The sequence below is a fragment of the Pontibacter amylolyticus genome (assembly GCF_014638845.1).
GTDB lineage: Bacteria > Bacteroidota > Bacteroidia > Cytophagales > Hymenobacteraceae > Pontibacter > Pontibacter amylolyticus.
Genome location: NZ_BMFP01000004.1, coordinates 287,361 through 345,031 on the forward strand (window position 1 = coordinate 287,361; position 57,671 = coordinate 345,031).

Below are 57,671 nucleotides of genomic sequence, written 5' to 3' on the forward strand. Positions count from 1 at the left end.
TCAAGAAAAAGCTTCCTGAGATTCAGAAGAACCTGCCCGAGGATGTGAAAATCTCCTATGAGTTTGACCAGTCGGTTTATGTGATCAACGCGGTGAAGAGCCTGATAACGGAAGGGGTGCTGGGAGCCTTGCTCACGGGCCTGATGGTGCTGCTGTTCCTGGGTGACCGCCGGGCAGCCCTCATTGTGGTCCTGACCATTCCAATCTCCATCATCTCGGGGGTGCTGTTTCTAAAACTCTTCGGGCAGACCATCAACATCATGTCGTTGAGCGGGCTGGCACTGGCGGTTGGTATTTTGGTGGACGAGAGTACGGTGACAATCGAAAACATTCACCGGCACCTGGCCATGCGCAAAACCAAAGCGCAGGCTATCTGGGATGCCTGTAAGGAGATCGCCTTCCCGAAGCTGATGATCCTGTTGGTTATACTCGCTGTGTTCGCGCCTGCGTTCATGATGGCCGGTATACCGGGTGCGCTGTTTAAGCCCTTGGCCCTGGCAATTGGCTTCTCCATGATCATCTCGTTCCTGCTCTCCCAGACCTTTGTGCCTGTGATGGCCAACTGGCTGATGAAAGGACATCAACATAAAGCAGAAGCTACAAAAGCAGGCAGGTTTGAGAGGTTCCGAGACGGCTTTACGAACTTCCTGAACCGAATCCTGCCGCACCGCAAACCTATTGTCGCGGCTTACCTGGTAATTGCCTCCGGTTTAGTCGTGTTGTTTTTTGCCAATATAGGGAGCGATGTACTGCCTTCGGTCAATTCGAGCCAGTTCCAGATTCGACTCCGCGCTCCAGATGGTACGCGCATTGACCGGACAGAAGACAGAGTTAAAACGGTGCTGCGTGAGATAGAGGGAATCGTTGGCAAAGAAAAGGTTGCCATTTCGTCCGTGTTCATCGGCCAGCACCCCTCTACCTTTGCTGTGAGCCCGATTTACCTCTACAACTCCGGTCCGCACGAGGCTCTTATGCAGGTGGCGCTGAAGGACTTCAACGGCGATATAGCTGATGTGAAGGATCAGATACGCGGCCGAATAAAAGAGGTCATGCCGGATGTTAGGCTGTCTTTTGAGCCGATTGAGCTGATTGACAAAGTGCTGAGCCAGGGATCGCCCACACCGATAGAGGTTCGATTCTCGGGTATGAACAAGATGCAGAATGCCATGTATGCCAAGAAGCTGCTCGCCAAACTCAACGAAATCGATTACCTGCGTGACCAGCAGATCGCACAGTCACAAAAGTACCCGACGCTCAATATTGAGATTGACCGACAGCGGGCGGCGCAGCTTGGCGTGGATGTGCGCGACATCTCCAGGTCGCTCATCGCCTCAACGGCATCGTCGCGGTATACCAGCAAAAACATGTGGATTGACAACGGGATGATGGGCATCGCCTATGATGTGCAGGTGCAGACGCCGCTCAACAAGATGAATAGCAAGGAGGACCTGGAGAACATTCCGGTGCTGAAAAATTCCTCGCGGCCTGTTCTGAGTGATGTGGCTACCATTACGCCTGACACAACCTATGGCGAGAGTGCCAACCTGGGCACGATGGGCTTTATCACGGTGACGGCCAACCTACACAAAATGGACCTGGGCACGGCCACTAAAGACGTGCAGGCGGCCATCGCGTCGCTGGGGGAACTGCCGAGGGGGCTGACGGTAAGCCTGATCGGGACATCCAACGTCCTGACGGAAACGACCAACAGCCTGCAGAACGGCTTGCTCGTCGCGATTGTGGTCGTGTTCCTGCTGCTTGCGGCCAACTTCCAGTCCTTCAAAGTGCCTTTGGTTATCCTGACGAGTGTGCCTACCGTGCTATTCGGGGCGCTGGGGCTTCTGCTGCTGACAGGCTCTACGCTCAACCTGCAGTCCTACATGGGGATCATTATGTCCATTGGGGTTTCCCTGGCGAATGCCCTGCTGCTGGTGAGCAATGCGGAAGAGCTTCGCAAGGCGAACGGCGGAGACGCCCTGGCAGCAGCGAAGGAAGCCGCTTTCCTCCGGTTAAGGCCCATCATCATGACGAGCCTGGCCATGGTGGCCGGTATGCTGCCGATTGCCATCGGGCATGGCGAAGGCGGTGACCTGATAGCTCCGCTGGGCAGAGCGGTTATCGGGGGGCTTGTCGCTTCCACTTTTGCGGTGCTGATCTTCCTCCCATTGGTTTTTGCCTGGGTGCAGGGGAACTCTTCAACAGATTCCGTGTCGCTGGACCCGGAGGATGAAGAGAGCAAGCAGTATGTGCTTCAAACGGTTTAGTATCTAACTCACAGATTTTAAGAAAATGAAAAATATACGGTTTATTTCATCCCTTGCGTTCTATAGCACTTCCTTGCTGCTGTTGATCAGCAGCTGCACGCCCGCAGAAGTATCAGAGCATAAATCAGAGGAACCTATGATGGCTCCCAAGATGGAAACCTTCGCGCTGACAAAAGACAAATTGACTACTACCCTGTCGGTGCCGGGAGAACTTGTTGCCAACCAGGAGGTAGATATCTATGCGAAGGTGAACAGCTTTGTAAAGGTGCTGAAGGTAGACATAGGCTCTGAAGTGAAAGCGGGAGAAGTACTGATGATACTGGAAGCACCCGAGATCAGCTCCCAGCTAGTCGCTGCCAGATCCAAAATAAAATCTTTAGAGGCCACCTATATCGCCACGAAGGCAAGCTATGACCGGGTAGCGGAGGCAAGTAAAACGGAGGGCGCCGTTGCCCAGGACGCACTCGATCAGATTACTGCCCGGAAAAATTCGGACCTGGCACAGCTGGAAGCTGCCAAAGCTTCGCTGGAGGAGGTGAAGGTAATGGCGGGATATTTGGAACTGCGTGCGCCGTTCAATGGCATCATCACTGCCCGCCATGTGGATGTTGGCGCTTACGTGGGGCCATCTGGTAAGGGGTCTGCACTGCCCTTGGTTACCCTGCAGGAGCAAAAGAATCTCCGGCTCATTGTCTCTGTCCCCGAAGCCCATCTGCCATACCTTAATACTACAAATCCGGTAAGCTTTACTGTCAGGTCGCAACCACAAGCCTCCTATAGCGGCGTGATCAAACGTCAGGCGGGAGCCCTAGATGCCAAGCTGCGCTCAGAGCGTATAGAACTGGATATCCCAAACCCGGACAGGGCATTGCTGCCAAGAATGATAGCGGATGTAAAGATTCTGCTTTCACTCAAGGATAGTACATTTGTTGTTCCTGAAATGGCACTCGTTGACTCTGATGAAGGCATTTACGTGCTGAAGGTGGTGTCAGGCAAAGTGACCAGATTGCCTGTGCGAAGAGGCCGGAAATTCGATGGGAAAGTTGAAGTATTCGGCGAATTGAAAACTGGGGATAGGCTGATCAGCAAAGCCACCCCGCAGATAGAAGAAGGAGCTGTTGTGATGAACTAGGAAGTCAAGGGATAGCATCAAAGTGCCCAGCTTTTCTGTTCGGTGACTCTTTTGAATATTGGTTAATGTTTAGTTTGTGTTGATATGGGGCTCCTTTTGGGAGCCCTATATTTTTGATCCTCGAGTACGGACAATTTCTTAGAGCTCTTGTGTAACCTATTAAGGTACTCAATCAGGCCAAAGGATGGTAATGGTAGTTGTTACTGATTCCGGGTTTGCATGACTCAGGTTTTATCCTATCCTCGTTTTCTCATTCATAGAAGATTATCAGGCTATAGTGTCAAGCGGGCAATGCTTGTGATTTTTGCCTTTGTCAGGTGTTACCATCTCTCGGATGGTAGAATTTGTGGTCGGAGAGCACAGAAGTCCAGTGAATTGGACTTTTTGTCCCGCACATAAGGCAGAACAGAGCCTTATCTTTGTGATGCAATTTTATTGATACAGAGAGACTTGAGAGTGTGTGAAATTCTTCCTTGCAGGTAATAATGAGCCAAATGCCGGGAGAGGGCTGACCTTTTTCAGCCAATGCTTTAAAAGCTCCTATGATTCATTAATAAACAGAGAAGCTGGATGGTAATCTATTAGATCATTGTTCGGTGTTGAATATGCTTATGTCTGCAGCTATACCAATTTATGATATTGGCTCACTATCATCGGATAGGCTTGGGGAGGAGGAAATTATAGTAAGCAGGCTAAGCCATTACCTTGTAACCCATCCAAATTTAAAATTCCCTCATCGCCATTCCTTCTATCACCTGGTGCTCTTTACGAAGGGAGAGGGAACCTACGAGATAGACTTTGTAAAATGCACGGTTTCGCCCTCACAAATGTATTTTATGGTGCCAGGGCAGGTGCATTCCTGGGACCTTACGGGAGATAATGATGGCTATATTATAAACTTCTCCAGTAGTTTTTTCCACTCTTTTTTACTTTCGCCGGAGTACCTCAAACAGTTTTCTTTCCTAGCAGGTATAGTGGATGGGTCCATTATTACTCTGCCTGAAAATCTCCGGCAGGAAATCACCGCTGTGTTTGAGTCAATTATAGAGGAAGCACAGCTAAAGCACCGTGTCAACAGGGACATGATACGGGTTCTGCTGCTGCGGATTTTCCTTACTATAAACAAGCATCTGGGCAGTAGGCCAGAACAGAAGGTGACCGGCTCCAAAGTGATCCTTATTCGGAATTTTCAGAACCTGGTGGAGCAACATTTTCACCGCCTCAGGCTTCCCAGAGACTATGCGACTTTGCTTTACATTACTCCTAACCACTTGAACGCCTTAAGTAAAGACATTCTGGGTAAACCCGCAGGTGAAGTGATAAGGGAGAGGGTGCTGCTGGAGGCAAAGCGGCGGCTGATCGATTTTGATCTTACCATCTCTGAGGTAGCCTTCCAACTCGGGTTTAATGACAATTCATACTTTACGAAGTTCTTTAAAAAGTATGGAGGGATTACGCCTGAGGAGTTCAGGGAAAAGCACAGCTAAACAGCACTTGAGCTAGATTTATTACCTGTGGTCTTTTACTAAAAAGTTTCCTTCGGCGACTTTAAAGGCTTTATGTAGACCAGGTAACCAGCATTTTTTTAAGGAAGACTGACAAACCTGTAAAGACACACAGGACGTACCCATTTTTTCATTTGATTTGGTCGGCAATGGTAATATAGCCTGTGTACTGGGCGTCAACGGCTGTCAGCACGATCGTTTCCACGATACCCTCCAGGCTTTGGTCATAGGCGATGTTGAACTTCCGCAGCAGCTTGCTGTTGCCTGCCAGCACCTGCCTGCCAAAACCGTCTCACCTTTCATTTTGGGGCCAAAAGCCTAAATACTAACTCTTTTGTAATTACTGTTTAAAACAGATAATTTGTGCTGACTTCAAAAAGGACAGCGTAGAATAATCCTTTGTTTGTGTACCCCCCTCTAAGCCTGTTAACTTGCTCAGGTGAGTAAACAAGGCAATGATAGTCGAAATCTGGTCTTGCAGCCCTGCCAGTAGAGCCTGTTATTGTACAATTGAAAAGTTGTGAAGAAAGTCAGTTAATAGATGCCGGCAAGTATCAAATCGTGTTACAGTGCCGTCAGGGCGAGCCGGGTTTGCTTTGATGGGCACATGAGCGAACCGGTTATGAAAATGTGCCCCAGGCTGTGTTTGGACACCATTGTCATGACCAAAGCCTGCACGTGTACCGTAATTACGAGGCGGTGGCTGCTTTAGATGTATACCAATAATAGGAATACACAGTAGATGCTGAAGATTTGGCACATGCTTGCAGCCTGCTAAAAGCGACCACATGTACATAAGACGGCTGTCAGCTTCATCCGGGTTTACAATCCTCATATTTCTGTCAGTATCGAACGGGTAAGGAAGTAGGCAAGTCTTACTTAAATGCTTTTGTTCGATTCATCTGCCTTTCTTTATCACCTAAAAAGAAGACATAATTAAAGCATAGCATAAACTATTTGTATCTTTTTTATATTAATCGTAATATTGCAATAAAACGATTAGAAATTATGGGATTGACGAAAACTGAAAACTACACGGAGGCGCAAAACAAGACTGCCCTCCTGCTCAAGGCGTTGGGGCATCCAGCGAGAGTTGCCATCATCGAACACCTGCTCAAAGCCAAATCCTGCGTGTGCGGTGACATCGTGAGCGAACTGCCGCTGGCGCAGGCAACAGTGTCGCAGCACCTGAAAGAACTCAAGAACGCTGGCATCATCAAAGGCACGGTGGAGGGCAACGCAATCTGCTACTGCCTGGACGAAAGAGCATTCGAGTACCTGAACGGCTACTTTGCTGCCCTGCTGGATGGCGTCAGAAGCCAGAACACTGCCTGTTGCTAAACAAGAGGACACACGATTAATAGTTAAACATACAATAGCATGAAACTGTCAGAAGTAAAGCATATCCTGCAAACAGCCGAAGCGGTGGACTTCGAGTTGGAAAACGGCACGAAAGTGCCAGAACATTTCCACGTAACCGAGGTAGGCGTGGTGACCAAGCATTTCATTGATTGCGGTGGAACGGTGCGCACCGAGAAAGTGGCAAACTTCCAGCTATGGGATGCCAACGACTTTGACCACCGATTGAAGCCACAGAAACTGCTCAACATCATCGCCCTATCAGAGAAAGCCTTGGGCATGGAGGACCTGGACATCGAGGTGGAGTACCAAGGGGAAACCATCGGTAAGTACGACCTTGGTTATAACGGGAAGAACTTCGTGCTGCTTTCAAAGACGACCAACTGCCTCGCCCCAGACAAGTGTGGTATCCCGAAAGAGAAACTCAGAATCAACCTCAGAGAGATGCAGTCGGGCAACGCCTGCACCCCAGGAGGAGGCTGCTGCTAAGTAGCCACCACGCCCTTATACCATCTACCCAAACCACAATAGACGATGAGTAAGATAGCACTCTTCAGTGACATCCACGCCAACCTGCCTGCCTTGGAGGCGTTCTTTGCCGATGTAGACAGCAGGAAGCCAGATTTTATCTACTGCCTCGGTGACCTGGTGGGCTACAACATCTGGGCAAACGAGGTGATAGACGAAATCCGAAAGCGCAACATCCCCACCATTGCAGGCAACTACGACTTCGGCATCGGCAGGGCGAGTAATGACTGCGGCTGCGCCTACAAAACGGACGAGGAAAAAGCCAACGGTGCTGTCTCCATCTCCTTTACCAACGACATCATCAAGCCCGAGCAACGCCAGTACCTGCGGACGCTTCCTGCGCACATCAGGGTGGAGTACCAGTTGAACAAAGACAAGCTCAGCCTGCTGCTGGTGCATGGCAGCCCCAGGAAGATAAACGAGTACCTGTTTGAAGACCGAGACGAAAAGAGCCTGCTGCGCATCATGAAGGACGCTGATGCCGACATTCTGTGCTTCGGGCATACCCACAAGCCCTACCACCGCATACTGGACTCAGGTGAGGATGGCCAGCCCCACTACCGCCACGCCATCAACATCGGCTCGGTGGGCAAGCCCAAGGATGGCGACAACCGGGGCGGCTACGTGATGCTCACCATTAACGACAACTCTTCCGTGCTGGACAAGGGCAGCGTGGAAGTGGAGTTTATCCGCTTCAAATATGAATACGAGAAAGCAGCCCGAGCCATTGAGGACTGCATCCTGCCCAATGCCTACGCTGAGAATCTAAGAAAAGGCTGTTAAAAGTAAAAGTTATGAGTGCTACCAATTGTACACCTGCCCACAATCGAAAGAAACTGAGTTTTCTGGACCGCTACCTGACCCTGTGGATATTCCTTGCCATGTTTCTGGGTGTGGGCATCGGCTACTTCCTGCCCGAGTCCTCCGGGTTCATTAATTCCTTTTCAAGCGGGACGACCAATGTGCCGCTGGCCATCGGCCTTATCCTGATGATGTACCCACCGCTGGCGAAGGTGCGCTACGAGAAGATGGGGGAGGTGTTCAAGAATGTGAAGGTGCTGACGATGTCACTGCTGCTCAACTGGGTCATCGGGCCGCTGCTGATGTTCTTTCTGGCGATAGGCTTCTTTCATGACCAACCCGAGTACATGATAGGGCTGATACTGATAGGCATTGCCCGCTGTATTGCGATGGTGATGGTCTGGAACGAGCTGGCGGAGGGCAATAGGGAGTATGCCGCAGGGCTGGTGGCGCTTAACAGCGTCTTCCAGATTTTCTTCTACAGCGTGTATGCCTACCTGTTCATCTCGGTGCTGCCGCCTTATTTTGGCGTGGCCAGTTCCGAGATTAACATCACCATCGGCCAGATAGCCGAGAGCGTGCTGCTATACCTGGGCATCCCGTTCTTTGCTGGTGTAGTGAGCCGCTACGGGCTGATAAGGTGGAAAGGACTGGACTGGTTCAACAACAGGTATATCCCTTTCATCTCGCCCATCACGCTCATTGCGCTGCTGTTCACCATCATGCTGATGTTTAGCCTGAAAGGGGAGCTAATCGTGCAAATACCGTTTGACGTGGTGAAAATCGCTATTCCGCTGGTGCTCTACTTCACCATCATGTTCGTGGTCAGCTTCATCCTCGGCAAGGTGCTGGGCGCTGACTACTCCAAGAACACGGCCGTCTCCTTCACCGCCACGGGCAATAACTTTGAATTAGCCATTGCTGTTGCCATCGGTGTGTTCGGCATCAACTCCGGGCAGGCCTTCGCTGGCGTGATAGGTCCGCTGGTGGAGGTGCCTGCGCTGATACTGCTGGTGAACGTTGCCTTCTGGTTCAAACGGAGATGGTACAGCAAGGAGAAGGAACCTGTCACTTCATAGATACTGCATGAAATCGTTTATACAGGGGCTGTTCAGGTGTTTGAGCAGCCCCTGTTGTTTTGTTGAGGTATTTTCTCTCACATCTGAATCACGCCTCGAAATACAATTACTCTAAATTCAAATATGGGCATCATTCGCGTATAGGTTGAAGCGTCATGATAGTTGAGACTTTCACGGTGCACAGATACAGCTTCTGAATTTCAGTTTTAACGTTTTACGCCTTCTCTGTGTTGACATCCTAATAATGGAGGCATAAGGTTATGGAGTGAACAAACCTCAAAAGCTGATTCCATCAATCAGTGAAGTAGACAAATAAGGAGGGTTAGCCTCATAGGCATGCACTTGGTAGTCAAGACCAGAAGTGTCTAACGGTTGCTACGCAAGACGTTGTTAAATTAGTGGAATATAACTAGTATGCGATCGGTAAGAGTATTCAACATGCGCCTTATGAGAAAAGGTGCCTACCATTTACTACCGCTGTCAATGTTTTAATCCTTCAGATATGATATAAAAAGTAGCTTACCAAGTATACAGGAGGCATAGGTAGTACTTACCTAGAGTTAAGTCCGAATTTTTATAGCGATGATTTGGAAGATAAAGTGTATCATGAGAAGCCACCTAAGAATGGACTTTGCACTGACAGCCTTTCATGTAATTCGCTTAGAAGGATAAGCTATACCTAGGCAGGTGTTATCACCGCAATCATATTAAAGCCTCATAATGTAGACCGCGCTACTTCCAGCTTATTGCCTAACCCCAAGTTAGGCATGAACGTTGATATATACTGAGAGAAGTGTTAAACTACACTTTAAACTTGTATCTTTAAGTTATGAAAAGCAGATTAAAAGCAGATAAAAGAAGTGCAGCCGGGAAGGAAACAGCCTACGTTACGAAACGTGTTTTGGTGCGGGCTGCCAGTCCTGCAGTGAAGAAAGCGTCCAGAAAGGCTATGGAAGTTGCAGGCTACGTGGTGAAAGCAGAAAACGGGTGGGTAGTGCGCGTAGACCAGGATGGTACTAAAAAAAGAATCAGCAAGATCAGAAATATAACACGCCCTAAACAAATTGTCCTCGACTAACTCAAAACTTAGGTTGAGAGTCTTTGCCGGCCCTAACGGCTCTGGCAAAAGCACGATCATTAACGCTGTAAGAGCCTATAAAGTCAGCCAGATTCCGGTTGACTTTGGCATTTATATAAATGCCGATGACATTGCCAAAGCACTACAGGAGGACCGCTTCTCTTTTGACCCATACCGCATCGAGGTCGCTGATGAGGAGTTTTCCCAGATAGCGGTATCATCTGGCCTTATTCACGAGCTGTTCGATCAATCCCAATTTGCAGCCTGTTACAGGCTTACTGATAATAGAATTGAGCTTGTTGCACCCGAAACCAACGAGCAGCTGGCACAGATCATCGCTGATTTCCTGAGGAAAAAGCTGTTGCTGGAGAGGAAAAAGTTCTCCTTCGAAACCGTGTTCTCTCACCCTTCCAAGCTTGACATTATGCGAGAGGCGGCGGCGGCAGGCTACAAGGTTTATCTGTACTTTGTATCCACCGAATCACCCGAAATTAATAAATTTAGGGTGCATGTGAGAACCCAGCAGGGAGGGCATGATGTTCCTGAAGATAAGATAGAGCAAAGATATTACCGCTCGCTTGGCCTTTTGTTCGAGGCTGCCCAGTTAGCCTACCAGGTTTATTTTTTCGATAACTCCAGGGACGGAGAGGGCTTTCAGCTCTTTGCGCACTTTAAGAAGAATGCAAAGGGAGAAAAGGACTGGGACGAACTCAATCCTGATACAGTTCCAAACTGGTTCCTGGAATACTACTCAAACAAGGTCTCAGAAAGCAGATAATCGAAATTAAAAGGTCTCTCTGAAGTCATCCATAGCACTTTTTAGCCGTGTCACCTCCGCCTGTAAAATGGCTATCTCAACGTCTGACCCTTCGCTAATCCTTCTATTCTCTGATTTTTCAAGTTCAAAATTAGCTATCTCCGCTTCAAGTATTTGCCTTGCTCTCTCTTGTAACTGAGCTTTAAGGTTCAGGATTTTGTGATTGACCAGCAAAATGCTCTTTTGGCTAGCTTCTACCTGATCAGTATAGGTCAGTACATCCTGATTTTGCTCTACCAAGAGATATAAGCTACTCCTGGTAAAGACTTCCAGCAGGTTTGTTTCAGAAAGCACAAGCCGAAGCTCAGCGCCCTCGAAAAGAGTTCCTACAGCTGATTTTGGAATGTGCCTGACTTTAGCATAATGGGGCCTTATCAGCTGAAAGTATTCATCTGCACCAGGGAGAATATGGTAATTTACTCCAGCAATTGTTGTCAATTCCAGTGCAGGAAGGTCAGCTTGCTTCTTGAGCCAGTAACTTTTCTCAATGCCTGCCCGCGCAAAGCTTGCCTCTAACTCTTTGCTATCCTCCAGAAACTCTGCACGCAGTGTGTGCACCATTTCATAATGGCCGTATTCAAAGTTCCCGTGGAAAGGATTTGTGCGGCTTTTACCAGCTATGAAGTCATAAGCTTTATCGGCAAAAGCCACAAGATCCTCTAGGATCTGCATCCTGTTCTCTATGCTTTCCTGTAAACGTTGTCCTTTCCTCTCCGCACTATCTTTGTCCTGTTGTAGCCCATAGAGCTTATGGGTTAATTCTGACAGGTTTTCTTTTAACTCGGTAAAAGCCGCTAATTTTCTTTTCTCTTCAGCCTTTCTTTGCTCCAGGATCCTGGCCTCTGCAGCCCGGCGTTTTTCGGCTTCAATCTTGTGCTCCCTTTCAAGGAGATCTCTTCTGTTTCTTTCCTGTGCAACGGCCTGCTCCACCTCCCTCTTTTGCTTCTTCGCATCGTGGAAGTATACTTTATAGCGATCGACATCAAAGGTTAAATCAGAAAGGGTAACATAGGCCATTTCCCAGGTATCCTTTATCTCAAGCTCCTGCCGGTAATACTTCTTGTAGTAGCACTTCAGCACCAGATCGTTCTCAAGATCTGATTTCCAGCTGCATTCCTCGTCGAAAACATATGCATTATGATGGTTGGTAAAGATTACATCATTATAGGTTAGCTTTCTGATATCATCATCGAGGCTGAACTTATGAAACACCCAGAGAATATAGCTGCCCTCTTCCTGATAGAAATGCTGCCTGCCGGTAATCACACTCAGCCAGGTGGTGGAAAGCTGCAACTCAATAGCCACACGCTTGTCCCTGAAAGAGGCATTGATGTCAGGCTTACGCCACTCCTTTTCAATGAGCTTACTTTTAACAACCTTTTCTATCTCAACAGAGGATACCCCCTTATTAGAGAGTCTATTTTTGTTCAGGTAGGCAGCGATCTGTTCCTTGAGGTGAATGTGCAGCGCGCTCTCCTTAGCACCATTGTATTTGATGCGGTCAACCTCCTCCCGTGTGTATGCATTGTTGGTTTTTATATGGCAGGCTGCGCTGTCTTTCAGGTGGGCGAAGTGAAAGCTATCCTTTTTGCGTTTTCCGCTATTGAAATTGCCGCCTCTGATCCTGATCAGCTGCTTGCAGTAATAGCAGACAAACATCGGTTCCCGGTAACCTTGAATGGCTTTCTGTAACTCTGAGCGGTACTCTGTGATTTCATCTAAAGGCTTTTTGAAAAACGTGTAAGCGTTCACTTGCTCTCCTGTTTCATAATTCAGGACATCTTCAATGGTCAGTTTTCCTACTTGTTTCATAAGCCTCAGTTGATGAGGGAATATAACATAAAATTTATGAAGTTGTGTTAAATCCTCTAGTGCTGAAAATAGTGGCAATACTGTTACCATCTGCGGTTGTACCATTGAGTAACATTTGCAAGTATTTAAGTACTTGCTTAAATACTTATCATTTATTAAATTTGCTTGACAGAAATTGCTATGGAAGAAGAGAAGTTATGTATTCGGGTTTACACCAATAAAGAAAGACTGCAACTATGCTCTGATCGGCTGGAGACTGCAGCCGGTATGATACAGACCCTGAGCCAGGTCTTTAGCCTGGCAGGGAGTGAGACAAGGCTTAAGCTTCTATACCTGTTGGAGCAGGAGGAATCGCTGTGCGTCTGTGATCTAAGCGACGTGCTGCAAATGACCATGCCCGCTGTCTCGCAGCACCTGCGCAAGCTTAAGGATGCTAACATCATCCAAAGTAAGAAGGTAGGGCAGACCGTGTTCTATTCCCTAAAGCAGGAGCACCAGGAAGTAATAAAGCCCCTGTTGGAGCTTATCAGTAGGGAAATAGAAATAAAAACAAACTAAGTGATATGAGAAATACTTCATCTAAGCTTGCGGGTAGCAGCATAGTGGCTGCATTTACGGCCTCTCTTTGCTGCATCACACCGCTGCTGGCCGTAATGGTAGGTGCCACAGGGGTTGCTTCTTCTTTTGACTGGGTTGAACCACTCAGGCCGTATCTGATAGGCATTACCATCGCAGTCCTGGGCTTGGCGTGGTATCAACGTCTGAAACCGGGCAGGTCAGCCTCTAGCTGCGACTGTGAGCAAAATGATAAGTTCTCATTCTGGAAGTCGAACAGGGTGTTGCTATTGGTTAGTTGCCTTGCGTTGCTTCTGCTTACCTTTCCAAATTATGCAGGTGTTTTCTATGGGAAAACAATTCCGATAGCTAATAGTGCCGAAGGCGACAATAAGCAGACAATAGAACTGAAAGTGGAGGGAATGACCTGCGCGGGCTGTGAGGCGCTTGTGAGCCAGGTGATAGGCGAGGTGCCGGGAGTCTTTCATGTGAGTACTTCCTACAAGGCTGGAAGCACCACCATCTCCTACGACAGCACAAGGGTGAAGCCCTTGGATATCCTACAGGCGGCTAAAAAGACGGGCTATACAGTGGAGGTAGCTAAGAAGAAGTAAGCATGGGAGAGACTAGTCTAAGCTCAGTTATTACCTGTCCGGAGTGCGGGCATCGAAAGGAAGAGCAGATGCCCACAGATGCCTGCCAGTACTTTTATGCGTGTGAAAAGTGCAAGAGGCTTCTGAAACCGAGGCCAGGGGACTGTTGCGTGTACTGCTCCTACGGCACAGTCCCTTGCCCGCCTATTCAGCAAAGCAGAAGCTGCTGTTAAAGCAAAGAAAACAGTAAATGCTAAGCAGTAGCAGCGTAATATAAAAAGGCAAGCTGAAAATCCACCACGGTGTATTTCTGTAGTTAAGTGGTATCCGTGCAAACCTGTAAGAAATCGTAAACAACGCAGGCAAGTATCTACCCGTAAAATAGTTTTTATACCTTTGCACAAATGAAGTACCTGTCTGTCATATGGGGAATGGTTATCTTTCTGCTGGCGTGCCTGCCGTGCGCGGACAGCGGGACGGCCTTTGCCCAGGATGACACAACAGTAGTGCAGGCTGATTACGGCCATGCTGACGCGGGGCAGGAGAATGATCTCTGCTCCCCCCTCTGCGAGTGCAACTGCTGCGGGGGCATTTCTCTAACTATCAGTTTTCCGCAAACACAGGAGCCACCTCATAATCCGTCAGGTTCTACTCTGAACACCTACCTTCCTGGTGGTGCCGTTTCCCCCTCTTTCGCTTTCTGGCACCCGCCCAAAGCTTAACCTATCTCTGTTTTAGGTAATTAAACACGCGTTGCCGCACCCCTGTGCGGCCTCAAAATGCGTGCGCATACTTTTGTATGTGGTTTTTGGGAATAAAGAATTTTAAGGTGTTAGATAAAATCATTCATTTTTCTATCCATAACAAGCTCATCATTGGCATTTTCACCCTGGCGCTTGTTATCTGGGGCGGCTATTCCGCCACGCAGCTGCCCATCGATGCCGTGCCTGACATCACGAACAATCAGGTACAGGTCATTACCACCAGCCCCTCGCTTGCCGCGCAGGAAGTGGAGCGGCTCATCAGCTTCCCGGTGGAGCAGACCATGTCTACCATCGCAGATATTGAGGAAGTGCGTTCCATCTCCCGCTTCGGCCTCTCTGTGGTGACCATTGTCTTTAAAGAGAACGTGGACATTTACTGGGCGCGGCAGCAGGTCAGTGAGCGGCTCGTGGAGGCCACAGGTAAGATTCCACCGGGGTTAGGTAGCCCGGAGATGTCCCCTATCTCCACCGGCCTTGGGGAGATATACCAATATGTGGTACACGCCAAGCCAGGGTATGAGGAGCAGTACTCAGCCATGGACCTGCGCACCATTCAGGATTGGATTGTGCGGCGGCAGCTGCTCGGCACACCCGGTGTGGCCGAAGTCAACAGCTTCGGTGGCTTCCTGAAACAGTACGAGGTTGCTGTTGACCCCGGCAGGCTGAAGGCCCACAACCTGAGCATCAGCGATGTGCTGGAGGCGCTGGAACGCAACAACGGTAACACCGGAGGAGCCTACATTGACAAAAAGCCAAATGCCTACTTTGTACGCAGCGAGGGGCTCATTGAGAGTCTGGACGAGGTTAAGAAGGTCGTGGTCAGCAATACCACCAATGGCACCCCCTTGCTTATCGCTGATATTGCACAGGTACAGTTCGGCAGCGCCAACCGCTACGGTGCCCTGACAGATGCCAACGGAGAGGCGGTGGGGGGCATTGTGATGCTCCTCAAGGGGGAGAACACCAACCAGGTGGTGGGGCGCGTGAAAGAGCGCATGGAGCAGATTGCAAAGTCCCTTCCGGAAGGCGTCGCGGTAGAGGCCTTTCTGGACCGGAGCGAGTTGATTGGCCGGGCCATGGGCACCGTGAAGCGGAACCTGATTGAGGGCGCTCTGGTTGTGATTTTCGTGCTGGTGCTCTTCCTGGGCAATCTGCGGGCGGGCTTAGTAGTGGCCTCTGTCATTCCGCTGGCCATGTTGTTTGCCATCATCATGATGAACCTTTTCGGTGTGTCGGGTAACCTGATGAGCCTCGGGGCCATCGACTTTGGCCTCATCGTGGACGGGGCCGTTATCATCGTGGAGGCGACCATGCACCACCTGGGCCTGCGCAAAGAGGGAAGGCTGACGCAGGCACAGATGGACGAGGAGGTGTATGAATCCGCCCGGAAAATCCGCACCGCCGCTGCCTTCGGTGAAATCATTATCCTGATTGTATACCTGCCGATTCTGGTGCTGGTGGGCATTGAGGGGAAGATGTTCCGCCCCATGGCGCTCACCGTCTCCTTTGCCATATTTGGTGCCTTCCTCCTCTCGCTCACCTACGTGCCCATGATGTCGGCGCTGCTGCTGAGCAAGAACACCACCCACAAGCGCAACATTTCAGACAGGATGATCGACTTTTTCCAGCGCATGTACAACCCTGTAATTAGGGGTGCCCTTAGGTTCAAGGCACTGGTGCTTATTGCTGCGTTCGCCTTGTTTGCCCTGAGCCTGGTGCTCTTTAACCGCATGGGCAGTGAGTTCATTCCTACCCTGGAGGAGGGCGACTTCGCCTTGGAGACAAGGCTATTGACCGGCAGTTCACTTTCCGAAACGATTGAAAAGGTGTCGCTGGCCTCCCGGATTCTAAAGGAGCGATTCCCGGAAGTGAAGGAGGTAATCAGCAAAATCGGCGCCGCTGAGATTCCGACAGACCCGATGCCCATGGAATCCGCTGACGTCACCATCATCCTCAAGGACAAGGACGAGTGGACCAGCGCCAGCACCCGAGAGGAACTGGCCAGCCAGATGACGGAGGCACTGGAGGACATTCCCGGCGTTACGTTCGGCGTCTCTCAGCCTATCCAGCTGCGCTCCAACGAACTGATTTCAGGAGTGCGCCAGGATGTGGGCATCAAAATCTTCGGGGAGGATTTGCAGGAACTGACCAGGCTCTCCCAAGAGGTCGGCCGGGTGGTTTCTACCGTGGAAGGGGCTGAGGACCTGTACCTGGAGCAAGTTTCCGGACTGCGACAGATTGTGGTGGACATCAACCGGAGTCAGATAGCCAAGTTCGGTCTTGACGTCGAGGCGGTCAACCAGGTTATTAACGCTGCCTTCGCCGGGCAGAGTGCCGGGATGGTGTACGAAGGGGACCGCCGCTTTGACCTGGTCGTCCGGCTCAAACAGGATGACAGACAGGATATCGCCGATGTGCGCCGACTCTACGTCACCACACCGGGCGGGCTGCAGGTGCCACTGGAGCAGGTGGCCGATGTGCAGTACCGGCAGGGGCCGAACCAGATACAGCGCGAGGATGCCAAGCGCCGCATCATCGTGGGTTTCAACGTGCGTGGGCGGGACATCGCCAGCGTGGTGGAGGAAGTGCAGCAGAAGATAGACCGGCAGGTAACTCTACCCACCGGTTACTTTGTGACCTACGGGGGGCAGTTTGAGAATCTCCAGGAGGCAAACCGGCGTCTCTCTGTGGCTGTTCCGGCCGCATTGGCGCTGATATTCCTGCTGCTGTACTTCACCTTCGGCTCCGTGCGCCACTCGTTGCTCATCTTCACGGCCATTCCGCTGTCGGCCATCGGGGGCGTACTGGCCCTGTGGTTGCGGGGTATGCCCTTTAGCATATCGGCCGGTGTAGGCTTCATCGCCCTGTTCGGTGTTGCGGTGCTCAACGGCATTGTACTCATTGCCGAGTTCAACAGGCAGCGTAGGGAAGAAGGCGTACAAAGCCTGCGAGAGGTGGTGCTCAACGGCACCTCCGTACGTCTTCGGCCCGTGCTGATGACGGCTTCTGTGGCCTCTCTGGGCTTTCTGCCGATGGCGCTCTCCAACACAGCCGGGGCGGAGGTGCAGAAACCACTGGCTACCGTGGTGATAGGCGGACTAATCACCTCCACGATGCTGACGCTGGTGGTGCTGCCCGTGCTCTACATACTTATCGAAGGGTATGTCTCCAACAGAAAGAAGCGCAACGCGCGCGGCACCGGATTACCGGCAACCACTATAGTAACCATTGTTGCCTCGGTTGCCCTGCTTATGGGCATGGCGCAGCAGGCACAGGCGCAGCAGCATCCGGTAGAAGTGTACACGCTGGAAAAGGCCGTTGCCAAGGCAATCAGCCAGAACCCTTCTGTAGAGGCCGCCAGGATTGGCATAAAAAGGAGCCAGTCGCTTGAAGGGGCGGCCTGGGACATCAATAAGACGCAGCTGCAGTACTCCACCGGTAAGCTACAGTCTGGAGAGTATGACACGGAGGTTTCTGTGTTGCAGACGTTTGCCTTTCCGACTCTTTATGCCAGACAGGCAAAGCTTGCCGGGGAACTCACCCAGGCAAGCAGCATCGGACTGACGCAGCGGCAGCGGGAAATCGTCCGCGAGGTGAGGCTCAACTACTACGGAATAGTCTACGCACGCTCCCGCCTCAGCTTGCTCACCTATCAGGATAGTCTGTACACGGCTTTCCTCAGGGCCGCCCAGGTGAGGCTCCGGACCGGGGAAACCAACCTGCTGGAGCAGGTGACGGCCGAGACGCAGCTGTCTGAGGTGCGCAACAGCGGCTTTCAGGCAGAGGCTGACAGAGAGGTCTTTCAGCAGCGCCTGCAGGCATTGCTGGCAACCGACACGCTGATAGCCACCGCAGACACAACACTCAACCGCTTGCCTCTGCCAAGCATAACCGAGGAAATGCTGGAACAGAATCCGAGGCTCCTCCTGGCCCGGCAGCAGGTCGAGGTGCGGCAGGCGGAGACCAGGCTTGAGCGGGCCAGGCTACTGCCGGACCTGCAGTTAGGCTACACGAACCGAACCATTGCCGGGGGCCATGGGAAAAGGGGGATAGCGGAGTTCGAGCCGCCGCAGGAGGTGTCTTTCGGCGTGGCCATCCCACTGTGGGCAAAGCCACAGAGGAGCCGTATGGAGGCGGCTAAGTTACAGGCGGACGTAGCTCAGAAGGACCTAGAGGGTACTCGCAACGAGCTGCGGGCTGATGCAGCGGCCGCGCTTCAGCAGGCGCTCAAGCTGCAGGGCAGCCTGGATTACTATGAACGCACGGCACTGCCGCAGGCGCGGCTCATCATAGACCACGCCACCAAAGCCTACCGGGTAGGGGAAATCAACTACCAGGACTATATCCTGAGCCTAAGCAGGGCATTGAGCATCCAGGCGAACTATCTGGAAACACTCTACGCCTATGACAGGGCTGTCATAGAACTCCACTACATGACAGAAAACCAACAGTAACCAACAAAAGCAGAATCTATCCCATATGAAAAGGATTATCCATATATTTTACCTAACAGGTGCATTGCTCTTTTTATCCTGCGGCAGTGAGTCTGAACCGACGAAAGTGGCTACGGAGGAGCATGGCGAAGAGAACCCCAACGAGGCAGAGCTGACCGAGCAGCAGTACCAGGTGGCGGGCATAGCCTTGGGCAAGCCTGAGATGCGCAACCTGAGCAATACCCTGACGCTGACAGGCAAGCTGGACCTGCCGCCCCAGAACATGGCCGCTGTGAGCGCTCCCCTGGGCGGCTATGTGAAGAGCACGGTGTTGTTGGAAGGTATGCGTGTAAAGAGAGGGCAGTTGATTGCAAAGATTGAGAACCCAGAGTTTGTGACACTGCAGCAGGATTACCTGGATGCCAGAAGCCGCCTTGGGTTTTTGGAGCTGGAGTACGAAAGGCAGAAAGAGCTGTCCGCTGAGCAGGTCACCTCTGCCAAGACGTATCAGCGGACTGCTTCCGAGTACAAGTCTGTAAGGGCACAGGTCGAGGGGCTGGGGGAGCGGCTGCGCATCATTGGCGTCAACCCCGCTTCTTTGCGGGAAGGCAACATCAGCCGCATCCTCCCCATCCATGCCCCGATTGAGGGCTTCGTGACTTACATCAACGCCAGCGTTGGGCAGTTTGTGAACCCGACGGACGTACTGTTCCGCATCGCTGATACCGACCACCTGCACGTGGAGCTGACGGTGTTTGAGAAGGACGTGCCGACACTGAAAAAGGGGCAAAAGGTATTGTACTCCCTGCCCAATGAGACGGAGGCAAGGCACGAGGCCACCGTCTACCTGATTGGAAAAGAGATAAGCCCGGAGCGGACGGTGCAGGTGCACGCCCACATGGAGGAGGAAGACAAAGACCTCGTGCCGGGCATGTACGTGCAGGCGCGGGTGGCACTGAACGGCCAGGAAGTACTGGCTCTGCCCCAGGCGGCTGTGGTGCATGAGAATGGCAACAACTATATCTTCCTTTACACAGGCGATGAAAAAGAGGGCGAGACGGTGCTGAAGCGTTTCCGCATGGTGCCCGTGGAGCGAGGGACCGAGGAAGGAGGCTACGTGCAGGTGGCGCTTCCTGCCGGGATTGATACCGCTGCCGCCAATTTTGTAACCAAAGGTGCTTACTCTTTGCTTTCCAAGATGCGAAATGCGGAAGAAGAAGGCCATCATTAAACAATTCCCTATGCTGCAAAACTTAGAACGTATCCTGCAAGAGAAGGGCGTCCGCCCGACGGCCATGCGTCTGTTGGTGCTTGACTTCCTGCAAGGCCAGTCTTCGGCAGTGAGCCTGAATGACCTGGAGGCCCATTTCCTTCGCTCGGACCGGATTACCTTGTATCGTACTCTTAAAACTTTTGAGGATAAGGGGATTGTACATAGTATAGAGGACGGAACAGGTTCTACGAAGTATGCGCTTTGCGAAGAAGGCTGTGCATGTGCACCTGAGGACCTGCATGTTCATTTTTCCTGCAGCAAATGCCAGGAAACGTTTTGCCTCCCGATGTCCCGCATCCCGAAGATTCCGCTGCCTGACAACTTTACCATGGAGGAGGCTAGCCTGGTGGTGAAGGGCCTCTGCGGCAGTTGCGCCGCCAAAAATGCAATGCGATTGCAGGGGGATGAGGCGTAGCTTTACATAAATGAACAAAGGAGCACAATATGAAACTCAACTGGAACATGCCCGCCAAGCTCAGGCCCTTTTACCAACAGGAACTGACCGCTTACCATACCTGCTGGAGAGAGGGCAACCGTCTCGCTGCCTGGAGGCATTTAGAGAGAGCGCATATCCTGGGGCAGCCATACCCGCTGGAGCATACGGCCGTACACTGGAAGATGCTCAGATTCGGGTTCAAAACGAAGAATACGAAAGAGGTGATTGGACAGCTTCCCCGCCTGTTGGTAGGTGGGGTTAAGTCCTGGGCCGGAAAGATACCAGTGGGCAACACAGGCGGGTCCAATGTTCCGCCGCTCCGGCCAATGCCAATCCCGGATGACTTAAAGCGAATCATAGCACCTGCTGAAAACCATTAAGACATAAGAGAATGAATAAGAGCAAGACTACACCCAAAAACATAGAAGAGGATTTCAAACCACTGGAGATTACCTCGCCTAGAACTGCGGAGGCTCCCGGTCCAAATATCGGTGCGGACGGTAAGGCCAGGCAAGCTGGTGCTATGGAGCACGAGCACGCTGAAGAGGAGGCAAAGTCCTCCTACGTTCCTACGGCCATCAGCCTTGTGCTGCTGCTGGGAGGCATTCTGCTGGATAATCTCGACACATCCTGGTTCTCCGGGTATGTGCGGCTTATAACCTATGGCATAGCCTACGTGTTGGTTGGCTGGCGCGTGGTATGGCATGCGGTTAGGAGCCTTAGGAGCAGTTTCTTCAACGAGTTCTTCCTGATGAGCATGGCCACGCTGGGGGCCTTCTACATCGGGGAGTATGCCGAGGGCGTTGCCGTGATGCTGTTCTATGTGGTTGGGGAGCATTTTCAGGAGGCGGCCGTGCTGCGCTCCCGCCGTTCCATCAAGGCGCTCATCGACAACAGGCCCGACGAAGTGGGGCTGGTAACCGAGAGCGGCATCGTCACCGTGAGGGCGAAAGAGGTGCGGATGGGCGATGTGGTGCAGGTGAAGGCGGGTGAGAAAGTGGCGCTGGACGGAGAGCTGCTCACCGAGAAGTCCTCCTTCAATACAGCAGCACTGACAGGCGAGTCAAAACCTGACACGAAAAAGAAGGGAGAGACGGTACTGGCAGGCATGATTAACCTGGACCGCGTCATTGAACTGAGGGTAACCTCTGCGTATGAGAACAGCGCCCTTTCCAAAATACTCCAGCTGGTAGAGGAAGCAGGCAGCCGCAAGGCCAAGACGCAGCAGTTCATCACGAAGTTTGCCAAAGTATATACGCCGATTGTCTTCTTCCTCGCCATTGGCCTTGTCTTTATTCCCTACTTCTTTGTAGAGAGCTATGACTTCAACCAGTGGCTCTACCGGGCGCTGATTTTTCTGGTAATCTCCTGTCCCTGCGCCCTGGTTATCTCCATCCCGCTCGGCTACTTCGGCGGCATCGGGGCTGCCTCGCGCAACGGGCTCCTGTTCAAGGGGGCTAATTTCCTGGACCTGATGACACAGGTAGACACGGTGGTGATGGATAAGACGGGCACGTTGACCGAGGGTGTGTTCCAGGTGCAGCGCGTGGAGACGGTGCTACCTGACAATGAGTGGTTCCTGTCGGCTGTGGCTGCGCTGGAGAGCAAGTCCACACATCCTATCGCACAGGCCATCGTCTCGGAGGCGGGGCAGGCGCACCAGCAGCACGTGGTCAGTGAGGTGGAGGAAATCTCAGGCCACGGGCTAAAAGGGAGTGTCGACGGCAGGCTTCTACTGGTTGGTAATGCCAGGCTGCTGGATAAGTACAATGTGCAGTATGACTCTAGCCTCAAGGAAATCGTGGAAACGATTGTCATAGTGGCCGTGGACGGAACCTACGCAGGCTACATCACCATCGCTGACAAGACGAAGGAGGATGCTCCGCTTGCCGTAAGGAAAATGCGGGAGCTGGGGGTGAAACAGCTGGTGATGCTCTCCGGCGACAAAGACTCCATCGTTCAGAAAGTGGCAGCTGAACTGAAGTTGGACGCGGCCTACGGTGGACTGCTCCCGCAGGACAAGGTGACCCATGTGGAGAAACTGAAGGCTGAGGGCAGGACCGTTGCATTCGTGGGCGACGGTATCAACGATGCGCCCGTGATTACGCTGGCCGACGTGGGCATGGCCATGGGTGGCCTGGGTTCAGACGCGGCCATAGAGACGGCGGACGTGGTGATTCAGACAGACCACCCCTCCAAAATCGCCACCGCCATCAACATCGGCGAGAAGACCAAGCAGATTGTGTGGCAGAACATCGCGCTGGCTTTCGGGGTCAAAGCCATCGTGCTGATTCTCGGTGCCGGAGGGTTGGCGACCATGTGGGAGGCGGTCTTTGCCGATGTGGGGGTGGCGTTGCTAGCTATTCTGAATGCCGTGCGCATTCAGCGGATGCATTTTGACTGAACCGGGGATCCCGCTTGAGGCTGTAAAATAAATGTGTCAAAGGAAATTGAGTATTACCTTTAGCGCAGCAAAATGGAAGCAAAAGACAGTTTCGATCTTCTTCAGATCGAAACTGTCTCTGAATAAATTGGAGGATCGGCAAACACCCCTTCGGCAAAACGGCACCCTTGGCTATTGCCTTTGCGCAAGCTCATAACTGTAAATTCGGATCATGCAAATAAGTTGAATCTGCCCAGTGCGCCGCATCGGGGTAAGCCTGCCGGATTATCCTGTACTTCATGTTATTCTCCTGCAGTCTGCCGTTCTCCTGGTACAGGCTGAAGCACAGCCCTACGAAGATGGCAGTTGTCAACAAACACACCATGCCCCCGATCAAAAAGCCCCTGGACCTGTCCTCGAAATGGTGGTAATGCCGCACAGGCAACAACTTGGGCAGCTTGGTGATCTTTTCCTGAAGTGAAGCGATCAGGGCATAGATCTGCAGGGCCTGCACGCTCAGGTCATGCCGCTTGAGGAGCGCCTTCAGCTCCTCAAACTGGCTGCTGCAGTCAGGTGCCTGGGCATCCTGCGGGGGATGCGGCGCAGTCCCTTCCTCGAGCTTCTCCAGCCGCTTGTCCTGCAGGGCCAGCACGCGCTCCACGTCCAGGAGGCGCTCCTCCAGTTCTTCTGTTTTCATAAGCGGATTCTCTTTTTCTTTTTGCGTTTCCTTTTCCTGAAGGAATAGTCATTCGTGTCCGCTGCCTGCCCGGTGGTGGGAGCCAGCAGGCCCTCAATCGGGGTAGTAGCAGGATGGGGTGCCGCATCCCTGCCCGTGGTAATGCCAGGGAAGGATGCCCCTGTATGACCAAGTGCGCTGTGTTGCCCGGAGACCTGTGGCGTCAGCTGCGCCAGTCTACTGTGCTGTTCCAGCTGTTTGTTGATGGCCCGGTAGCTCAGGCTTCTGTCGATGCTGGAACCCTTGAAACTGAGCTCCCCCATACGGAAGCTGATTCCCTGCACCTGTTCCGTTCCCCTCTTGTATTTATAGTCGATCAAGATGCCCTTGCCCAGGAGCAAGTGTTCCAGCTCCTGCCAGGTCCTGGCCTTTGGCAGCGCCTGTCGGACCGCGTCATGCAGCTCGTATTTGGCCTTGTCGGCCCCTTTCAATCGCTGGCGGTTCACCTGCCCCTTGTCCGGGGCCAGGTAGTAGCCGTGCCTTTGGGTGATTTCCCGGCACACCCTGGCGTTGCGCCGGTGCTGGAACCTGTCCGAAATCGTTTTCCCTTCATAGTTGACCCGGTTGTAGACGATGTGCAGGTGGGGGTGCTCCCGGTCCCGGTGCAGGACAATGAGGTACTGCGTGTTCTGGATCTGCATCTGGGCCATGTACTCTTTTGCCCGCTCTGCCATCACCTGAGGACTCAGTTTTGACCTGTCATGCACGCTCCAGTTCAGGGCGATGTGCCCCACGGCCTTCTCCAGCCCGGGGTTGAGCTTGCGCTGCAGGTTGAAGTCGGCCGCCATCGAGGCGACAGTGTCCGTGCGGACGCCCTCCCAGTCCAGCACCTCCGCTCCTGCTTTCTGGACCACGTAGCGCACGCAGCCCGAGAAGCTCTTACCGGTCATCACCTTTCCGATCATCTCTGCCTATTTGCTGAAGTTTGTTATGAATGTCATTAAGGAGCTGGCGGCACCTGCCCTGCAGGGTCAGCAGCCCCTGGCGGTGGGCCAGCCGGACCAGCTGGTTGAGGTTGTTGGCCATACCCGAGAGCATGCGCAGCGAGGCCGCCTCCTCGGGCCGGAGGCGCGCCACGACTATTGCCTTCTTGGCCGCCGCCCGAAACCAGGCCGAGACGCTCAGGCCCGCCTCCCGCGCCTTACCTGAGATCAGGAGCCGCTCCGTGTCGGTCACCCGCACCACCAGGGTATGGCTGCGCTTCACCCGCTTGAGCGGGCGGCCGCCCTTCTTTCCCTCGTGGCTCTGCTGCCGCTGTGCTGTCTCTTTTTCCATGCTCTTGTTGCTTCACGTTGTAAGAAGAATCCCCTGCTGCGACCACCGGGAGCAGCGGTGCCGGCAGGAGTTTTTGTATGACAAAAACACAAACTTGCTCCCCACTTTCAGAGGCTCCTTCCCCTGGCCCCCTTCCGGTGTCCGAAGCCTGGCCGAAGCTTCTTGGGCTTCCCCCGCCTGGCCACCAGCAGCTCGTTCACATCCTTGTAGTTCTGGTAAAGGGAGGAGCGGTCCCGGCAGTTCAGCCCCGACCTGAGGAGCCGCTCCGTCACCTTCCTGCCCGCCTGATCATGATCCAGGAAAAGCAGCACTTGCCGGTGCCGGCCAAGCACGTCCAGACTTCTATTAACCAGTGCAAGGGAGTTGAGGACCAGAAAGCTGGAGCTGGTTGTGAGGCGGGGGCGAAGCTCGAGGAGGGAGAGGAAATCCATGAAGCCCTCCACCAGGCAGACGGTGCCCGCGCCGTTGTCCACGAATGTGATGTCCTTGGGGGAGGAGGAGCCCTTGAACCAGGCGTTGCGCAGCTCGTAGCCGCCCGAGCGATTTTGAAAGCCGATGGCTTCATAGCGCCTGGAGCCGATAGAGAAGCTGACCTCTTGGCAAAAGGGGCCTGCCGTATGAAGGCTGATGCCCCGCTGTAGCAGGTAGTTTGCCAGCGGGCTGTTCTCCTCCAGCGGCTTTGCCGCCAGCACTTTGATACTATTGAAGGGCGCTGGCGAGAGAGGGGGAACTTCTCCCTCTGCTTGTTTCCCGGTTGATTGTATACCGTGGCTAGATGTTGCTGCTGAAGCAATAGTCTGCCCGGAGAGGAGCCGGATGACCTCCCGGATCGAGGCGGTGCGGTGGAGGCGCAGCGCCAGGTCGATGACCTTGCCGCCCTCCCCTGTGCCGTGGTCGTACCAGCGGTTCAGGCGCGTGTTGACCTTGAAGGAGGGCGAGCGCTCGGCCATCCGCACCGGGGAGATGTACCACCAGTCACAGCCCCTCCTGTAGGCAGGCTGGATGCCCTGGCTGGCCAGGTAATCCGTGATGGAGATTTCGCTGTTGATCTGCTGGATGTTCATCGGTTTTCCCTTCAGAGGCGAGAGTGGAAATGATCGGGGCGGGAAGCGCTTTTTCCCGTGGCAGGCATTCTTTTTCCTGGAAGGCGCTATTTTCTTTTTCTGCCGGCTGCAAGCTGGACCGCCTCCTCGCGGATCTCGGAGACAGTCTTCCTGCGGCCCTGTCGGACCCATTCCTCCAGCTCACTTCGGTGAAAATACAGGCGCTTGCCCCGCTTGCTGAAGGGCACCTCCCGGCAGCTGACCTTAGTGTAGAGCGTGGCCACGGAGAGGTGGAGGAGGGTGGCGGCCTCCTGGACGTTGAGGATGGCCGCTGCCTCCTGGTGGGGGCGTTGTTCGAGTAGCAGCCGCTCGATGCGGCCCATCTTCTCGTGCAGCAGGCTGACGGCGCGGGGGAGTTGGTCGAAGGTGAGGTTTTCCATGGCAGCGTTCTGTTTGGTTTGTGCTACAATGGTAATGACTATGTTTGCAAGGCTGCAAGTGGGTAGTCCTGCATCCTGCCTGTTTCCTACCGTTAGTTATAGTTTTTCTGTGTGCGGAGCACCGGGTAAACAGCATAAGTTCCGTCCGGTTGTTTCCGCACGTCTAGGATAGGGGACTGGCAGGGCTTGGCGTTGGAGGAGATGATGGCGGCTAGGTAGTTGGGCGGCAGGGTTCTTTGCTGTTTGCGGTAGACATAGGCAAAGTGGGCCGCTATCCACGACTCCAGTTCGCCTTTCAGGCAGCCCACGATCAGGTTGGCCTCATAGAGCTGCTTGAAGGCGTCGGCCAGCTGGTTGCCATTCCCGTGGAAGAGCAGGGGAGAGGCCGGGGAATGGTTTCCCTCGAGGAGGGCCAGCAGCTGCTGCTGATCCCCCGGGGTGAAGTAGCCCTTTAGGACTTCAAAGAGCCTCTCCCGCACCCCGTCCACAAACCGGGGATGGCCTGTGACAGGCCTGGCAGGAACGGTATTTTCCGTGGCTGCCTCCTGCGGGGTGGGAAGCAGCGCCTGCACGTGCCGGATGAGATGGGCCAGCAAAGATTCCCGCAGCTTGACCGACTCGCCCAGGTCATCCACCAGCTCCTCCCGGACCGCGATGCCGGCCTCGATGGGCTGCAGGTTGCGCAGGACAAACAGCTCCGGCAGGCTGAGCTGGTGGAGGTGGCCGGCCGGGTAGGCTCGCCCGTAGTCCGGGGCATGGTTGTGGAAGCTGACCCAGAAGGCCCTGAAGCGGTCTTCTATCCCGGTGATCTGCTCCAGGACGAGCTGCAGCTGCGGGTGGCGAAGGGGGAGCAGATCCAATGCCGCCATCTGGGCAAGGAGCCTGAGCTCGCTCTCGAAAACGGCCGCCTCGTCGTAGGGCGTCTCGTGCCTGATGTCGTAGGTGCTCACCTCTCGGAGGCCCAGAGGGCCTACAGCCTCTTTCCTATGGATAAGCCTAAGCTCAAAGGTCTGCAGGCGGGTCAGGAATTGCTTCAGGTGCTTCATGACGTGAGTTTTTTAGGTAATTTGGTACGGCATTATTCAGCCTCCTAAGAGGACTGCTGTTTCAACAATTAACTTATGGGAGACTCAGCTTAACCTCATTCTTACAAGTAAAGGCTCTCCCTGCAAGTATCGAATAATAAGAAATGGGCACCACGAATTTTGAAATTTAATATAAGCATTTAGAAATATATACACAAGGTATTGCCGCCTCTGGCTCCCTCCCTTTCTGGAGGCTAGCTTAGTCGACAGCGACCAGGCTAACGACCAAGCTGAAGAAGAACTTGCGAAGGGACTGGCACCAGAGCATATAAAGTTCCTACAGTATGCTTTGAAACCAGCTAAACGGAAAGACATTTTAGAGAGGACGTATTAGGCTTGGCAACTCATACGGACAACGTACGGCGCTATATCGACCCTTTGATAGCCGAGGGTTTGTTGGAACGAACTATTAAGAATCGACCCAGCGGTCCTTTACAGCAATATATTATAACAGAGAGGTGAAAGATGCTGAAGCATCAACAAAGGCAGTAGATTCCTTCTACTCCTAAAGAAACTGGAGCCGGGCCCTCTGTAGCTGCAAGAAATTTTGATAATATTTCTTGCAGCTATCTATGCATCGGTGTAATATTAAGCATGAAGGACATTGAACTTAGCGGTACTTACCGATCCTGGTTTGCTGAGCTGAAGAGTAAGATACAGACTGCGCAGCTTAAGGCGGCGGTAAGAGTTAACACGGAGCTTATTCTAGTATACTGGCAGCTTGGAGAGGCTATTGTGCAGAAGCAGCAGGAGGCCAGCTGGGGAGACACCCTGATTGAGCAGCTATCCAGCGATCTTAGCAGTGCGTTTCCAGAGATGAAAGGATTTTCCCGAACCAATCTCTTCTACATCAAGAAGTGGTACCTGTTCTACAGCCGTGAGCGAGGCTTAGTGTCCCAACTTGTCGGCCAATTTCGCGACATTCCTCATCTAGACGCTACACAGGAATTAGTCCCACAACTTGTGGGACTAATTCCTTGGGGGCATAATCGTGAAATCGTCACTAAGTGCTCTAGCGTCAAGGAAGCGCTCTTTTACGTCAGCGAGACAATCCGCCATGGCTGGTCACGCGCGATGTTGCTGCACCAGTTGGCGAGCAGGCTGTATCAGAGGCAGGGCCAGACCCTGAACAATTTCGCATTAACGCTTCCCAAGCCACAAGCCGATTTAGCCATCGAAACGCTCAAGAACCCCTATAACTTCGATTTCCTAACCCTGGGGCCGGAAGCACGTGAAAGGGATTTGGAGAATGCGCTGGCCAACCAGATAACCAAGTTTCTGCTGGAGCTAGGGCAAGGGTTTGCCTACATGGGCAGGCAATACCGCTTAAACATCGATGGAGATGATTTCTATCTGGACATACTGCTCTACCACACTAAGCTGCGCTGCCACGTTGTAGTGGAACTGAAGGTGACGGAGTTCCAGCCGGAGTTTGCAGGAAAGCTGAACTTCTACCTCAATGCGGTAGATGCGCAACTGCGGCAGCCGGCCGACAACCCAAGCATCGGCATCTTGCTTTGCAAAACCCCCAACAAGGTGGTGGTAGAATACTCTCTTAAGAATATGTCTGCCCCCCTAGGAGTGGCCGAATACCAGGTGCTGCAAGCAGTTCCGGAGGGCCTGAAGGGAGAGCTGCCAACCATAGAGGCCCTAGAGCAGGAGCTGGAGAAGGAGATACAAACTCCTGAAAGGCCATTGGATCAAAAGCTCAAGAAGCTAAAGGATTTGCTCAAATCAGTAGATAGAGAGGAGGTAAAGAAAGGCAAGGACAGGGAGTCTGTCGTTTCGCTGTTTGAAAAGGTGCTGCCGGAATTAGCTACCAGAATAACTAAAGGACTGAAAGAAGTAACGCCTCTGTTCAGTGACTTTTGGTTGATGAAGTCTATAAATCATACCTCCAAAGTCAACTATACCAAAGAGGAGCTGGAAGAGATCCTACAGCGTGAAAACGTTCATCAAATCGGGTTAGCAATACGCCTAGAGGGCTTCAAAAAGGCTGGTACAAAAGTATTCGGATTATCAAAAGACTTGGTATTCACACTAGAGGCTTATAAGTATGAGGTAGGGGCCGACAGGCATCATGCATGGCTGGAAAAGCTATATCATCAGGATTGGACGGACGAAGATCTTCAGAATCTGTCAGACAGATGGTGCGAGGAAGTGGTAGAACACATTACGCAGCGGCTTGAAAGCATACAGTAACGACAGCATTACCCTGCAAATTCTAGAATGCCGACAGAACAGTATGAGCTTTTTTTGCACGATGAAGATATACTTCTCCATGTAAACCTTCTAAAGGAGAACCACCAATAATCAGAAGCAAAGGCGTACAAGCACCATGTAGGCGTCCTAAAGCAAAATCCTGCATTTGCTTTAAATCGACAGCACTCGCCTGAGGAGAGGATGCAGGGTGACTGTGCCACTCGCCTACATAGTGCAATAGAGGGTCTTTCTTTTTGGCGGCTGCCAAGGCTTTGAATATACCCTCGGTTCCTCTCAAAAAAGAGGTGCGACCGTGCTTTGAGTCGACTGGAGCAGCGGTCGCGATGGAAATTGTTGCCATGCGAAGGTTACCATCGTAACGACCTATCAGGATACCACCCGTTTCTAAGGGATGATATCGGGAAATATCATCCTTGATAACAGCGAGTGCCTCATCTAGGAAGTGGGCACAGTATTTCCCGTCGGAGGAGCAGAATAAAGGGTTCATGCCAAAGATCCCCTGATCACTCTTTCAAGCTTTGGAACTTGCCATGAGTGACAATGTCCGACAGGCAATGAGACTTGTCTTTCATACACCTGCTCGATAAGTTCCACAGCTATACCAGCAAGTCCAGTAATTCTATTAAGGCGGGCAGGAGTCAATGGATGCCAGCACCCTACACCACGGGGCATATCTTCTTTTAAAGCAGCCAAGTGCTCTTCAACCCTGAAAGGTTCAAACCACTCATGAAAAGCATCGGCGTCGAAACTGGAAGCAGAATCCGAATAGAAAAACAAGCGCTGCGCATGAAGACCCAGCGAGAGGCTGATAATCGGCACCTGGCCCGCAATGCCAAGAAACGGCAGCTCCCGCAACACCGTGTCTGAGGCTGTAGCATCAATGACAAGTGTGGCAGCATTCACTGCTTCTTCCAAGGCCTTATCTTTTGAAGTAGCTGAAACCGCAAGCCCCACCACGCTGGCCGAGGGGTTAGCATGGTTCAAACCGTAGGCGACGGAAATAGCCTTGTTCCTGTTTAGCTGTGGCAGGTTCAACGGGTGCCGGACCAGATTGCCAGCCTCCAGTAAGTCTGGATCCACTATGGTCATGTCAGTAACCCCCATACGGACCAACTGCTCAGCCAAATGAGCGCCCAGAGCCCCTGCCCCTATCAAAAGCACATTCGCCTTACGTAAAGGGAGTGAAATCCTACCTCTGCTTTGCAAATCATTTGGATGCCAGTTTTCTGCTCTGCTCACCCATCGGACAGGCGAGGAGCTTCGAAGCGTATTTTCTACCAAAGAAATGCGAGCCTTGGCAGAAGCATTGGTTTTTGGCGACAAAACAAGGGCTTGCCAGTGATACCTGTAGGGTTCTTCTTTTACTTTGCTTGGAATCGGCATGCCTACAAAAAGAAGAAGCTCGTTGTGGGTCCTGAGCTTAGCCAAGGAAGGTCTAAGTAAATCGATAAGCGATTTTCCTTGACTGGCCACAGCGTCAGTAAGTTCCTTCATGGTCGCAGGCACTTGCCAGCGGTTAATTACTGGGACCTCATCCAGGCGAACCCACAAAGCATCTTGATGGCTAGGCAATTGATCAATAGCTGTTCCCCAAGAAGGTTCATATACTGTTTTGTCACCTCTATGGTCCTTGAACTCCTGCACTATGGCAACATGGTTCAAATAGGATACAGCCGCAGTGCCAGCGTAAAAAGGACTCTGCTTCCAGTGAGAAAAAGAAACCTCATCTTCATAATAAGCCAATGTAAATACCTTGTTCTTAGACTCAGTTGCTGTATACCTAAAGCCTGTGTCAAAGTCAGGTAGCTCAAAGTGATCCCCCGCGACTGCTAAGGTGTCTGTAGCAGCGCATTGCAGCCATTCCAGCGCCCTCGCCGCATGCCAAACCACACGGTGCACGGTTGAGGTGGGCTCAGTCTCCATCGCATTACGTGAAGCGGCAAACCCATGGGTTTCGCTTAGGCTACAGATATGTCCGTTGCGTACCGGCCACAGAGGGTGTACTCCTCCATTGTACTGCTGATGCTCAAAAGTCGCGGTTACTCCTTCCTGCCCGTTGGAAGGATGCACTTGTACTTTTCCCCAGGGGTCAACGCTGAAGTCAACGATGATTCCCCACTCTGTGAAACGGTAAACGTCCTTCGTCGGCTTTGTACCGAGCATCTCTAAGCGGATACGCAGTATCCAAGCATTGCTTGAGGGGATTGGCTCCCAGTCTCCCAGGAGCTCAATACCTCTCATTCCTGACATCAAGACACTGCTTTGGCCCAAAGCCAATTGGTCAAGCTCATTCATAAGGCAGAAGATTATGCGAATCGCCCTCCACCGGTAGACCCGCCTTGGCTTGGAGGAATATAACCGCCTCCACTGTTGCCGCTGCTGTTCTGTTTACCGATCTCGCGAAGCAAGGCCTTAACGTTTTGAATAGCCCGCGTTACATTGTACTCACTGGCATAGCCTTCCGAGCCGTCGGCCAGAACTTTGTTGTTCTTAGCCTGGAAGCGCCAGCGCCACTCACCTGCTTTGTCTTCGAAATACTCCCATTCCGGCCCGTGACCGGACTCTTCATCTCGGGACACTTTTCGCTCTGGGGCATTTGGCCCCAATGTTGTGAACAGGGCCGCTCCTTTCTCGCAGTCCTTACGGTCGTTGTAACCTTCTCCTGAGTCAGCCACAATTGCGCCGTTGTCATCCTTTAGGCGCCAGCGCCATTCAAGACTTTTGTCTTGATAAAAATTGAATCCTTTCATGTGTTGAGTTAAATGTTATAAAATATGGAATGTTAAAAGCTGATGATAGACTCTTTTTATCATTAATTTTCAGACGCCTATTTAATTTACTTTATTCTCTTTTGTTCTATACAAAGCTATAGCTCTTGAACGCAACCTATTTGCGTTCAAGTAAAAAAATGTAAATTGTTGAAAAATAATTTGGTATGCCGCAGAATAAGCAAGCATATGTGCGAATGAGGGTAATTGATGATTGCTTGAGAAGCAAGATCAGGAAGTATTGGTCAAAGACTGACTTAATTGAAAAAATTAGTAACACAAAAGACATTAAGATAAGCGAAAGAACCCTCGATTATGATATCTACTTGATGCGTAACTGTTCTCAGCTCAACTACAATGCTCCAATAGGGTACTCGAAGAAAGAAAACGGCTACTTTTACTCAGATTCTAACTTCTCCATAGCCAATCTGCCCTTAAACGAAATTGAGTTTAACGCACTTGCAACGGCTGCTGCAACACTAAACCAGTTTAAGCACATATCTGTCTTTCGGGAATTTGCCTCAACAGTAGATAAGGTAATCAACCTTGTACAGCACATAGAATATCAAAGGTCGGAAACCGGTTTGAAGTTCATGGACTTTGAGGAAGCTCCGTATTCTGTAGGCAATGAGCATTTAGACATACTTATTGATGCAACCAGGCATAAATACCCAGTTAGACTGATATATAAGAAATTTGATGCTGCCAGACCCAAACCACGTACAGTTAGTCCATATTTGCTCAAGGAGTACCGCAACAGGTGGTATTTAGTAGGATTACAACATGAGACAGGCAGCCTGAGAAAATTTGCATTAGACAGAATCTGTAGTCTTGAGCCTACTCGGGATACTGTGTTTATGGATAACTATGGGTTCAACCCTCAACTTCATTTTAAAAATGCCATTGGTATTTCTTTGGAAGAAGAAACAGTAGAGGACGTAACTCTATCTTTTACTCCACATGACGGGAATTACATAAAGACACAGTATCTTCATAGCTCTCAGGAAATTCTAATTGATGACAAAACAGAGCTAAGAGTAAGGCTAAAGGTGGTGATTAACTATGAGCTTATTTCTACTATTCTAAGTTTTGGAATGGCTGTTAAGGTTATTGAACCTGCAGTTTTGAAGCAAAAAGTAATCGATAACTTAAAGAGTTGTCTTCAACTTTATTAGAGACTACTCATTTTAGGATTTAGTAGTATTAATTATAACCACCCTTAATCACATAATCTAGGTATCAACTAATGCTTGTCTGAAGTGATGAATTTTCTTAATGTGATAAATGGACCCTACAAGAGCCCTTCATCTGCCATGGAATAATAGGTCTCGCTGGTGAGGATAATGTGATCCAGTACAACAATGTCGAGCAGTTCTCCGCCTTGCTTCATTTTCTTTGTCAATTGTAAGTCTGCCGCACTCGGCTTGGTGTTGCCGGAGGGGTGGTTGTGGCAGAGGATGATGGAGCTGGCGCAAGCTTTAAGCGCTGCAGCGAAGATAAGCTTCGGGTCAGCCACCGTGCCTGCCACGCCTCCGGTTGAAAGCTCGTAAATGCCCAGCACCCTGTTGGCCCTGTTGAGAAGCATTACCTTGAACTGCTCCACAAACTCTATCTTTCCTGTATCCCAGCTTTGGCGGAGCACCGCTGCGCTGTCAGTGGAACTGGTTACCTGTGGACGCTCGGATGGTTTTACTTTGGAGCGGTAAGTCAGCTTGATTTCTGCTACTCTGTTTAATCCGGATTTTTTAGTCAGCTTTTCCATAATCTTGTTCTTTTAAGTATGAGGAATTGATTATGGTGCCCTCACTGCCTCCGGGATCGGACTGAGGGCATAGGTGGAGCCTGTAAAAATGCGGAGGGCTCCTTTCAGGGATACCCATTTTTTCAGGACTACCTTGTCCCGTGTCCGGGCCGCAAGGCTACCTTTGCGCCGAAATGAATGACAGTGGACTTTTGCTTTGAAGTGTCCTAAGTAGTGTTCTTACAGGATTGTCTTTTATTTGGACTTCCTACTAAGGCAATTGCTTCTATTTGCAGGTTCTGAAAACTCATGTCTTGTTTTAAAGACAAATTAGATGAATTTGTCGGGTATTTAAGTCGCTCAACAACTCCTGACTGTAGTTTACCAAGTTCTTCGTCAGGCTCCATAGCAAGATAAATACTGATCAGCCCTCTTCTAACTCCAATCAAGATGGTTATAGGCAGGTGCTGGCACTCAGAAAGAGCTGCTATGCTAAACCGTCATCCACCTCCTCTCTTATCTAGCCATACCATATAGGCCACCCAACTACGAGCGTAAGCCCATCAAGTTTCTGAAAAATAGCCTTTTCTTCTGTTCTGGAACAGAATTTTCCAAAAAGCCTTCCTCTACCTTTATACTACACCAAAAGGGGAAGGGATATGAATAGAAAGGTAGTTATAGAGGGCATCACAGCACTGCTGATCCTGCTGTTCTTCTACACGGCACTGAGCAAACTGCTGGATCTGCAAGCCTTCCAGGGGCAGCTGGTGCTGCAGCCTTTCCCTGCCGGATGGGAAAGTGTGCTGCTGTGGGCGCTGCCCCTGACGGAGCTACTGGTTTGTGTTCTGCTTTTCTTCCCACGGACACGGCAGCAGGGACTCTACCTGGCAACGCTCCTGATGTCGATTTTCACTTTGTACGTTGCCCTGATCCTTTCACGCGCTTTCGGCTACATCCCCTGCAGCTGCGGGGGTGTGCTGGAGCGGATGGACTGGGAGACGCACCTGGTCTTCAATGTGGTTTTTCTGGCTTTAGCGATAACAGCGACGATACTTTATATACGATCAGTCCGGCAGGAGCCTGCTGTGCGGGCAACCGCCGGGCTGTTTAAGAGAAAGGAGGGAAGCGGCAAAGAGTAAGCACGGAAACAGCGCAGCAGGGGAGCCCCGCTGCATGGGAAACGACAGTATAAATTCTCCGACTGGGCAGGGGCTCGGGAGCCAGTCGGAGCAGGTGATCGCCTGAACCTGCCAATCTCAGGCAACATTTAATTTTTAATACCATGAAAAAGATGAATTTGAGTATGCTCGCCATTTTGCTGGGGACAGCACTGGCGGTTGCCGGAGTCGAGGGGAACTCGCAGCCGGAAGAGCAACAGGAGCAGTGGTTCCTGCTGCAGATGGGAGGTGATCCCTCTGATCCGAATGACTACACCATCACCGGTGGGTCACCGTCCAACTGCGTGGTGGGCGACCACCGCTGCGCTATTCTAGCGGAGGAGGATGCCACGAACCCAGGTAAGCCGACGCAGGATGGTGTAGATGACCCTGCAAGGGAAGTGTTCCGCAGCCAACAGTAGCTAAGGAGGCGCTTTGCTGAATAAGAAAAGCCTGATGCGTATGCGCATCAGGCTTTTTGGTGTGAGCTCAGTTCTGCTGAATACCGCTTATTTCTATCACTCTTTGCGGGATCGGGAAAACGTAGCTGGGATCCCCCGGCGGAAGTGTGCGTGTGCCCTCGGGTAGCTCCCGGCTGAGGGAAATGGCGTAGCGGCTGTCCCTGTTGAGGCGGCGCAGGTCAGACCAGCGCAGGCTTCGGAAAGCCAGCTCTTTTCTACGCTCCTCCAGGATGATGTCCAATGCTTGGGTGCCGTCAGTAGCTTCCAGGGGCGTGAAGGTACCGGCCTTCCAGCGTTTTTCCAGAAGGACATTGAGCGTGGCCATGGCCGGCCCCGCCTGACCCAACCGGGCAAGGCACTCGGCGCGGATCAGGTACAGCTCGTCGGTGGCGAGCCCGGTGAAGAGGAGAATGGACCCGGCGTAACTTCCCCGGAAGCCAATATTGCCGGGGTCGTACACGCGGTAGAAGACCTCCCGGCGCAGATCATCCTCCCCATAGAGCGCGTACAGGTCGGGGTTCACTTTTCCCGCCGGGTAGTAAGTGCCGGAGAGCATAAACATGGTGGTATGGAAAATCACCTCTTCGTTCATACCCGGAATGGGGTTCGCTGCGCTCAGATCCAGCAGGTTGTAGTCCAGCAGCCGGTCATGCAGACTGAGGGCCCTGTCTGCATAGGAAAGGGCCTCGGCGTAGCGCTCCTGCTGCAGCAGGGTGCGGGCGAGCAGCGCGAAGGCGGCCGGCTTGGAAGGCCGGGTCTTGTAGGCTGGCACTTCCGGTAGCAGCTCTGCGGCCGTTTTCAGGTCTGCCAGCACCTGGTCGTAACTTTCCTGCACAGATGCCCTGCCAGCTCGCTCGTTGATGTCAGGGCTCAGTTTGAGCACAATGCCTGGGTCCTGGGCTGCCGTAGCTTCACTGTATGGCACCGCATAGACCTGCAGCAGGTTGTAGAAGGCGTTTGCCCGGTAGAAAAGCGCGCTCCCCCTGATCATGTCCCACTCGCTTTGCTGGTGAGGGGCAGGCTCCAGTTTCTCTGTGCCCCCCAGCACCAGGTTGGCATACAGCACCGCATTGTAAGAAAGAGACCAGTCGTTGCGGTCACTGTCATTGTAGACATCCCGCTCCCAGGCATAGACGTTCCTGACCGTCAGACTGGAGAGGGCGTTCCAGTCTGCAGGCCTGATGTAGAGGTTGTCAGCGGCGACTTCGCCGGTAAAAGGGGTTTCCTGGTTCAGCACGAAGGTGTTGTCAAGTAGGCGCAGGAGGTTTTCGAGCCTGTCAGTCGGGATTGCCAGCGACTTGTCGGGCTTTACGTCCAGAAAATGCTCGCAGGATGAAAGGAAAACCACCAGGAGCAGGGTGAAAATGCATTTTAACTTTTTCATGGTATAGGTCTTTTAGAGTTAGAATCCAACCCGGAATCCCATGGACAGGGTTGGGGGTAGTGTCATGTAACTGGCATGGTCAGGGTCAAGGCCGTGCTTGTTGGCGCGCCACAGGATGCCCAGGTCCCGGGCTACGGCGTAGAGCTGAACGTGCTGTACCATGCGCCGGGAACTGGACGGCTGCAGGACGTCCACCGTCAGGTTGATGTCCTGTAGACGTATATGGTCCCCTTTTTCCACCAAAGCGGCGGAGTTGGTGTAAAAGGTGTCGCGGTTCACGTTGTTGGGGTAGACCATGGACGGAACCGAAGTGTGCTGCTCGTCTCCCGGCTGCTGCCAGCGGCGGGCAAAGTCCGGGTGGCTCACCCAGCCTTGGAACAAGTTGTTGTAGTGGATAGAGGGGCGCCTGAAGTAATGCCCGAAGCGGTAGCTGATATTACCCGACAACGTGACGCCTTTGTAGCGGAAGGTGTTCAGAAAGGAGCCGAAAACAGGAGGCAGGGCCGGGCCATGGTAGACCAGTTCCTCCAGCTGCGTATGCCGGGTGATGGCTGTGTAGTCTTTGCTGAGTTCCCCCTCAACGAGGCCCTGCGGATCCCCTGTCTGAGGGTCCAGCCCCTGCCAAGCGTAGCTGTAGATGCTGTACGGGGGACGCCCTTCCACCGGGGTGACAGAGAGGCCGGAATTGATGAAAGTGCTGCCGCTGGCCGTGGTGCGCTCATAGCGGGTGACCTCGTTCCTGTTGTAGTTGAAGAGCAGCGTGCTGCTCCAGTGCAGGCCCCTATCCAGCAGTTTTCCGGTCAGTGAGAGGTCCACGCCGCTGCCTTTCATGGAGGCGACGTTGCGGCGGACCCTGCCGCTCATCACACCAGCCGTCGGGTCCACGAGGGCGTCACCGATCAGGTCCGTACCTTTTTTGATGTAATAGTCCAGCGTGCCGTGCAGGCGCTCGTTTTTCAGGCGGAAATCCAGGCCCATGTTCCAAGTGGCTGCTTTTTCCCAACGCAGGTCCGGGTTCGGGTAGGTGCGCACGACCGCGTAAGGGTCGCCGTTCAGGTTCCCCGACAAAGAACTGATGGTAGCCAGGGCGGTCAGGTTGTTGTCCAGGTTGCCGTTGTAGCCAAAGGAAGTTCTGGCCTTTAGGTATTCCAGCCAGGGAAGGGAAAAGAAGTCCTCCCGGTGTGCGTTCCAGGCCAGTCCGGCCGACCAGAGGGGAACGCCGCGTTGGTTGCTGTTCACCCCAAAGAGGTTAGATGCGTCCTTACGGGCACTCGCGGTGGCGACATAGCGGCTGTCATAGGTGTAAGTAGCGTTAGCGTAGTAGGAGGTATAACGCTGGTTCCGCTCTGAGAAGCCGGTGTTGTTTTGAATGCGGCCCCTCGTGGCCGGGTTGAAAGAGAGGGGAAACTGTGTCATATGGTCAACAAACGCGGAGGTGCCCACGCGCTCGTCGTAGCCATAGGCCCGGAACTGCTGACCGGTGCTGCGCTGTGTCTGCCCTTCGGCACCGGCCATTGCCGACAATTCATGCCGGCCATGTGACAGGTCATAACGCAACTGGCCCCGGCCGTTGTGGGACCGGAACTGGCTGTGCCAGGTGTCAATAATGCTGCCCCGGGGAACAGGGAAGCTCAGCGTTCCGTCCGGGTTCACCTGGGTGAAGCGGTTGATCAGGTTGCGCGTCCCGTATGCCTCGGCTGTCTGCAGGTTAGTGTTCAGGTCCTGGTTATGGGCATACTGGTACTTCCCGATAAAAGTCAGGCCTTTGAACAGGTCCACGTCCACCCCAGTCGTCACGATGGCCTGCTGCTGCTCGATCGTGTGGTCAATTCCGTCAGCATCCCGCAGCGGCACATATTCCCAATTGAGCAGACCGCTGGATGCGGCAGCGGCGGCATAGTCCTGCCGGTAGTCCCTGGGCAGGACCACCGGATTGCCCTGTTCGTCCGCCAGGCGGGCATAGGGGTAGAGCCTTTTGGACTGGTCCAGGCTGATGTCACTGAAGCCGGGCCGTCCGAACCGCCTGGTCCCTTGTGCCAAATTGATGCCTGTGTGCAGCGTCAGTCGTTTGATGGGGGTGTAGCTGTTGTCAGCGCGTAGGCTGATGCGGTGGTTGGGATCACCCAGTTGGCCGGTGGCCGCATCATAACCACCTGCCAGATAATAGGACATGCGCTCGCCGCCGCCGCTCAGGTTAAGGGCGTACTGCTGGTTTACCCCGGTATCGTAGAGATGGCGCTGGAAATCGTCCCGCACGTCATGGGTGGCCAGGCCCTGCAGGGCCTCTTCCAGCTGGGCATCCGTGAGCTGGCCCTTTCGGTGCAGGATCATCAACTCTACGGCAGGTGAAAGTAACGTGCGGGCGGGACTGTTCTCCTGGCTGTTGTAGAAGCCTTTCCCGAAAAGAAAGCGCTCCACCCCGATGAAGTCAGCCGGGGCCATCATGGGCACTTGGCTGAAGTCCGGCTTTTGCAATATGCTGACGTTAGCATTGACGTTCACGCGCATGGGCTGCTGGAGACGTCCTTTTTTGGTGGTGATCACGATCACGCCGTTGCCGGCACGGGCGCCCCAGATAGAGGCCGCTGCTGCGTCCTTGAGCACCGTGACGCTCTCCACGTCGTTGGGGTTGATAGCGTTCAGGCTGCCCTCGTAGGGAAAGTTGTCCAGGATAATGAGCGGTTCGGCATTGCCGTAGATCGTGCTGATGCCCCGGATGTTGACCTTGGGGTTGTTGCGAACGCGCTCGTCAAAGTTAAGGCCGGAGGTGACGCCCTTGAGCCGGTCCAGGATGCCGGGACTGACGGAGCGGTCGAGCAACTCCCGGTCCACCTGCGTAAAGGAGCCTGTCACCCGCTCGGGAGCCAGGCGCTCGTAGCCGGTGGAGACGAGCACTTCCCCGAGGGATTGGGAGTTTTCACGCAGGGCAATGGTCATTTCCCCGCGCAAAGGTGGTTTTAGCGGCACCTGCTGTGTGATATAACCCAGAAAAGAGATCTCCAGGGTGTCGGCAGCCTGGAGAGGGGCTAGTGTAAAGCGCCCCTCGGGATCAGTGGCGGTGGCAGCGCTGGTGCCCAGCAGGCGCACCGTGGCACCGGGGAGCGGGTGGTTGCCGGGAGAGGCGACCACACGGCCCTGCAGCCGCTCCTGCCCCAGGGCGGGGAGCGTGCTGCAAAACAGCAGGAAAGCGATTAGTAGTTTTGATTGCATACAGGATTGATTTTTAGGTTTGGAAATACTTATTGGATGATGAGCACCTGGAGCGGGCGTTTTTTCTTCTGCAGCCGGAGGCCATAAGCCGCCAGCCGGGTGTTCAGCCGATTGATGTCCTGCAGGTCGCCTTCCGACAGCTGGAGATCGATAGGGTAGGTGATACCTGTTCTGTCGAGCACCGGAAGGTCCGGGATATGCTTGTTGAGAAAAACCACCAGCCTGTTGGCCGACTCGTTGCGCATGTACTTGTCCGGGTCGCTGACGTCGGTGAAGTTGTGGCCGGGCTCACCCCCGGCAGACCGCGGCACTGCCGCTCGGTCCAGCAGGGTCAGCTCCCAGCAGTCGATGCGTCTTTTGCGGACGCTGGCCTGCAGGCCGAAGAGCCGCTCCAGGTCCTGCTGCATGAAGGTGTATAGCTTATCGGACAGGGCGGCGGGTAGCAGCATTTCGTAGCAGTAGTTCTTGTGCTGGCGCTCTTCCACCAGGTTGTGCACCTGGTGGGCGCGGGCCTTATCGCTGGTCAGGAAAATCTGCTTTTCCGGGAAGTAGGAGGGCAGGCCGCAGGAAGCCCGGAGGAGTTGCGCCACGGAGGCGTTCACGATCTGCAGGCGCAGGGTAGAGTCTGTCTTCACCTTGCCGGACCCTCCGCCCAGCCCCGGCACATAAGGGGTGAGAATGGAGCGGTAGCGGGGGAAAGGGGAGCCGCCGTTTCCCTCATGGAAGAGCAGTTTGCTGTAGTCATGATCCATGACGTCCTTCTTGTGGTCTTTGAAATTGCCTTCCTGCCCCCGCAGGAGGCGGCGCACTGTGGCGGGCGTTGCATCGTACGGACCGGTCTGGGCAAGCAGCCTGCCCTCCGGGCTGATCCACACGAGATGGGGCACGGCGTTGTATGGGAAGAGCTCCTCCAACTGTTGATTGTCCAGTACGATCGGTAGCTTCATGCGCCGCCCAATAGGGTTGTTGGCGAGAAAGGTCTCCACTTCTTCCCGTTTCTGGGAGGTGACGGTGATCACCTGCAGGCTATCGCCAAAGGCCTGTTGCAGAGCCTCCAGCTTCGGGAGCGCCAGCAGGCTGGAACCGCATGTGGTGGCCCAGAACTGCAGCAGCACGACCCTGCCGCGGAAGTCGGAAAGGCTGGCCGTGCCGGATGGGTAGTGAAGCAGGGTGCTGAAGGTCACGTCGGGTACCTGCTCCCCTGTCTCCAGCTCAGCGGCAGCGTGCTCCTGTGCCTGTCCCCGAACGGCTTGGGAAAGCAGCAGCGCCATCAGGACGAAAGCCAGGCAACACGCATGATGGAGAGTTATTCTATTTAAAAACTGTTTTATTAACGGCATGTATTAGTGTTTAAAGGTTTAATTGATGTGTAAGGCCACAGGTGGGCACTGGGCTTTTCTCCGCCTAGCGGCCTGAGAGAAGGTAGCTGACAGGGAGCAGGAAGAGGAGAGGCGGGGGCGACCGGCGTGAGCGAGGGACGAAGAGTTTCGCTCACGGGCGACTGCGGTTACTCACCTTAAAACTATTCTATAACCTATAGAGCAGCCGCCCCCTGCACAGCCGGACAGTGCCGGGCGCCCCGGCCTCCCCTAGTGTAGCATTGGATCGCGGCGGCAGCGGCAGAGTATGACCGCTGCCGAGGCAACAATTGATTCTGTAAGCTGGTCCGGGCGGTGTGTCTGCGGACCGCCAGCAACTGATCGGAGGGCAGCCTGCAGGAAAAGTATAGGCATAGGAAGCCCGGGAAGCCATTTTTGTGGTTTCATATAAGTGTAAATCAGGATGTAACAATTATTTAGCCGCTAGTGCGGGTGGATCTGTAGGAAACTTTCTAATCAGGCGGACAGACGAGCAGCATCCAGTTGGCCGACACGTTGGTGTGCAGGGATTCCAGGGCCTCGGCCAGCGAGGCTTTTTCTGGACAGGCCGTTCTGTTGCTTAGCTGCGGCGCGGAACAGGTTTTCTCGGGCATGTCATGCAGTTGATATAGAGCTGAAACAAGCGTTTTAAGATCTTCATAAAAGGTAATCAGTTCGGTGTTATGCATACAGGAGGACTTGCTGTCCTTCAGGGCTAGGATAAACCACTTCCAGAGGCGTTGCTGCGCTTCGTGCTGCGGGTAGCGGGCGCAGAAGTCGAGCAGGGCCTGGTCTGGCTCGGAGAGTTTGAATTCAGGTAAGGTATAGGGCATGGTTTCCATAGGCGGTAATCGGTTAAAGTTTGGGAAATAGGGGTCCTGCCAGGCTCTAAATAGGAGCTGGTCATGCCGGGGAGGGGAAAGAGGACAGCTACCTGCAACACCACGTGCTAGCTGGTGTTAGCGGGGCAGCAACGGGAAGGAATCAGCTCACTCAGGGGGTGAAATGAGTAGCACCCAGCCGGAGGAAGGACTCCGGTGTGCAGATACGCACTGTATGGTGCTGTTGAATTTCTGATTCATTACTCTGACTATAAAGTGCAGTTGAATAATGAATCTTGATAGAGGGGAATCGCTATCAGAAAGAAGCGATAGCAATGGAACCCACTCCGTATGATGCGGAAACCTGTAGGAGGGTTGTTGGCACATACAAGAGCGGGCCCATCACTATCGCAAAGATAGTAAATGGGCAACTACTCCTGCATCTTGCACCAACAGAAAGTTTCCTACATTTTCCGCGCAAGACTCAGAACCCAATTGCCTGGATTTCTAATCCTAGATGTTGTTCTAAAAGCTAAGATAGTATATAGATTTAATATATCAAAATATTTTGGAACCATAGTATAAAAATACCATCCTCTTTATTGTCTGGATGGGAAAAGAAATCAAAATCACTCCTACTGACCAGTATATTATTGATAAGGTTAGAATGCTTCGACTAGAGAAAGAAGTATCTCAAAAAAAGCTTTCAGAAATTATAAGTCCATCTGGTGACAATTCAGCTGTTGGGAAAATTGAAAGTGTCTCTACAACCCATAAATATACCGATCATCAGCTCAACTTAATCGCCAACTACTTTGGCTGTACGGTCTATGATTTCTATCCAGCGAATATTCTGAATGACACGGCCCAGGTGAAGACCAGAGTGACAATCCCCAAAGGGCTGGGGCCAACGGGGATCATCAATGCATTGCTTGAGGAAGGTAAGTTCTTCAGTGTGCCGAGGACAATCAGGGAAACTACCGATTATTGTAATGCATACTATAGCGAAAGCAGGCCTGTGACAGATTATACTGCTATTCTGGAAAGGGCAGTTGAAAAAGGAGGCTTGAAGAAGGTGGAGCTCGAAAGCGGCAACGTGCAGTACCAACAGGTATAGCTGTTTAAAGTTATGCTTTCAAAAACATCCTGAAATGCCGTAATTAGGGATGTGAAAAAAGAAAAGCCGACAGCAATCTTAACAATGCCTGTATCATCGATTGAGTTCGATAAAACCTACCGTGTAAGGCAGAAGCGGCTTGCAATGGGCTACACAGCCCGGGAGCTTTCGTTTCTGTTGGGCTATCATCCCCTGTATGTAAGGAATCTGGAGGATCCAACCTCCACAAAAAAGTATAACGCTACCGAGACAAACTACCTGCGGCTGATTTTTGATTGCCCGCTGTCTGACCTGATGCCGGGTAAAATCGAGGAGCCGTTTTACCAGATTCAGGTAGATCATGGTCTTAGTCCTAGATTAAATAACAAGAGTTATACCATATCCATTCTGAAAGAAGGAGGCAAGGGGCATTTTCTAACCTTTGAGGAGGAACCTGCCAATTTTGAATTTCCGTTGAAAAGTGTGGCTACTCAGGAACAGGTGCAGCAGTTTGTGAATGGGCTGTTTGCGAATGATTATTTCGATAGGCCGCGAACAGGGCTGGAGGTTTTCAAGCTGTGTCAGGAAAAACTCGGGGTTCCTTTGAGGCCCGCTTTGGTTGCTGATGCAATAGGCTTTTATACGAGCAAGCGGAAGGCGCCCAAGCTGGTGAAGGGGAAGAATGAGAGTTCTAGGGAGGTGTTTGTAAAAGAGTGACTTGGTAAGATAGCCTTCACTTTTCTAAAAATTATGAGAACCTCCAGTAGGTAAAAAGTAGAATAGGCTGCTCAAAAAGAGTATGTGATTTCCTGAAGTACCAGAATGTTTACAACTGAAAGTCATTCAAACGGGTTTCTGCGATATCTTAAGTGCGTCAATAGCCAAAGAGAACAGTCAATAGGCAGCGAGCGTTTAAACATCAACACAAGCATAGGAAAGAAGAAAGGTATGCAGCAAGTATAATATGGTACTTCGGTATTTTTTTAGTTAGGAAGATATATTACTGTTTGACTATGTATACTTAAATGCAGGGGATTTCAAACTAAGGAACAAATTTGCGCATTTTTATTACAGTTACAGCATACATGAATAGTAACCGGTTAAGTTGCGTTTGCCGCTAGCGAAATATGAAATAATGGGGTTATTAAACTAGTCATATTTTTAAGGTATAAAAATAATCAAAATTTGATTACCTGACTAGCCTTAGAATTTGGTACAGATGTCTTCTATAGGTACAGGCAGGCATGATTGAAGAAGTCAGAGTTTGGCGAATATTGCTTAAAAATGCATCATGTGGTAATAATAGCTAATCGATTACCGCGGTCATCGTGTTATAACAGGTGATAAAAGGAATGTGTTAGGGCATATATGATGATAGTGGTGAGACCAGCCATGCGGTTTTGTGATTGTCTAAGAGTAACCATCAATTCTATAATGATGGCTATACAGCTTTGGATTCAAAAGAATATAAGGTAAACCAACCCGAAACTTTACTAGGATGTAGTAGTGTACTATACTGCTGCTCGTAGTACTATCTCAGTTAAAAATCAATGGGCTTAAACGGAATGATCTTTGATATAGGGTATAAGGAGAATACTGTGATACTGTTACTTCTGCTTAGAATAAAATGTTATAACTATGATTAAAGTGTTGTAGCTAAGTAGTTTATAATCTATACTGATTTAATTTCTTAGTTGAGGTAAAATTATTATTATTTTAATTTAAGTAACTCAGTAACATAAACATTCCTTTCAGAAGATGTTGTGAGATGCCTATTTGCACTTACAATAGGACATAAGTCACCTTTAACAGAAAACGAACTTTTGCTAATAATGTTACATTCCCCTTCAAGCTAATTTCTTTTTTAGCTATTTGCCCTCCAGTCTTTTTTATAGTCTTGGCTCACATAAATTTTTAGGCAACTATCTAAATGAATAAAAGTATATTTTTTCTTTGCTTGTTTTCCCTGCTTTGTACGACGAGCTACGCACAATGGTCCACCGGTACTGGGGGCATCTTTTATAGCGGGGGGCGTGTGGGGATTGGTACAACAGCTCTAAATGCTAAGCTTTCAGTTTTTGGAGAGGGAGGGGGAGGGTTTAGTCCTACGCTGGATTTACAAAGCAGCAATGCGGAATTTGCCTGGAGTTTGATTAGCCTCAAATCCAGTACCGATAATACGACAGACTATATGGTGGGTCGTGGTGGTGGCAGTCTCAACGGTGGCCGGATGCTCACATTTCATATACCGGACCGCAGCCTCTATAGCAATAGCGGTGACCTGCCAAAAATAGGGTTTTACTCTTCGGGATCGAATAACCTTGGTTTTATAGAGGCAGAGACTGGTAACTGGTACATGAAAGGAAATGTCGGAATTGGCACCACTTCACCTGAGGCACGCCTAGCTGTGGACCAGGGTGCCTCCAATAACCTGGCACTGGCCCTTACCTCCTCCGGACCTGGCTGGGGGTCAGGCTTACTGTTGAAAAACACCGCTGCTGGGGGCAACATGTATGGGATTTACTCTGGGGCAGACGGCATGCTGCACTTCGCCAATGCAGGCAGAGAGGCAGATGATCTGATCATTCACCCGGGCGGAAACATAGGAATCGGAACCCGATCGCCTGATGCGAAACTAACCGTAGCCGGGAACGTGCATGCCCGGGAGGTGAAGGTGACGGTAGCAGCCGGAGCCGACTTTGTCTTCGAGGAGGACTACGCGCTGCCCAGCCTTGATGAGACAGAGAGATTTGTGCGAAAAAACAAGCACCTGCCCGGCATCGCCCCGGCTGCCGAGATGGAGCATGAGGGGCTAGACTTAGGCAAGATGAATATTCTGCTGCTGCAGAAAGTGGAGGAGCTCACCCTGTACATTATCGAACAGAATACGGCAATGCAGCAGCATAAAGAAGAGATTCAAGCACTTAAAGAAAGGGTGGTGAAGCTTGAAAAGTAAAATGCCAGAATCATCCGCTCAAAACATTTATCGACAAAGTGTTCGTCTTGCCATGATACAAAGTCTTTTAAAGCGCTTGTATAAGCGCTTGTTTTTTATCTGCCTGCTGTCATTGCTGTGCACGGAAGGCCATGCCCAATGGCAGTCAAGTGGCGGGGATATCTTTTACAATAGCGGGCGCGTCGGCGTCGGCATAACCCCGCTCAACGGGCTCCACCTGCACAAACTCGACAACCTGAACGGAGGCTCATTCCGCCTGGGGCACAGTGGCTCGTTTGACGCTGTGCTTTCCTACGGCTGGGACGGCATCAGCCAGGATGCGTTCAAGATTACAAGGTACAACCATAACTCTTACAATGGTGCCACTGATCTGATGACTATTCAGACAAGTGGCAATGTGGGCATCGGCACGAACAATCCCAACCAAAAGCTACATGTAGCTGGGAACATGGTATTAGAATCGGATGTATATGGCAGCCTTATTTTTACCGGTACTGGACAGGGGGAGTTCAATCGGTACTTACGGCTTATAAACTCGCCCCAGCAATCCAGTGCTGCAGGTCTAAAAGCGGGCGGGGTTCTGATAGCTGATTCATATAATTATGCTGACCCAGACAAAAATGACCTAATAGTAAAAGGCAATGTCGGCATTGGTACCGCAACTCCCGATGCCAAGCTGACCGTAGCCGGGAACGTGCATGCCCGGGAGGTGAAGGTGACAGTGGCGGCTGGGGCGGACTTTGTCTTTGAGGAAGATTACAAGCTGCCAAGTCTGGAAGATACGGAGAAATTTGTACGGGTCCATAAGCACCTGCCCGGCATTGCCCCGGCTGCCGAGATGGAGCAGGAAGGACTGGATCTGGGCAAGATGAATATCCTGCTGCTGCAGAAGGTGGAGGAGCTTACGCTGCACCTGATCAGGATGGATGAAGAAATTAAAGCATTGCGTAAAAATAATCACTAGATGAGAAAAGTATTACTGCTGGGTATAACACTTTTATTTTGTTGTTATGTGAATGCGCAGACACTCATCACTCCCTCATCTAACTTATGGGAGTATAATGGCAACATAGGTATTGGCGTGCAAACACCAGGTGTATGGTTTGGGGCGACCCCGACATTCCAAATGAAGGGGAACCGGCCTACGATATCTATTACGCCTTGGGGCACAGGCGGCTTAGGGACCATACAGTTCAAGGGCGTAAGCGAAAAATCAGAATTTCATTTAAACTTCGTGGACGGTACCGATAGCAAAATCGCTTTCACGAGTTATCAGTCAAGTGCTGGGGAATCCTTCACTATCCGGGGTAATGGCAATATCGGTATAGGTGTTGCCAGTCCACAGCATAACCTTCATGTGAATACACAGATCCACATCAGTGACGGGAATGACAATATGCTGACAGCCAGTTCCAGCACTGGTGTGCACCATCTCATTGGTACTTATAATGGCTGGGACCCCAAAACAGTATACATCGCGGGTTACAATGCATATTACCATGGTGTCGGGGCCCAGACGGAGCGCGTCAGGGTAGGGCATAGCTTTACTGTTAATCTGCGGGATGGCGGCCTAGGCATTGGTACGGAAAACCTGAGCGGTTACCGTCTTGCGGTGAAGGGAAAAATAAGAGCCGAAGAGATCAGGGTGGAGAGCGGCTGGGCGGATTTTGTCTTCAAACCAGATTACCGGTTGCGACCGCTTGAAGAAGTAGAGCAGCACATTAAGCAGCATGGCCACCTGCCGGACGTACCTTCGGCTACAGAGGTACAGGAACAAGGGGTTGACCTGGGTAAAACAGATGCATTGTTGCTGCAGAAGATTGAAGAACTCACGCTTTATCTAATTGATCAGAAAAAAGAGATAGAGTCTCTTAAGGGGAAAATTGAGCAGATGAATGCTAAGCAATGATCTGTGCCTCTTAATTAGATTGACATACAGCATGAAAAGAAGGCAATTCGGTAAATGTCTAGTAAAGTGAAATCTGAATATAACTAACGCGTATGAAAACCAAACTGGTTAAGTTACTGCTGCTCTTTCTTATAACAGTAACAGGGCATGCACAAAATATACAGGATGAGGAAACTGCTAAAGCTCAGTTTGGCATACATGTACAAGGGAAATTGCCCAATTTGCAGAGCCCGAATGCCGCAGGGCTGGGCCTGTACGGAGAGGTTCCTGTGTCTCATTTCACAGGAGTTCCTAATATACAAATTCCAATTTACTCTCTGAATGAAGGACACATTCAGCTGCCCATTACGCTGAGTTACCATGCTTCGGGCGTCAGACCTGATGCGCATCCTGGATGGGTGGGAATGGGCTGGAGCCTGATGGTAGGAGGGGTGATCACGCGGACAGTAAATGACGTGAATGATGAGTACCACTCAACCAATGCTAAATACCCATATTATAGGGACAATGTTGGCTACTACTATACCCATGGAGTGTTGAAAGGGGATAATTGGAATTCACTCGATAACATGGAGGCAATTGCTAAAGATCCTGAGAAAGTCTACCGGGATACAGAGCCAGACGAGTTCTCCTTTAATTTCTTACATTACAGTGGAAAGTTTTACCTTAACCATGATGGTAAATGGCAGGTCAGGTGCGACCAGCCCGTCAAGGTAAAACTGCATGAAACCGTCCCCTTGTTGAATGTCCCTTTTAAACCCCCAGTACATTCTTTCCACAATTCATATGAATATCCGCAGACTTTTGGTGGTTTTACCATCACAGCTGAAGACGGGACTGAGTATATTTTTGGCGGGACGGAGGAAGCTATAGAGTATAGCATGGACTTCTTTGATCAAAAATATGGTACATGGGTGGCTAATGCCTGGTATTTGACTAAAATTAGGAAAAACGGAAGGGAGATCAACCTGAAATACGAGCGGGATAATTTTATTAACCAGTTGCTCTTGACTTATAATATTAATCTTTCTACTAAAGAGGAGAAGCCTGATAAAATATTTGACTTAACTAGCTCTTGCATGGGCTGGGGTTCGCCAATAAAGAGTTATGATGGTAAATTAATTGCACCTGTATATCTGTCAGTTGTTGAGGGGGGCACCGGTAAGTTGATTTTTGAACGCTCCGTTAGCCATGAACTTCGGTACAATGATCAAATCTATGTAGATCAGTTTGAGGAAAGGAAAAGACTAAACGGTGGAGTTGAAACGGCCGATTACTTTTTCCCTGTTTTGATGACGGGGGATATTTCTAAAGGGGAGCAGGATTATGAGCTTAATAAGTATTTAGAGAGCTTGGATAAATTGCAATGGAAAAAGCTTGACCGGATAAAACTGATAAAGGACGGAGAATCACTCCGGGAATTCCTATTCACATATAACAATTCAACACAGGCAAAACCAGAAGAGCGGCTGACGCTTTTGTCATTCACTGAAATAGGGAGAAGTGGCGCCGCCAAGCCCGGCTATTCGTTCCGATACCATCACGTAGATAAGCCACTGCCCCCTTATCTGGCGGGTCAGGTAGACCATTGGGGCTTTTACAACGAAAGGAATCAAAATTTCAACAAGTTAGACGAATATTATGATTCCAGAGCGTCCTCCAATATCCCAAGCGTGTTTCTGAGAGGCACGCTTTCTAAAATCATATACCCAACCGGCGGCGAGACGACATTTGAATTTGAGCAGCATGCATATGGTAAGCAGCTTTCGGAAGACCGCTCGCAAGTTCAGAATACTGATAACGGCTACCCGGGAGAAGCTGGTGGACTGCGTATCAAAAAGATTACAAATACTTCTCCTGAAAGCCCGAACGGGAATCTAGTAACGGAATACTTTTATGTTTCAGGTTATACCAATGCATCTGAAGCGAATGCTTTGGGGTCCTCCGGAATTTTGGGTGGGCAATCAAAATATTATTTTGTCGATTACCGACTGAAATCCTATAATGAGGCGAACACCTGGTACGTGAGATCTTTCTTTTCATCTCAGTCCCAGCTTCCTGTCTCGGCCAATAGCCAGGGGAGCCATATTGGCTACAGCGAAGTGATTGAGAAAAGAGCTGACGGCAGCTACAGTCAATACCTGTTCACGAATTTTGACTTTGACAATAGGTTAGATGAAGTAACTCCTCTTAATCAAACCTTGCAACCCCTTGCCCGCAGTCCGTACAAGCCCTACACCTCCCTGGAGGAGGAGCGCGGGAAGCTCCGGGTAAAGAAAGACTTTACAGACACGGATGTGCTCGTCAGGGCAAAGGAAATTGAATATGTAGCCCTTAATAAAAGCAATGAATTTGTAAGGTCATTGAAAGCTGCTCTGATTGCGCCATGCGGGGGCATTGGGATTATAGAAGGCACCCCTTATAGATTTTATACCTATTCCTATTTGCCAATACGGGAAACTGAGACTGTTTTCGACGCAAACGGACTACGGCCAATCACCACAGTCAAGAACTACACCTACAACAATCATAGGCTTTTGACAAAACAGTCCTTTACAGACAGCAAAGGTAGCATACGGCAAACGGAATATACATACCCGGTGGATTACGCTGTTGGTGATTTAGCGACTGCTGACGAGCGAGTGCATGCGATTAAGAAGATGCAGGACCTTAACATGGTGGCTTCGACGATAGAGGAGACGCAATGGGAAATAACCAATGGTGCCAAAGCGTTGCTAGGCGCTAACCTGCATCTTTATCGTGATTTTGGTACTGAGCAGGGTGGAGTCCAACTGGAGCAGCTGCAAAGAATAAGTACCCTTGCCCCAGTGCCGCAGGCTGGGTTTGTAAGGGCAGGAGTTGACCTAAACAGCGCATTCGTAAAAGATCAACGCTATCAGGCTGAAGTGACGATTGGCGGCTATAACAGGCAAGGAAACCTGCTTATGATTACTAAGGAGCACTCGGCCCCCATAAGTTACCTATGGGGATATAATTACACTTATCCCATAGCTGAGGTGCGTAACGCCACTTTTGATCAGGTAAAGAATGCTTTAGGGGGTGAGGAGGCTGTAAGCGTGCTGGCAGGCAGTGCTACCCTATCAGAAGAGCAGTTGGCATCTCTAAAAAGGTTATCAGAGCAGTTACCCGATGCCATGATTTCTATTTACACTTATGACCCTCTGGTCGGCATGACCTCTTTAACGGACATGAACGGAAAGTCTGCCTTTTATGAGTATGACAGTTTTGGTAGGCTCTGGTTGGTCAGGGATTTAGAAGGAAATATCTTGAAGGCATACGAGTATAATTATCGAAGATAAAGGTTAGGGTTGTAACCGGGTTTTGTTCAAGTGGCAGGGCCTGTTGACAGATGACCATCAATTAATTATAATTCAAAATAGAATTTATCGATGAAAATCACTGGTTTACAGTCCCTAGAGCGCTACAGTCTGCTGGTGCTCCTATTGTGGCAATTTGTGTCTGTAGAAGCGAAAGCTCAGGCAGATCAGTCCAAGTCTAAGAACAAAGTGGAGCGAGTAGCCTACGTAGACCATGGACGGCTGCGGAAAGACTGCGAAGCGATGCAAGCAGTAAAGGCACGGTCAAATGCCAAATGGAAGTCCGCCGAGCAGGATTACAAGCGAAAGCTTGCCAATCTGCAGGCGAAGGACGAGGTTGGGCGACAAATGCTAGACAAGAATCAGCAGGAGCTGCTGCGGCGGCTCCACGAGGAGCGGTTGGCTGCCCTGCAGGCGCAGGAGCGGCGCATAGTAGAGGCTATCGGGGCAGTGGCCTCAGAAGGCGGCTTTACCGACGTGCTGCCGATAGAAAAGAACTCTCTGCCCGCAGGAAGCCGGGACATCACCGAACAGGTCCTGCGAAAACTTAATTAACGATTTGTTTACAGTCAATCCTTTGCTATGATACAACTCTACCCGCTAGTGCGCGTCAGCTGTCTGGTGCTCCTGTTCTTTCTGCTCTGGAGCCCTGTACAGGCGCAAAACTGCTATCCTGATTTCTATGTCTACCAGGTCTCCCCCTACGGCCCTCTGTGCTCGCCGGGCTATGTGACGCTTCGGGCTGACTCTTACCAGGGGGAGAGCGGACAGTATGTGAGCGGCGAGTTTCGCTGGTACTCCGGCGAAACTTCCACCTGGCCTGTTCAGACCACCCAGATCTGGGGCAGTAATACGACAAGTGACTATATGGTGTACGCTGAGGACGGGAAGACGGTATGGGTGAGCTATTTTGACAATAACACCTGGTGTGAGTCCAGTCGTGTGGCCTACACCTTCTCCATCACATCCCCGCCGACGATGTCGGTGGAATACGCCAAATCCTGCGAGCCGGGAACGGCCGAGATCAAGCTCTCGGGGGCTCCTTCTGGGGGCACTTACCGGCTCTACAAGTACCAGAACGGCTATCTGAACCTGGTGCAAAGCAACAGTACGGGGCTGTTCATGATTCAGGGCTACGACAGGGCCAATGATCACGATCTTTACCAGGCTCAGATTTACATGTCCTCCGGCTGCGGAAACACGGTTTACTACCCGCTCCACATCGACGCACCGGATCCGACCCCTCCAACGGTAAGCGGGACGCTCACCGTGTGCCAGGGAACGGGTACTGTGCTCTCGGCAACGGGCGGAGAGAACTCCTACACCTTCCGATGGTATGATGGGGCGGGAAACCAGCTGATTGAGGGTACCCAGTTCACTGTGCCTTCCACGCTGGCGGCAGGTACCTATTACTATTCTGTGCAGGGGGTAAGCGCTACTGACTGCCACACTGAGCCCCTGGAGTTTGCCGTCACAATCAACCTGCGTCCGGTGGACAGCTCCATCCTGGCCAACGGGCAGACAGGCTCGGCCATGATTTACCTAGGCCAAAAAGTAACGATATCCAGCATAGGCGGGGTGGGTACCCCTCACTACTGGTACTCCTCCAACGAGGGCGCCAGCTGGAATGAGCTTGACGCAACCACTATCGGTCAATCTAACTTTGAGCACGAGCCAAGTTCCACGGGTGTTTACACATATCGTGTAAAGAACCGCAACGAATGCGGGTTTTGTGATGAAAACGGTGGCAGCTGCGGCCCAGAGCAGCTCGTTCGCGTGACAGTATTGGCGCCGCCCACGGTGCACATCGCTACCTCCAGCGGGATTGGCATAGGCTTCGGCACTTCACTTAAGGCGAGCGTGTCAGACGGCTCGGAGGCCAGCTTCACCTGGTCACCGGCTGTGGGGCTAAATAGCACGGCTGGAGCGGTCATTAAGGCCAACCCGGTCACTACGACGACCTACACTGTGACAGCCACCTGGAGAAACGGTTATACGTCCATGGGCACGGTAACCGTTTCTCCCGGCGGCAATAACCATAACTACATCGTCGAAAGCGTGATGATGGATAAGTATAAAACATATGAGGAGTTACATCAGCTGCCCGCCAGAGAATTCCGGCAGCAGGTGAGCTACTTCGACGGCTTGGGCAGGGCCTCTCAGAAGGTCGCGCAGCGCGCCTCGCCGCTGGAGCAAGATATCGTGACGCCTGTGGAATACGACCAGTTGGGGCGTGAGGCGCGCAAGTTCCTCCCCTACGCAGCAGATGAGGCCAGTGGTTTTTTCAAGCCAAATGCCTTGGGGGACGGGCCTTCCAGGGCTGGGGCGGATTACTTGAGCGACAGTTACCTTGGAAGTCGGCAGTACAAGTTCTATCAGCAGGAAAATGGCCCGGTTGCCAGCGGCCTGCCCTTCTCACAAGCAATCTTGGAGGCCTCGCCGCTAAACCGTGTGCTGGAACAGGGTGCGCCGGGGGAGGCGTGGCAACCAGCTGAAAGCGGACGGCTGGGGGATATTCACACTGTGAAAGTTCATCAAAGGGCTAACGCTGTGGGTGAGGTGCGCCAGTGGGAGTACAGCTCTTCTGATAACTTCTTTGTTTCTCCAGGGTATTATGCTGCGGGCAGCCTCTTCGTGACAGAGACATACGATGAGCAGGACGCCCTCGTGGTAGAGTACAAAAACCTGCAGGGTCAGGTGGTGGCAAAGAAAGTGCAGGAGATTGGTTCAATCAGCAGTAGTGAAGTCGAATCTGGTTTCATGATCACGCAGTACATTTACGATAGCTTCGGCAACCTGCGGCTGGTGATCCAGCCTGAGGGCTACCGCAGTGAACTGCCTGGTCCGGACGTGAACGGACACGTCACTCTTTCTTCCACACTCACACCCGTTTTCCTGAAACGTTGGTGCTTTCGTTATGAATACGACGGGCGCCGCAGGGTGATTGAGAAGCAGGTGCCAGGGGCGGGAGCTGTCTACATGGTCTATGACCTGCGCGACTTGCCTGTGCTCACGCAGGACGCCGAGCAGCGGTTACGTGATGAGTGGGGCTACGTGCGCTACGACGCGCACGGCAGGTCCGTGGAGACAGGCCTCTACCGACCGGGGGAGGAGCTGACGCAGGGCCAGATGCAGCAGCGCCTGACGGACTTCTACATCGGGGATCCTGACCAGGTGACGGAGGAGCACTTGAGCATCTCATCACATGACGGGCGGGCGGTCTACGAGGCCAGCGGCTCTATCACATTTTTGCCGGACTTCAGCTTCGCGGCCACATCTACAGCCAGCCTCACGGCCCGGATCGCACCGGCCACCTCGCTGGCTCGCCAATCGTACTTCCCTGGGGGTGGAGATGACTACGAGGCGCTGACGCAGACCTTTTACGACAATTACGGGCAGCCGGAGTTGGAGGACTATAACTTCAACGGTACGATCATGGCGAGGCTGACTCCGCAGAACACACGCGTTTTGGGGCTGGTGACGGGTACGCGAACTAAGGTGCTAGGTACAGGCGAGTGGCTGACGAACGTGACTTTCTACGATGAGAAGTACCGGGTAATTCAAACATTGGGCGACGGTTTCTTAGAAGGGAAGCGGGTGGCCGGATGGGAGCGGACGGGCACCGTCTACGACTTCGCGGGGCAGCCAGAGGAAACTCTAGCGATATATCAGGTGCCCGCTCGGGACCCTGAGCCGGCGCGCATCTATCGCATCTACCAGCAGATGAGCTACGACCATGCGGGACGCCATACTAAAACGGTGCAGCAGATAGACGGTCATGGGCCGGAAATGCTGGCCGAGAATAGTTACAACGAGCTGGGACAGCTTATCACAAAGAGACTGCACAAGAAGAGCAACAGCGGGCAGGAAGAGTGGGAGAGGGACTTTCTCCAGGAGGTGGACTTCCGCTACAACATACGAGGCTGGCTGACTGATATCAACAACCCGGAGCTGGTCGTGCAGCAGGAAAAGCTTTTCGGCATGAAGCTAAGCTACAATACGGACATGCAGCTGGGGGGGCTAGGCCAATACAATGGCAATATCTCAGAAATGCGCTGGGCCACGATCTCCGATGAAGGGAAGCAGCGTGGCTACGCCTACGCCTATGACAGGGCCAGCCGACTGACCGAAGGCCTCTACCGGTCAAATCCGGGAGCTGGTTGGACAAACATAGGCGAGAACTACACCGTGAGCGGCATCACCTACGACGCCAATGGTAACATTGGCTCTATGGAGCGACACGGCCTACTGCAGGAGGATGCTTATATGGAGCAGTATACCTTGGAGGACTTCGGACCAGTGGACAACCTAAAGTACGATTATGCGGGCAACCAGCTGATTAACGTGAAGGACGAGGGTGGGGACGTGGGGCACAAAGACTATTTTCGTGACAATGGGCACACAGATGAAAACGCTGTCGAATATGGTTACGACTTGAACGGCAACCTTGAAAAAGATGACAACAAGGGCATCACCTCTGTTGCCTACAACCACCTGAACCTGCCAGAGCGGGTGGAGGTCGCTGACCAGGGGCATATCCGGTTCATCTACACGGCCGCAGGGCAAAAACTCCGTAAGGAGGTTTATGACACCAATAATCAGCTGACGAGCTCCACTGAGTACGCGGGGCCTTTCGTGTTCGAGGGCGGGGCGCTGCAGTTTGCCCACACCTCCGAGGGCAGGGCCCTCTACCAACCGACGGCCGACGAGCCGTGGCGCTTTGAGTACCACCTCAAGGACCATCTGGGCAACTTGCGGGTGAGCTTTGCCGAACCCACAAGCTTAACTGCTGAACTCACGATGGAGATGATGGCCGCCCCACAGGAGGAGGAGAACTTCGGGCGCGTTTCTGAGACGCGCCACCTGGACCGCGGCCGCTCACGATCGGGCTCGCACGCAGCGTTGCTGGGCGCGGGCAGGGGCAAACCGCTGGGGCCTGGTCGCAGACTGACCGTTCGATCCGGCGATAGGGTGAAGGCGGAGGTTTACGGCCTCTATGAGGAGGAGGTGAAAAGCAACAAAGGCCTTAACCTGGCCGCTTGGCTGTTGGGGTCTGCGACGGCGGGCGTGGGCACCATGACTGAACTGGGCAATGGTAACGGCAAGGCCTTGCCTTACATCGGGGCGGGCATCGCGTTGGCGCCTGTGGTATTGCAGAAAGAAAAGGGGGCTCCTGTGGCCTACATGCGCTATATTGCTTATGGCAAAGACTCCAGCTATGTCGACTCTGGCTATCAGTTGCTCACTAGACTGGCCAACGGGGAGTGGGAGAAGTTGGAGCTGGCCTATACCGCTAAGCAGGATGGCTTTGTGGAGGTGTTCCTCGCCAACGAGAGTTACGAGGCGGCTTGGTTCGATGACATGTCAGTGCAGCACCTGGAACAGATGCTTGTGCAGGAGAACCACTACGACCCTTGGGGGCTGAACCTGGCGGGCATCGAGAAGCAGGGGGCGCCGGACCACCTCTTCCAGTACAACGGAAAGGAAAAGCAGACCGAGCTGGGGCTTAACTGGATGGACTACGGGGCCAGGATGTATGATGCGCAGCTGGGGAGATTTCATACCCAGGACAGGTTCGCTGAGAAGTACCTCAATTTCACGCCGTATCAATATGGGGCGAATAATCCAATTAGATTTATAGATATTAATGGTGACAGTATAGGTGTACATAGTTCCATCAGCAGTGATTTTGTACTGAATCGAGCCTTTAATCACTTTGCGAGTTCTAAAGTTGGAAGAGCATTCTTATCTCAATATGCAAAGAAAGGACAAACTATAGCGGGATATACTTTTACAGAAGATGGCCAATACCACAAAGATGGAATACACTTGAATTATGAGGCTAAACTAGTTGAAGA

General features: G+C 52.0%; 46 protein-coding genes (2 of these 46 cut by a window edge). 30 read left to right on the top strand and 16 right to left on the bottom strand.

Going from position 1 to position 57,671, the window contains the following annotated elements:
• The 3 genes from IEV97_RS11885 to IEV97_RS11895 form a co-directional block, all read left to right on the top strand.
• Positions 1-2,264, top strand: the 3' portion of a protein-coding gene (locus IEV97_RS11885; RefSeq protein WP_188501711.1) for an efflux RND transporter permease subunit. Its footprint begins 895 nt before the window's first position; only the last 2,264 of its 3,159 coding nucleotides appear in the window; the start codon falls outside the window, past its left edge; it ends in the stop codon at positions 2,262-2,264.
• 136 nt (positions 2,265-2,400) lie between these two features.
• Positions 2,401-3,396 (top strand): efflux RND transporter periplasmic adaptor subunit, encoded by a 996-nt coding sequence (locus IEV97_RS11890; protein WP_229733916.1) that lies wholly within the window; start codon positions 2,401-2,403, stop codon positions 3,394-3,396.
• Positions 3,397-4,007: 611 nt separating this feature from the next.
• Entirely contained in the window at positions 4,008-4,883 is an 876-nt protein-coding gene (locus IEV97_RS11895) for an AraC family transcriptional regulator (RefSeq protein ID WP_188501713.1), read from the top strand.
• 148 nt (positions 4,884-5,031) lie between these two features.
• Here IEV97_RS11895 and IEV97_RS11900 read toward each other — a convergent pair whose 3' ends face one another.
• Positions 5,032-5,175 carry a hypothetical protein gene (locus IEV97_RS11900; RefSeq protein ID WP_188501714.1) on the bottom strand — a complete coding sequence of 48 codons (144 nt, stop codon included), beginning with the start codon at positions 5,173-5,175 and terminating at the stop codon, positions 5,032-5,034.
• Between the two features lie 734 nt (positions 5,176-5,909).
• On the opposite strand from IEV97_RS11900, the gene IEV97_RS11905 reads away from it, so the two are divergent.
• From IEV97_RS11905 to IEV97_RS11930, 6 genes are all read left to right on the top strand, one after another.
• Complete coding sequence (locus IEV97_RS11905; protein WP_188501715.1) at positions 5,910-6,242, top strand: ArsR/SmtB family transcription factor; 333 nt, start codon at positions 5,910-5,912, stop codon at positions 6,240-6,242.
• A gap of 39 nt (positions 6,243-6,281) precedes the next feature.
• Positions 6,282-6,749 (top strand): DUF6428 family protein, encoded by a 468-nt coding sequence (locus tag IEV97_RS11910; protein ID WP_188501716.1) that lies wholly within the window; start codon positions 6,282-6,284, stop codon positions 6,747-6,749.
• A 45-nt stretch (positions 6,750-6,794) separates the two neighbouring features.
• Positions 6,795-7,571: a metallophosphoesterase family protein gene (locus IEV97_RS11915; RefSeq protein ID WP_188501717.1), complete on the top strand. Its 777-nt coding sequence runs from the start codon at positions 6,795-6,797 to the stop codon at positions 7,569-7,571.
• 11 nt (positions 7,572-7,582) lie between these two features.
• A complete protein-coding gene (gene arsB / locus IEV97_RS11920; RefSeq protein WP_188501718.1) occupies positions 7,583-8,668 on the top strand; it encodes an ACR3 family arsenite efflux transporter in 1,086 nt (361 codons plus the stop codon).
• Between the two features lie 829 nt (positions 8,669-9,497).
• Entirely contained in the window at positions 9,498-9,746 is a 249-nt protein-coding gene (locus IEV97_RS11925; protein WP_188501719.1) for a hypothetical protein, read from the top strand.
• Complete coding sequence (locus IEV97_RS11930) at positions 9,733-10,524, top strand: ATPase (RefSeq protein ID WP_188501720.1); 792 nt, start codon at positions 9,733-9,735, stop codon at positions 10,522-10,524. Before IEV97_RS11925 ends, IEV97_RS11930 begins: the two co-directional genes overlap by 14 nt.
• 6 nt (positions 10,525-10,530) lie before the next feature.
• Here IEV97_RS11930 and IEV97_RS11935 read toward each other — a convergent pair whose 3' ends face one another.
• Positions 10,531-12,375: a DUF6035 family protein gene (locus IEV97_RS11935; protein ID WP_188501721.1), complete on the bottom strand. Its 1,845-nt coding sequence runs from the start codon at positions 12,373-12,375 to the stop codon at positions 10,531-10,533.
• Between the two features lie 267 nt (positions 12,376-12,642).
• On the opposite strand from IEV97_RS11935, the gene IEV97_RS11940 reads away from it, so the two are divergent.
• The 9 genes from IEV97_RS11940 (at position 12,643) to IEV97_RS11970 (ending at position 22,833) form a co-directional block, all read left to right on the top strand.
• On the top strand, positions 12,643-12,933 hold the full coding sequence (locus tag IEV97_RS11940; protein ID WP_229733917.1) for an ArsR/SmtB family transcription factor: 291 nt from the start codon (positions 12,643-12,645) through the stop codon (positions 12,931-12,933).
• 5 nt (positions 12,934-12,938) lie between these two features.
• Entirely contained in the window at positions 12,939-13,544 is a 606-nt protein-coding gene (merTP, locus tag IEV97_RS11945) for a mercuric transport protein MerTP (protein WP_188501723.1), read from the top strand.
• A gap of 2 nt (positions 13,545-13,546) precedes the next feature.
• Positions 13,547-13,756: a GDCCVxC domain-containing (seleno)protein gene (locus IEV97_RS20055; protein WP_229733918.1), complete on the top strand. Its 210-nt coding sequence runs from the start codon at positions 13,547-13,549 to the stop codon at positions 13,754-13,756.
• A gap of 171 nt (positions 13,757-13,927) precedes the next feature.
• Positions 13,928-14,245, top strand: coding sequence for a DUF6660 family protein (locus IEV97_RS20235; RefSeq protein ID WP_366915782.1), 318 nt, complete (start codon positions 13,928-13,930; stop codon positions 14,243-14,245).
• Positions 14,246-14,352: 107 nt separating this feature from the next.
• Positions 14,353-18,741, top strand: coding sequence for a CusA/CzcA family heavy metal efflux RND transporter (locus tag IEV97_RS11950; RefSeq protein ID WP_188501724.1), 4,389 nt, complete (start codon positions 14,353-14,355; stop codon positions 18,739-18,741).
• A 25-nt stretch (positions 18,742-18,766) separates the two neighbouring features.
• On the top strand, positions 18,767-19,951 hold the full coding sequence (locus tag IEV97_RS11955) for an efflux RND transporter periplasmic adaptor subunit (protein WP_116541359.1): 1,185 nt from the start codon (positions 18,767-18,769) through the stop codon (positions 19,949-19,951).
• A 10-nt stretch (positions 19,952-19,961) separates the two neighbouring features.
• Complete coding sequence (locus IEV97_RS11960) at positions 19,962-20,408, top strand: Fur family transcriptional regulator (RefSeq protein ID WP_116541358.1); 447 nt, start codon at positions 19,962-19,964, stop codon at positions 20,406-20,408.
• A gap of 29 nt (positions 20,409-20,437) precedes the next feature.
• Positions 20,438-20,809, top strand: a complete 372-nt coding sequence (locus IEV97_RS11965; RefSeq protein ID WP_116541357.1) for a DUF3703 domain-containing protein — start codon at positions 20,438-20,440, stop codon at positions 20,807-20,809.
• 11 nt (positions 20,810-20,820) lie between these two features.
• The gene (locus IEV97_RS11970) at positions 20,821-22,833 is read left to right on the top strand and encodes a heavy metal translocating P-type ATPase (protein WP_116541356.1); all 2,013 of its coding nucleotides are present in this window, start codon (positions 20,821-20,823) and stop codon (positions 22,831-22,833) included.
• A gap of 190 nt (positions 22,834-23,023) precedes the next feature.
• On the opposite strand, the gene IEV97_RS11975 is transcribed toward IEV97_RS11970, so the two are convergent.
• The 6 genes from IEV97_RS11975 to IEV97_RS12000 form a co-directional block, all read right to left on the bottom strand.
• Positions 23,024-23,509, bottom strand: coding sequence for a hypothetical protein (locus IEV97_RS11975; RefSeq protein ID WP_116541355.1), 486 nt, complete (start codon positions 23,507-23,509; stop codon positions 23,024-23,026).
• Positions 23,506-24,453, bottom strand: coding sequence for a relaxase/mobilization nuclease domain-containing protein (locus IEV97_RS11980; protein WP_116541354.1), 948 nt, complete (start codon positions 24,451-24,453; stop codon positions 23,506-23,508). The genes IEV97_RS11975 and IEV97_RS11980 overlap by 4 nt, the downstream gene beginning before the upstream one ends.
• A complete protein-coding gene (locus tag IEV97_RS11985; RefSeq protein ID WP_116541353.1) occupies positions 24,428-24,823 on the bottom strand; it encodes a plasmid mobilization protein in 396 nt (131 codons plus the stop codon). Before IEV97_RS11985 ends, IEV97_RS11980 begins: the two co-directional genes overlap by 26 nt.
• A 107-nt stretch (positions 24,824-24,930) precedes the next feature.
• A complete protein-coding gene (locus IEV97_RS11990) occupies positions 24,931-25,887 on the bottom strand; it encodes a DUF8464 domain-containing protein (protein ID WP_165820519.1) in 957 nt (318 codons plus the stop codon).
• Between the two features lie 86 nt (positions 25,888-25,973).
• On the bottom strand, positions 25,974-26,306 hold the full coding sequence (locus IEV97_RS11995; protein WP_116541351.1) for a helix-turn-helix domain-containing protein: 333 nt from the start codon (positions 26,304-26,306) through the stop codon (positions 25,974-25,976).
• 92 nt (positions 26,307-26,398) lie between these two features.
• Positions 26,399-27,352, bottom strand: a complete 954-nt coding sequence (locus IEV97_RS12000; RefSeq protein WP_116541350.1) for a hypothetical protein — start codon at positions 27,350-27,352, stop codon at positions 26,399-26,401.
• Positions 27,353-27,985: 633 nt separating this feature from the next.
• Here IEV97_RS12000 and IEV97_RS12005 point away from each other — a divergent pair.
• Entirely contained in the window at positions 27,986-29,593 is a 1,608-nt protein-coding gene (locus tag IEV97_RS12005; RefSeq protein ID WP_116541349.1) for a PDDEXK nuclease domain-containing protein, read from the top strand.
• 22 nt (positions 29,594-29,615) lie between these two features.
• Here IEV97_RS12005 and IEV97_RS12010 read toward each other — a convergent pair whose 3' ends face one another.
• From IEV97_RS12010 to IEV97_RS12020, 3 genes are read right to left on the bottom strand one after another with little or no spacing between them, the layout of a single operon-like run.
• Positions 29,616-30,101 carry a Mov34/MPN/PAD-1 family protein gene (locus IEV97_RS12010; RefSeq protein ID WP_116541348.1) on the bottom strand — a complete coding sequence of 162 codons (486 nt, stop codon included), beginning with the start codon at positions 30,099-30,101 and terminating at the stop codon, positions 29,616-29,618.
• Complete coding sequence (locus IEV97_RS20060; protein ID WP_116541347.1) at positions 30,098-31,909, bottom strand: ThiF family adenylyltransferase; 1,812 nt, start codon at positions 31,907-31,909, stop codon at positions 30,098-30,100. Before IEV97_RS20060 ends, IEV97_RS12010 begins: the two co-directional genes overlap by 4 nt.
• Before the next feature lie 11 nt (positions 31,910-31,920).
• Entirely contained in the window at positions 31,921-32,364 is a 444-nt protein-coding gene (locus tag IEV97_RS12020) for a YegP family protein (RefSeq protein ID WP_116541346.1), read from the bottom strand.
• A gap of 185 nt (positions 32,365-32,549) precedes the next feature.
• Here IEV97_RS12020 and IEV97_RS12025 point away from each other — a divergent pair, with 185 nt between their 5' ends.
• Complete coding sequence (locus tag IEV97_RS12025; RefSeq protein ID WP_116541345.1) at positions 32,550-33,557, top strand: helix-turn-helix transcriptional regulator; 1,008 nt, start codon at positions 32,550-32,552, stop codon at positions 33,555-33,557.
• A 116-nt stretch (positions 33,558-33,673) separates the two neighbouring features.
• Here the strand turns inward: IEV97_RS12025 and IEV97_RS12030 are convergent, their stop codons facing one another.
• Positions 33,674-34,144 (bottom strand): JAB domain-containing protein, encoded by a 471-nt coding sequence (locus tag IEV97_RS12030; RefSeq protein ID WP_116541344.1) that lies wholly within the window; start codon positions 34,142-34,144, stop codon positions 33,674-33,676.
• 638 nt (positions 34,145-34,782) lie between these two features.
• Here IEV97_RS12030 and IEV97_RS12035 point away from each other — a divergent pair.
• Positions 34,783-35,262 carry a MauE/DoxX family redox-associated membrane protein gene (locus IEV97_RS12035; RefSeq protein ID WP_188501725.1) on the top strand — a complete coding sequence of 160 codons (480 nt, stop codon included), beginning with the start codon at positions 34,783-34,785 and terminating at the stop codon, positions 35,260-35,262.
• Between the two features lie 152 nt (positions 35,263-35,414).
• Positions 35,415-35,702 carry a hypothetical protein gene (locus tag IEV97_RS12040; RefSeq protein WP_188501726.1) on the top strand — a complete coding sequence of 96 codons (288 nt, stop codon included), beginning with the start codon at positions 35,415-35,417 and terminating at the stop codon, positions 35,700-35,702.
• Between the two features lie 67 nt (positions 35,703-35,769).
• Here IEV97_RS12040 and IEV97_RS12045 read toward each other — a convergent pair whose 3' ends face one another.
• The 4 genes from IEV97_RS12045 to IEV97_RS12060 form a co-directional block, all read right to left on the bottom strand.
• On the bottom strand, positions 35,770-37,125 hold the full coding sequence (locus IEV97_RS12045; protein WP_188501727.1) for a RagB/SusD family nutrient uptake outer membrane protein: 1,356 nt from the start codon (positions 37,123-37,125) through the stop codon (positions 35,770-35,772).
• A gap of 18 nt (positions 37,126-37,143) precedes the next feature.
• Entirely contained in the window at positions 37,144-40,335 is a 3,192-nt protein-coding gene (locus IEV97_RS12050) for a SusC/RagA family TonB-linked outer membrane protein (protein WP_188501728.1), read from the bottom strand.
• A 29-nt stretch (positions 40,336-40,364) separates the two neighbouring features.
• A complete protein-coding gene (locus IEV97_RS12055; protein ID WP_188501729.1) occupies positions 40,365-41,675 on the bottom strand; it encodes a redoxin domain-containing protein in 1,311 nt (436 codons plus the stop codon).
• Positions 41,676-42,166: 491 nt separating this feature from the next.
• A complete protein-coding gene (locus IEV97_RS12060; RefSeq protein ID WP_188501730.1) occupies positions 42,167-42,535 on the bottom strand; it encodes a hypothetical protein in 369 nt (122 codons plus the stop codon).
• Positions 42,536-43,124: 589 nt separating this feature from the next.
• Between IEV97_RS12060 and IEV97_RS12065 the strand changes: the two genes are divergently transcribed.
• The 8 genes from IEV97_RS12065 to IEV97_RS20065 form a co-directional block, all read left to right on the top strand.
• On the top strand, positions 43,125-43,631 hold the full coding sequence (locus IEV97_RS12065; RefSeq protein WP_188501731.1) for a hypothetical protein: 507 nt from the start codon (positions 43,125-43,127) through the stop codon (positions 43,629-43,631).
• A gap of 51 nt (positions 43,632-43,682) precedes the next feature.
• Positions 43,683-44,327, top strand: a complete 645-nt coding sequence (locus tag IEV97_RS12070; RefSeq protein ID WP_188501732.1) for a helix-turn-helix domain-containing protein — start codon at positions 43,683-43,685, stop codon at positions 44,325-44,327.
• A 1,432-nt stretch (positions 44,328-45,759) separates the two neighbouring features.
• The gene (locus IEV97_RS12075; protein WP_188501733.1) at positions 45,760-46,566 is read left to right on the top strand and encodes a tail fiber protein; all 807 of its coding nucleotides are present in this window, start codon (positions 45,760-45,762) and stop codon (positions 46,564-46,566) included.
• Positions 46,567-46,654: 88 nt separating this feature from the next.
• The gene (locus IEV97_RS12080; RefSeq protein ID WP_188501734.1) at positions 46,655-47,530 is read left to right on the top strand and encodes a tail fiber protein; all 876 of its coding nucleotides are present in this window, start codon (positions 46,655-46,657) and stop codon (positions 47,528-47,530) included.
• The gene (locus IEV97_RS12085; protein ID WP_188501735.1) at positions 47,531-48,475 is read left to right on the top strand and encodes a hypothetical protein; all 945 of its coding nucleotides are present in this window, start codon (positions 47,531-47,533) and stop codon (positions 48,473-48,475) included.
• Positions 48,476-48,567: 92 nt separating this feature from the next.
• Positions 48,568-51,795, top strand: coding sequence for a hypothetical protein (locus tag IEV97_RS12090; RefSeq protein WP_188501736.1), 3,228 nt, complete (start codon positions 48,568-48,570; stop codon positions 51,793-51,795).
• Between the two features lie 90 nt (positions 51,796-51,885).
• On the top strand, positions 51,886-52,368 hold the full coding sequence (locus IEV97_RS12095; protein WP_188501737.1) for an OmpH/Skp family outer membrane protein: 483 nt from the start codon (positions 51,886-51,888) through the stop codon (positions 52,366-52,368).
• A gap of 27 nt (positions 52,369-52,395) precedes the next feature.
• A protein-coding gene (locus tag IEV97_RS20065; protein WP_229733920.1) for a DUF6443 domain-containing protein crosses the window boundary here: on the top strand, positions 52,396-57,671 show its 5' portion. The gene runs 472 nt beyond the window's last position; 5,276 of the gene's 5,748 nt are visible here — the first part of the coding sequence; the start codon lies at positions 52,396-52,398; its stop codon lies off the right edge, out of view.

Excerpts from the sequence above, each read along its gene's own strand:
- IEV97_RS11890 (WP_229733916.1), top strand. The coding sequence starts at position 2,401 with ATGATGGCTCCCAAGATGGAAACCTTCGCGCTGACAAAAGACAAATTG.
- IEV97_RS11895 (WP_188501713.1), top strand. The coding sequence starts at position 4,008 with ATGTCTGCAGCTATACCAATTTATGATATTGGCTCACTATCATCGGAT.
- IEV97_RS11905 (WP_188501715.1), top strand. The coding sequence starts at position 5,910 with ATGGGATTGACGAAAACTGAAAACTACACGGAGGCGCAAAACAAGACT.
- IEV97_RS11910 (WP_188501716.1), top strand. The coding sequence starts at position 6,282 with ATGAAACTGTCAGAAGTAAAGCATATCCTGCAAACAGCCGAAGCGGTG.
- IEV97_RS11915 (WP_188501717.1), top strand. The coding sequence starts at position 6,795 with ATGAGTAAGATAGCACTCTTCAGTGACATCCACGCCAACCTGCCTGCC.
- arsB (WP_188501718.1), top strand. The coding sequence starts at position 7,583 with ATGAGTGCTACCAATTGTACACCTGCCCACAATCGAAAGAAACTGAGT.
- IEV97_RS11925 (WP_188501719.1), top strand. The coding sequence starts at position 9,498 with ATGAAAAGCAGATTAAAAGCAGATAAAAGAAGTGCAGCCGGGAAGGAA.
- IEV97_RS11935 (WP_188501721.1), bottom strand. The coding sequence starts at position 12,375 with ATGAAACAAGTAGGAAAACTGACCATTGAAGATGTCCTGAATTATGAA.
- IEV97_RS11940 (WP_229733917.1), top strand. The coding sequence starts at position 12,643 with ATGATACAGACCCTGAGCCAGGTCTTTAGCCTGGCAGGGAGTGAGACA.
- merTP (WP_188501723.1), top strand. The coding sequence starts at position 12,939 with ATGAGAAATACTTCATCTAAGCTTGCGGGTAGCAGCATAGTGGCTGCA.
- IEV97_RS20055 (WP_229733918.1), top strand. The coding sequence starts at position 13,547 with ATGGGAGAGACTAGTCTAAGCTCAGTTATTACCTGTCCGGAGTGCGGG.
- IEV97_RS20235 (WP_366915782.1), top strand. The coding sequence starts at position 13,928 with ATGAAGTACCTGTCTGTCATATGGGGAATGGTTATCTTTCTGCTGGCG.
- IEV97_RS11955 (WP_116541359.1), top strand. The coding sequence starts at position 18,767 with ATGAAAAGGATTATCCATATATTTTACCTAACAGGTGCATTGCTCTTT.
- IEV97_RS11960 (WP_116541358.1), top strand. The coding sequence starts at position 19,962 with ATGCTGCAAAACTTAGAACGTATCCTGCAAGAGAAGGGCGTCCGCCCG.
- IEV97_RS11965 (WP_116541357.1), top strand. The coding sequence starts at position 20,438 with ATGAAACTCAACTGGAACATGCCCGCCAAGCTCAGGCCCTTTTACCAA.
- IEV97_RS11970 (WP_116541356.1), top strand. The coding sequence starts at position 20,821 with ATGAATAAGAGCAAGACTACACCCAAAAACATAGAAGAGGATTTCAAA.
- IEV97_RS11975 (WP_116541355.1), bottom strand. The coding sequence starts at position 23,509 with ATGAAAACAGAAGAACTGGAGGAGCGCCTCCTGGACGTGGAGCGCGTG.
- IEV97_RS11980 (WP_116541354.1), bottom strand. The coding sequence starts at position 24,453 with ATGATCGGAAAGGTGATGACCGGTAAGAGCTTCTCGGGCTGCGTGCGC.
- IEV97_RS11985 (WP_116541353.1), bottom strand. The coding sequence starts at position 24,823 with ATGGAAAAAGAGACAGCACAGCGGCAGCAGAGCCACGAGGGAAAGAAG.
- IEV97_RS11990 (WP_165820519.1), bottom strand. The coding sequence starts at position 25,887 with ATGAACATCCAGCAGATCAACAGCGAAATCTCCATCACGGATTACCTG.
- IEV97_RS11995 (WP_116541351.1), bottom strand. The coding sequence starts at position 26,306 with ATGGAAAACCTCACCTTCGACCAACTCCCCCGCGCCGTCAGCCTGCTG.
- IEV97_RS12000 (WP_116541350.1), bottom strand. The coding sequence starts at position 27,352 with ATGAAGCACCTGAAGCAATTCCTGACCCGCCTGCAGACCTTTGAGCTT.
- IEV97_RS12005 (WP_116541349.1), top strand. The coding sequence starts at position 27,986 with ATGAAGGACATTGAACTTAGCGGTACTTACCGATCCTGGTTTGCTGAG.
- IEV97_RS12010 (WP_116541348.1), bottom strand. The coding sequence starts at position 30,101 with ATGAACCCTTTATTCTGCTCCTCCGACGGGAAATACTGTGCCCACTTC.
- IEV97_RS20060 (WP_116541347.1), bottom strand. The coding sequence starts at position 31,909 with ATGAATGAGCTTGACCAATTGGCTTTGGGCCAAAGCAGTGTCTTGATG.
- IEV97_RS12020 (WP_116541346.1), bottom strand. The coding sequence starts at position 32,364 with ATGAAAGGATTCAATTTTTATCAAGACAAAAGTCTTGAATGGCGCTGG.
- IEV97_RS12025 (WP_116541345.1), top strand. The coding sequence starts at position 32,550 with ATGCCGCAGAATAAGCAAGCATATGTGCGAATGAGGGTAATTGATGAT.
- IEV97_RS12030 (WP_116541344.1), bottom strand. The coding sequence starts at position 34,144 with ATGGAAAAGCTGACTAAAAAATCCGGATTAAACAGAGTAGCAGAAATC.
- IEV97_RS12035 (WP_188501725.1), top strand. The coding sequence starts at position 34,783 with ATGAATAGAAAGGTAGTTATAGAGGGCATCACAGCACTGCTGATCCTG.
- IEV97_RS12040 (WP_188501726.1), top strand. The coding sequence starts at position 35,415 with ATGAATTTGAGTATGCTCGCCATTTTGCTGGGGACAGCACTGGCGGTT.
- IEV97_RS12045 (WP_188501727.1), bottom strand. The coding sequence starts at position 37,125 with ATGAAAAAGTTAAAATGCATTTTCACCCTGCTCCTGGTGGTTTTCCTT.
- IEV97_RS12050 (WP_188501728.1), bottom strand. The coding sequence starts at position 40,335 with ATGCAATCAAAACTACTAATCGCTTTCCTGCTGTTTTGCAGCACGCTC.
- IEV97_RS12055 (WP_188501729.1), bottom strand. The coding sequence starts at position 41,675 with ATGCCGTTAATAAAACAGTTTTTAAATAGAATAACTCTCCATCATGCG.
- IEV97_RS12060 (WP_188501730.1), bottom strand. The coding sequence starts at position 42,535 with ATGGAAACCATGCCCTATACCTTACCTGAATTCAAACTCTCCGAGCCA.
- IEV97_RS12065 (WP_188501731.1), top strand. The coding sequence starts at position 43,125 with ATGGGAAAAGAAATCAAAATCACTCCTACTGACCAGTATATTATTGAT.
- IEV97_RS12085 (WP_188501735.1), top strand. The coding sequence starts at position 47,531 with ATGAGAAAAGTATTACTGCTGGGTATAACACTTTTATTTTGTTGTTAT.
- IEV97_RS12090 (WP_188501736.1), top strand. The coding sequence starts at position 48,568 with ATGAAAACCAAACTGGTTAAGTTACTGCTGCTCTTTCTTATAACAGTA.
- IEV97_RS12095 (WP_188501737.1), top strand. The coding sequence starts at position 51,886 with ATGAAAATCACTGGTTTACAGTCCCTAGAGCGCTACAGTCTGCTGGTG.